Genomic DNA, 55257 nt, shown 5'->3' on the forward strand with positions numbered 1-55257 from the left:
GGTGCCGCCCTGTCGACGCCGCTGCACGTGCGCTGGCCGACCGTGGTCGCGCGCGCAGGCGATGGGCCGTCCGGTGGCGGCAGCGGCGCGGGCCCCGCGCCGGGCCGCAACGACGGCGAGCACCCGACCGACGCGCCGGGCGGCGGCGGTGGCGACGACCATCCGCACGACGATCGCGGCGGTCGCACCGGCGGAGACGGAGACGGCAACGACGGCGAAGGCGAACGCAAGCGACCCGGCAAGAAAACGCTGATCATCCTCGGCGCGGTGCTGATCGTGCTGCTCGTCGGCGGCCTCGTCTGGTGGCTCGCGACGCGCAACCAGGAAAGCACCGACGATGCGTACACCGACGGCAACGCGATCGCGGTCGCGCCGCACGTGTCCGGCTACGTGACGCGGCTGGCGGTCGACGACAACACCTTCGTGCGGCGCGGCGACGTGCTCGTCGAGATCGATCCGCGCGACTACCGCGCGCAGGTCGACGCGGCGCAGGCGCAGCTCGGCCTCGCCCAGGCCCAGCTGGATGCGGCGCGCGTGCAGCTCGACATCGCACGCGTGCAGTATCCGGCCCAGTACCGGCAAGCGCGCGCGCAGATCGAATCGGCGGAAGCCGCGTACCGGCAGGCGCTCGCCGCGCAGGCGCGGCAACGCGCGGTCGATGCGCGCGCAACCTCGCAGCAGGCGATCGATGCGGCCGACGCGCAGCGCGCGACCGCCGACGCGAACGTCGCGATGGCCCAGGCGCAGGCGCGCACCGCGAGCCTCGTGCCGCAGCAGATTCGGCAGGCCGAGACGGCCGTCGAGGAGCGCCGCCAGCAGGTGCTGCAGGCGCGCGCGCAGCTCGAGACAGCCAACCTGAACCTGTCGTACTGCGAAATGCGTGCGCCGTCCGACGGCTGGGTCACGCGGCGCAACGTGCAACTGGGCTCGTTCCTGCAACCGGGCACGTCGATCTTCTCGATCGTCACGCCGCGCGTGTGGATCACCGCGAATTTCAAGGAGTCGCAGCTCGAACGGATGCGCATCGGCGACCGCGTCGACGTGTCGGTCGACGCGTATCCCGATCTCGACCTGCACGGCCACGTCGACAGCATCCAGCTCGGCAGCGGCTCGCGCTTCTCCGCGTTCCCCACCGAGAACGCGACCGGCAACTTCGTGAAGATCGTGCAGCGCGTGCCGGTGAAGATCGTGCTCGACGGCCCGCTGCCGACCCGTCCGCCGCTCGGTCTCGGCCTGTCGGCCGTGCCGACCGTTCACCTGAAATGACCGGCCGCCGCGCCGCGGCCGGTGTCGACCGGAGCGATCCGATGCCCGATACCCGCACGTCATTCCCGTTTCGCGAGGCCCGCCGATGAACCGGCCGCCCGAGCGCAACGGCGCGTCCGGCGGCGCATGGCGACCCGCCGCGAACCCGTGGCTCATCGCGATCGTCGTCACGCTCGCCGCGTTCATGGAAGTACTCGACACCACGATCGTCAACGTCGCGCTGCCGCACATCGCCGGCACGATGTCGGCGAGCTACGACGAGGCGACCTGGACACTCACGTCGTACCTCGTCGCGAACGGCATCGTGCTGCCGATTTCGGGCTTCCTCGGGCGCCTGCTCGGCCGCAAGCGCTACTTCCTGCTGTGCATCGCCGCGTTCACCGTGTGCTCGTTCCTGTGCGGCGTCGCGACCAACCTTGGCGAACTGATCGTGTTCCGCGTGCTGCAGGGGCTGTTCGGCGGCGGGCTGCAGCCGAACCAGCAGTCGATCATCCTCGATACGTTTCCGCCGGAGCAGCGCAACCGCGCGTTCTCGATCTCGGCGATCGCGATCGTCGTCGCGCCGGTGCTCGGGCCGACGCTCGGCGGCTGGATCACCGACCATTTCTCGTGGCGCTGGGTGTTCCTGCTCAACGTGCCGATCGGCGCGCTGACCGTGCTCGCGGTGATGCAGCTCGTCGAGGATCCGCCGTGGCGGCGCGACGCCGAACGCGGAATCTCCATCGACTACATCGGCATCGGGCTGATCGCGATCGGGCTCGGCTGCCTGCAGGTGATGCTCGATCGCGGCGAGGACGAGGACTGGTTCGGTTCGAACTTCATCCGCATCTTCGCGGTGCTGTCCGCGCTCGGGCTGATCGGCGCGACGCTGTGGCTGCTGCGCACGAAGAAGCCGGTGGTCGACCTGTCGTGCCTGCGCGACCGCAATTTCGCGCTCGGCTGCGTGACGATCGCGACGTTCGCGGCCGTGCTGTACGGCAGCGCGGTGATCGTGCCGCAGCTCGCGCAGCAGCATCTCGGCTACACGGCGACGCTCGCGGGGCTGGTGCTGTCGCCCGGCGCGCTGCTGATCACGCTCGAGATTCCGCTCGTGAGCCGGCTGATGCCGCACGTGCAGACGCGCTATCTCGTCGGGTTCGGCTTCGTGCTGCTGTGCGGCGCGCTGATCTATTCGCGCACGCTGGTGCCGAACATCGATTACACGCACCTCATGATGATTCGCTGCGCGCAGTCGCTCGCGATCGGCTTCATGTTCGTGCCGATTACGACGCTCGCGTACCTGACCGTGCCGCAGCGGCTCAACGACGACGCGTCCGCGCTGTTCACGATGTTCCGCAACGTCGCGGGCTCGATCGGCATCTCGGTGTCGACCGCGCTGATCCGCGAACGCACGCAGGCGCGCATGGCGCATCTGTCCACGCACATGTCGACGCTGTCGCAGAACTTCCAGGATGCGCTGCAGGAGAACGCGCGCGCGATCGGCGGGCTGACGGGCGCGCCGCCGTCGGCCGCATTGCAGACGGCCGGCGGGCGGCTGTACGAGACCTTCATCGCGCAAGCGACGATCCTTGCGTATATCGACGTGTTCGCGATCCTCGCGGTGTTCTGCGCGTTCAGCATTCCGCTGACGTTCCTGTTCTCGCCGGCGAAGGCCGCGCGCGCCGCGGGAGGGCATTGAGATGAACGCACGTCGGGACAACCGCAATCGCCGCGTGATTCGCAGCCTCGTGCGCCGCATGGTGACGATCTTCACCGGATGCGCGGTGGTCGCAAGCTGCACCGTCGGGCCCGACTACCAGCCGCCGCACGCGGACGTGCCGGACACCTGGCATGCGATGCGGGCGGACGGACAGGCGGCGTCTCCCGCGTCGGACGCGGCCGCACGGTCGTCGCCGACGGTCGACGCCGATCCCGATCCGCGCTGGTGGCGCGCGTTCGGCGATCCGCTGCTCGACCGGCTCGTCGAGCGCGCGGCGCACGACAACCTCGACGTGCAGGCGGCCGTGCTGCGCATCGCTCAGGCACGCGCGCAGGTTCGCGCGGCCGCCGCGCAAGGTTTGCCGGACGTGCGGGCGACCGCCAGCTATCAGCGCGAACAGCTCGGCCTGAAAGGCATCGTCGAGGAACAGGGCATCGACCAGCGCGTCGATCGTCTCGGCGCGCCGGGCTCGCCGCTCGACCGGTTCGGGCCGGGCACCGGCGCGCGCGTGCAGCAGGGCGCGCGTAGCGCGATCGATGCGCTCGAGGCGCCGGTCAACCTGTGGCAGGCCGGCTTCGACGCGTCGTGGGAGCTGGACCTGTTCGGGCGCGTGCGCCGCTCGGTCGAAGCGGCCGGCGCGCAGACGAGCGCGGCGATCGCGAGCCGCGACGACGCGCTGCTGTCGCTCGAGGCGGAGGTCGCGCAGACCTATCTGCAACTGCGCGGCGCGCAAGCCCAGCGCGCGCTGGCCGACGACCTGCAACGCGCGCAGCGCGAACTGCTCGACCTGACGCGCGAGCAGGCCGCGCACGGTCTCGCGAGCGATCTCGACGTGCGCAGCGCCGACGCGCGGCTCGCACAGATCCGCGCGCAACTGCCGCAGTTCGACCAGCAGATCGTGCTGCTGCGCAACGGTCTCGCGTATCTGGTCGGCGGCGCGCCGGGCGCGCTCGACGACTGGCTCGACGCGCCGCGCGCGTTGCCGGACGTGCCGCCGACCGTGCCCGTCGGCCTGCCGTCGACGCTCGCGCGCCGGCGCCCCGACATCCGCCGCGCGGAGGCCGAGCTGCATGCGGCCACCGCCGACGTCGGCGTCGCGGTCGCGCAGTTCTATCCGGACATCTCGTTGACCGGGCAAGTCGGGTTGCGTGCGTCGCACGTGCGCGAGCTCGCGCACTGGTCGCACCTGTTCTATTCGTTCGGGCCGGCCATCTCGCTGCCGATCTTCTCCGGCGGGCAGCTCGTGTCGAACCTGAGGCTGTCGCAGGCGCGCCAGGCCGAGGCGGCGCTCGCCTACCGGCAGGCGGTGCTCGTCGCGCTGCGCGACGTCGACAATGCACTGGCCGTGTACCGCACCGACCAGGCGCGCGCGGCCGCGCTCGACGATGCGGTGAAGGCCGAACAGGGCGCGCTGGACCTCGCGCGCGATCGCTACCGGAAAGGCTTGTCGCCGTTCCTCGACGTGCTGGACGCCGAGCGGCAATGGTCGGAGGGGCGGCAGCAGGCGCAGCAGGGCGCGTTGCAGACGACGACCGATCTCGTCGCGCTGTACAAGGCGCTCGGCGGCGGATGGCAGGCGGAGCCGGGCACGCATGCGAATCCGGATGCCGGTACGGCCCGCGCGCAATAGCCGCGAACGCACGCCGGACATCGCGGGCCCCGCTCGCGCCACGCCGCTCGCCGGCCCGCACGCGGCGTCAATCCCACGCGTGCTTGCTGAACTGATAGCCCTTGGAGCGGATCGTCTTGATCCGTTTCGGTTCGGCCGCATCGTCGCGCAGCTTGCGGCGCAGCTTCGAGATGCGACCGTCGATCGACCGGTCGAGGCCGTCGAACGCGATGCCGCGCAGCAGCAGCGTCAGGTCTTCGCGGCTGACCACCTCGCCCGCGCGGCACACGAGCGCCCACAGCAGGTCGAATTCGGTCGACGTCAGGCGCGGCGTGCTGCCGTCGGGAAGATGCACGCGGCGATCGGCCCGGTCGATCGAGAATTTGCCGAACACGTATCGCTGCGGCGAATCCGGCGCGGGCTCGCCCGCCGGCACGCGCGTGCGCCGCAACTGCGCCTTGATCCGCGCGAGCAGCAGCCGCGGCTCGACCGGCTTGCGGAGAAAGTCGTCCGCGCCGAGTTCCAGGCCGAGCAATTCGTCGAACGGTTCGTCGCGGCCGGTCACCATGATCACGATGCCGTCGTACTGCATGCGCGCCTCGCGGCAGATCTCGAAGCCGTCCTTGCCCGGCAGGTTGACGTCGAGCAGCACGAGGTCGGGGCGGTTCGCGACGATCGCCGGCACTGCGCCGGCGCCGTCGAACAGCGTGTCCACCTGGTAATGATGCTGGCGCAGATAGTCGGCGATCAGCGCGGACAGCGGGACGTCGTCTTCGACGAGCAGGATTCGGATGGGCATCGCTAAACGAAGGGGGCAAAACGGGAAGGTGGCGAGCGGTCAGGCCCAGTCCGAACGCGTCGTAGCCGAAGCGACGTGGATGATACTGCGCAACATTCCGGTGGAATGTGGCGAAATCTGAATCGTTCGGTGAGCTTAGCTATGGGCCAATCGCCGCCGCCGGGCGGCAGGTACGGGAAGCGCGAGGCGGGGTCGCGGCGGGGCAGAAACGGTTCGGGGCGAGGGCCGGCGCGGCGCTCGCGACGTTGCGCGGCCGCGCATCCTTCAGACGAAAACGTTTGCGCCAGGCCGCGGTCGCGAACCGCGCTCGCACCGGTCAAACCCAGGCCAGGCAAGGTTAGTCGACATATCATTACAAAATATTACCGACATGGGCGGGTGCCGCTCCCTACAATCTGCGCAGCCGACTCGCGCGCATCGCGCACTGCGATGGCATCGTTTCCCGATCGTATCGACTGCCGGTTTCGACGACACGTCGAGCCATGTCGCTCGCGTGCGGAACCGGATGCGCGCGGGTCGGCGCGACGCCGCGCCGGCGCCTGACGGGCGGGCAAGCGGATGGTACGAACGATTGACGGGGAAATGAAATGACGCCGTTGCAAGTCGTCCAGCGTCTCGAGGCACTCACGCAGGCGATCGAAGCCGCGGTCGCGCGCGCCGACTGGAACGAAGCCGTCCGCGCGGCCGAGATGCGGTCGGCGTTCGTGCTTGCGCTTGCACCCGATCAACCGGCCGAGGTCGTGTCGGCGTTGATGCGCATGCAGGAAATCGATGTCCGGATTTCCACCATCGCGCGCGACACGCTGGAGGCGCTCATCGCGGAGGGCTGGACGGCGTTGCACGCGACCCGGTTGGCCACCCACGCGCTGAGGGTGCGGCAGCGATCGCTCGACGCCGGCGCCGCGGCCACGCGACATTGAAATTCGTTTCTGCAGGTGACGGGATGAGATTCAGAAAACGCACCAGTCACGTCGATGCGACACGGTGGTTCGCCGACGGCGACCATGAACGGGTAGAGCGCCGTGACGGGAAGTGGGCGGTCGCGACGCCGGAAGGCTGGCGGCCGGTGCAGCCGGGCGACTGGATCGTGCGCGATGAAGGCGGCAACTGCTGGCCGATGGAAGACGGCCTCTTCGTGCGTTGCTACGAACCGGCAGCCGACTGACGCGGCCGCCGGCTCGCCGCGCTTATCGGCTCTTGCGCGAAAACATCAACGAATCGGCGTCGTTGAACCGGATAGGCCGCGGCTCGCCGTAACCGGCTTTCTCCGCGACCCGGATCGATGCGACATTGGTCGGCGCGATCAGGCACACGCTGCGCTCGAACCGCTGCTGCGCGTCGAGCCATGCGAGCGCGGCCGCGAGCGCCTCGGTCGCATAGCCGCGGCCCTGCGCCCACGTCGCCAGCGCCCAGCCGGCTTCCGGCACGCCGCGGATCGGCGGTTCGATGTTCCGGTGGAAATCCGCGAAGCCGAGATCGCCGACATAGCGGCCCGACGCCTTTTCGCGAATCGCCCAGTAGCCATAGCCGAGCAGCGGCCACAGCCCGCGATACGCGAGCATGCGCATCCACGAGTCGCGCGGCGCGGACGGCTCGCCGTTGAAGATGTGCGCGACGACGCCGGGTTCCGCCCACATGGCGGCGAGTGCGTCGAAGTCGCCGAGCGGATGGCCTTCGAGCACCAGGCGCGGCGTGTCGAGAACGGGCGGGGACGAGACGGGTGGCATCGGGTGTCCGGAAAGAGGGGATAGTCGGGCGGCTAGACCGTCAGCACGTCGATGCCGCGCTGGCGCAGGTCGTCGACCACGGCTGCGTCGGCGCCCGTATCGGTGATCAGCATGTCGAGCTGCTCGACGCTCGCGATCACCGAGAGATTGCGCTTCATCAGCTTCGACGAATCGGCGACCGCGATCACCTGGCGCGAGATCTTCAGCATCTGCGCGTTCAGTTGCGCTTCGAGCAGGTGCGGCGTCATCAGGCCGATCTCGGGATCGAGGCTGTCGACGCCGAGGAACAGCCGGTCCGCGTACAGCCCCTGCAGCGCGATGACGGCCTGCGGCCCCGACAGCGAATACGAGTTCGGCCGAAGCTGCCCGCCCGGCATGATCAGGTTGATGTACGGCGCGGCCGCGAGCAGCACGGCCACGTTCAGCGCATTGGTGATCACGTTCAGCGATTGCAGCTTCATCGCGAGGATCTGCTTCGCGATTTCCTCGGTCGTGCTGCCGGAGTCGAGCAGGATCGTTTCGCCGTCGCCGATCAGCGCGGCGGCGGCGGCCGCGATCCGCACCTTCTCCGCGTGACGGAGCTTCTGCTTGACCGCGATCGGCACCTCGTCGCTTTCGCGCAGCACCAGCGCGCCGCCGTGGGTGCGCAGCACCGCGCCAGCCGCCGCGAGCGCGTTCAGGTCGCTGCGCACCGTGACGAGCGAGATGCCGAACCGCTCGGCCAGTTCCTCGACGGTGACCTTCTCCCGCTCGCGCACCAGCTCGCAGATCAGGCGGCGACGTTCTTCGACAAGCAGCGGCGCGCGATCGACGGCAGGCGACGGAGGCACTCGGTGAGCGGGCATGTCCATTTCGGCAAGACAGGGAGCCGAAATGATATCAAAACCCCTGGCCGGGCTGGAGCGCATGCAAGGCCGGCGCGTCGAGCGGCATGCCCGCCAGCCGGGCCGCGTGGACCGCCGCGCCGACGTGGGGCCCGAGCCGCGGCGCGGTGAGCACCGCATCCGGCACGCGGCGCGCGAGCGCGTCGCGCAGCGGCTCGAGCACGCGCGCGCCGGCGTTGAACACGCCGCCGGAATACGACACCGGCAGCGGTTCGCCGGGCGGCCAGCCGAGGGTGCGCGCGACGCCTGCCGCGAGTTGCGCGAGCTCGTCGGTCGCGCGGTCGATCAGCGCGTGCGCTGCGGGGTCGCCCGCGTGCGCCGCATCGATCACGAGCCGCGACAGCTGCGCGAAGCGGCTGCGCACCGCGCCCGCATTCACGGCCGCGCACAGGTCGAGATCGTGTTCCAGCGCGAAGTGCGCGCGCACGATGTCGAACAGCGGCCCGCGCGCGGCGCGGCCGTCCGCCATCCGCGAAAACGCGGCGAGCCCTTCGCGCGCGAGCCAGTAGGCCGAGCCTTCGTCGCCGAAGACCTCGCCCCAGCCGCCGCAACGTGCGGCGCGGCCTTCGCGTTGCCCGTACGCGATCGATCCGGTGCCGGCGACGATGCTGATGCCGTCGCCGCCGGCCAGCGTGCCGGCCCAGCTGCACACCATGTCGTTGCCGATCCGGTAGCGCTCGCGCGCGAACAGCGGCGCGAGCAGGCCGTCGAGCTCGGGCAGCAGGCGGCTGTCCTCGCCGTACGCGGGCAGGCCGGCGAATGCGTACGCGACGTCGTCGCGCGCGACGTTCGCCGCGGCCAGCACCGCATGCACGCCGTCGGCGAGCAGCGTGCGCAGCGCGTCCACGCCGATCTCGAGGTAGTAGCTGGTGGTCGTTTCGTGACGCGCCCGCACGCGGCCTTGACGGTCGATCACCATGAACGCGGTTTTCGTGCCGCCGCCGTCGATGCCGAGAAAGAGTGGAGTCATGTGGGCTGCCCCGCGTACGGATGAATGGTGACGCCGGCCACGACGCGGTTGACGGTGCCGGACGCGCTCGGGTTGTCGGGCGTGAGCCCGAGGCGCAGCGACGCGAGCAGCGCGAAACACTGCGCGAGCACCAGCGCGACGGGCGCGAGCGCGAGATCGGGCAGGCCGGGCGGCAGCGGCACCGTCAGGTCGTCGCCGGACGGTGACGGCGTGCTGGTGTCGCCCGCGTCGTCGCCCGCGTCGTCGGCCGGCGCGACGCCGACCGACAGTATGCCGGCCGCGCGGTTTTCGCGCCGCAGTTCGCGCAGCAGGTCGAGGTCGTAGCGGCGCGTATGCGGATCGCCGGACAGCAGCACGACGACGAGCGTGCGTTCGTCGAGGAACGTTTTCGGGCCGTGCCGGAAGCCGAGCGGCGATTCGGCCATCGCGACGATCAGCCCGTCGGTCAGTTCCAGCAGTTTCAGCGCGGCTTCGCGCGCGAGCCCGAGCAGCGTGCCGCTGCCCAGATACACGACGCGCTCGGGCAACTGCCGCACGTGCGCGGCGAGCCGCGACGCGTGGTCGCGCAGCAGCGTGCGCGCGGCGTCGGCCAGCGGCCCGACCGGCATGCCGGCCACGCCGAACGCCCAGGCCGCGCCGAGCAGCATGCCGCTGAAACTGGACGTCATCGCGAACGCCTGGTCGTGCGTGGCCTCGGGCAACAGCACGACGTGCGCGCGCGGATGCGTGCCGAGGCGGCGGTTCAGCATGCCGTCGGCCGCGCACGTGAACGCGAGGTGGCGGCAGCCGTCGACGAGGCGATCCGCCAGCTCGACGGCCGCGACGCTTTCGGGGCTGTTGCCGGAGCGCGCGAACGACACCAGCAGCGTCGGCACGCCCGGCTGCAGCGTGTCGCCGGGGTTCGCGACGATGTCGGTGGTGGCCACCGCTTCGACGCGGCCGCCGAAGCGGTGCCGCAGCGCGGGCGCGAGGCACTGGCCGATGAAGGCCGAGCTGCCCGCGCCGGTCAGGACGATGCGCAGGCGGGGATCGGCGAGCAGCGGCGCGAGAAACGCGTCGAGCGCCGCGCGCTGCGCGTCGACGACGGCATGCACGTCGGGCCAGACGTCGGGTTGCTGGGCGATTTCGCGTGCCGTGTGGGCGGCGTGGCGGCGGCTGAGGTCGGCGGGATCGAGGTCGAAAAATTCCATGAGCAGATCTGAGGAGAGTCGGTCACGCGGCACACGCGTGGAGATACGGACGGACGGCCGCGGCCGTGCCGTCTTGCAACAGGGCGCCGGCGCGCAACGCGAGCCGTCCTTCGCGGACGGCCTCGTACTGGCGCGGCAGATGCTGGCTGACGAGCGTGAGCGGCGGCGGCGACGCATCGAGGCGCGCGAGCAGGTCGGCGCACGCGCGTTGCACGACGGGATGGGCCCAGTAGTAGCGGATGCGGTCGCTCAGGCTGTACGCGAGATCGAGTTCGAGTTGCGCGCCGGCCGGGTAGTAATCGCGCCAGTGCGCCGGTTCGTTGCGCATCACGCCGAGCACGGTCGCGATGAACCCGTCGTCGCCGCCGAGCCATTCGCGCTCGATCGCGGCGAGCGACCACAGCGTCTCGCGCATCGCGAAGGTCACGCCGGGGCCGACCTTCAGGATCGCGAAGTGGTCGCGCACGAGTTGCGCGAGGTTGTCGGGCGTCTGGTAATCGGTCGAATGCGCTTCGAACACGAGCGCGGGTTCCGTTTCGATGAATGCGCTCAGTTCACGCGCGTTGCCGGCGTCGTAGTCGATCACCTTGTGATGATCGAACTCGACGCCCGGCTGCACGACCATCGCGATCACGCGCGACCACGCATCGTCGAGGCCGGCGCGCGCGAACGCGTCGCGGTGCAGCGCGAGCGTCGAGCCGGCCGCTTCGGGCGTGGTGACCGCGACCGCGTCGAGCGTCTCGTGCGCACCGCCGGGCACCGGCACCTCGGTGCCGATCACGTAGACGGGCGCGTCGCCGCGCGGCGCACCGGCCGCCCACGCGGCCTCGGCGGCGCGGCACAGGCGCACCGCCCGCGCGGCGATCTCGGCTTCGGGCAACGGCTGCGGATCGTCCGCGCACGACATCGAGCAGTCGAGATGCAGCTTGCGGAAGCCGGCCGCCACGTACTGCGCGACCATCGTCTCGGCCTTGTCCATCGCCTGCGCGGCCGGCAGCCGGCGCCATGCGTTCGGGCCGAGATGGTCGCCGCCGAGCAGGATCGCATCGGGGCTCACGCGCTCGCGCGCGGCGATGTCGAATACGTGGCGACGGAAGTCGTGCGGCGTCATGCCCGTATAGCCGCCGTCCTGGTTGACCTGGTTGCAGGTCGCCTCGATCAGCGCGGGGCGTTCGCGCGCCGCGCATTCGCGCAGCGCGGCGGCGATCGCGACCGGATGCGCGGAGCACACGGACGGGATGCCGATCGCGGGTGTGCCGGCCGGCGCGTGACGCGACGACTGCTTGTGACGGCGGACGAGATCGAGCAGCGGGTTCATGCCGATTCCCCCGCCGTGTGGGTTGCCGCGGCGCCTTCCGGCTGCAGCGCGAGCAGCAGCGCGGCCAGCAGCGCCAGCGCGATGCCCGTGAGCTTGCTGCCGGTCGGCGTCGCACCGGTGACGATCATCGAGATCACCGACGTCAGCAGCGGCGCACCCGCGTTGACGAGCGGCGACACGACGATCGCCTTGCCGAAGCGGAACGCATAGACGAGCGTCAGCGCGCCGATCGCATTCAGCACCTGGATCACGGCGGCGAGGCCCGGGCCGCCGATCCCGTAGTTGATCGTGCGGCCGAAGTCGGTCATCCACAGCGCGAACGGCACGCACAGCAGGCCCGTCAGCGCCATGTAGAAGAAGATCGATTCCGCGTCCATCGTCGCGTTCGCGATCTTGATGAAATACGCCTGCAGCCCCCATGCGACGAGCACCAGCAGCGCGAGCGCGAACCACAGCCCGAACCGCGCGGGGCCCTGGCCCGACTGGAAGTCGAACAGCGGCAGCGAGCACAGCGCGAGCACGATGCCGGCCACGCCGAGCTTGCCGGTGCGTTCGCGCAGCAGCAGGAACGACAGCGCGATCGTCAGCGCTGGCGACAGCGACACGATCGGGAACACGAGATACGGCGGCCCCGATTCGACCGCGCGGAACAGCAGCATCTGCCCGCCCGCGCCGAGCAGCCCGATCGCGAGCCCGAGCGCCAGCGAACGGCCATCGCACCGCACACGCCAGCCGGCGCGGCCGAGCGCGACCAGCGCCGGCGGAATCATCGTGAACGCCCAGACCACGTAGATCAGCGTGTCGGGGAAGCCGTGTTCGGCGGGCAAGCCGGTGAATGCGCCCCATACGCCCCAGAGCAGGGTCGTGACGAGCGCGTGAACGAGCCAGTTGTTTTGCATCGGTCGCGTCTTTCGAAGTGGGTTCTGATCCGTCGAAGGCTTTCGTTTGATGCCGTGCAAGGCGAAATCGGAGGCGTTCGGCGGGCGAGCCCGACGACGTTCCAGCAGGGATCGGCAGAAACGTCCGTCGGGAGCGGCCAATCTATGTGCTTTCGATTTCTTTCGTTATTAGTGTAAACCACAAACGAAAGAAATCGAAAGATCGACTAGATTGCCGATCTGCGCGAGACGGATGCGTTGGCGCACGGCCCTTCTTCACGAGGAATTCCGTATGAACGCTTGCTTTTCCTTTCGATTTCCACTGCCTGCCCGGCGTGCCGGCAGCGCGGCGCGCTGCGTGCCGTTGCGTCGCGAGGTGCGTCCATGACCACCCGGCGCGCGTTCGTGCAGTGGCTGGCCGCCGGCGCGGCGAGCCCGATTCTGGTCGGCGTCGGCGTGCGCGATGCCCGCGGCGGCGAGCCGTCGCGCGTCGCGCTGCGTGACGACCGGCTCGTGATCGAGTTCGATCCGGCGATGCGCAGCCGGCTGGCCGTGCGTCGCGGCGGCGGCACGCGTGCGCTGACCCGCTTCGATGCGAGCGAGACGCTCGAGCAACTGATCGGCCCGGCGCCGGCGCCGACCTCGGACGGCCCCGCGCCCGACACGCGGCCGGTGCGCACGATCGATCGCTTCGCGCTCGTCGACGCCGCGCATGCGGACGTCTCCACCGCCTTCGGCGCGGGGCGGCAACTGCGGCTGGTGGGCCGGTCGGCGCACGGCTTCGAGAAGACGGTGCGCATCACGTTGCTCGACGCGCGGCCGGGCGTCGCGCTGCTCGACACGCAGTTCCGCAACGTCGGCATGCAGCCGACCGACGTCCGCGCATGGAACGTCGCCGCGCACCGGCTGCTGCCGGCCGCGGCCGGCGCGGGCGGCTACTGGACCTATTCGGGCGCGAGCCACGCGGACCGGCGCGACTGGGTGCAGCCGGTCAAGGCCGGCTTCGATCAGCGCAATTTCATGGGCATGAACGCGTCGGACTATGGCGGCGGCACGCCGGTCGTCGACGTGTGGCGGCGCGACCAGGGCATCGCGCTCGGTCACCTCGACATCGTGCCGCGCCTCGTATCGCTGCCGGTGAAGGCGGTGCGCGACGAAGTCTCGCTCGGCCTGCGCGGCGAGCAGACGGTCACGCTCGCGCCGGGCGCGACGCTCGATACGCCGACCGCCTTCGTGATGCTGCACGACGGCGACTATTTCGTCGCGCTCGATACGTACCGGCAGATGATGGGCGCGCAGGGTTTCCATGCGCCGCGGCCGTCGGCGAGCGCGTACGAGCCGATCTGGTGCGCGTGGGGCTACGAGCGTCAGTTCAGCCTCGACTACGTGCGCGCGACGCTGCCGAAGGTGCAGGAACTCGGCTTCAAGTGGGCGGTGCTCGACGACGGCTGGCAGCGGCGCACCGGCGACTGGGTGCCCGACCGCGCGAAATTCCCGGCCGGCGACGCGGACATGAAGGCGCTCGTCGACGACATCCATGCGCGCGGCCAGAAGGCGCGGCTGTGGATCGCGCCGCTCGCGGTCGCGCCGGGCAGCGACGAACTGCACGACCACACCGACATGCTGCTGCTCGACGCGGACGGCGCACCGCAGGCGATCACCTGGTGGAACAGCTTCTATCTGTGCCCGGCCTACGAGAAGACGCAGGCGCACATCGCCGCACTGATGAAGAAGGTGATCGGCGAGTGGGGCTTCGACGGCGTGAAGATCGACGGCCAGCACCTGAACGGCGTCGCGCCGTGCTACAACCCCGCGCACCGGCATGCGCGGCCGGAGGATTCGGTCGAGCACCTCGCCGATTTCTACCGCGTGTTCCATGACGCCGCGCATGCGATCAAGCCGGATGCGGTCGTCGAAGTGTGCCCGTGCGGCACCGCGTACGCGTTCCACAACATGCGCTACATCGACCAGGCGCCGGCGTCCGATCCGCTGTCGAGCTGGCAGGTGCGCCACAAGGGCAAGACACTGAAGGCGCTGATGGGCGCATCGTCCGCGTACGCGGGCGATCACGTCGAACTGAGCGACGGCGGCCGCGATTTCGCGTCGGCGGTGGGCGTCGGCGCGGTGATCTCGACGAAGTTCACGTGGCCCGTCGATCCGAAACCGAAGGACTCGTTCCTGCTGACGCCCGAGCACGAGCAGGCATGGCGGCACTGGGTCGAGATCTACAACGCGCACCGGCTCGCCGAGGGCCGCTATCGCGGCGAGCTGTACGACATCGCGTTCGACAAGCCCGAGGCTCACGTCGTGGAAAAGGACGGCGTGCTGCATTACGCGTTCTACGCCGAGCGCTGGAGCGGCCCGGTCGCGCTGCGCGGCCTGCAGCCCGGCCGGTCATACCGGATCGTCGATTACGCGAACGGCAATCGCGAGGTCGGCCGCATCGCGCCGGGGCACGACGCGATCGCATTGCGCTTCGAGCATGCGGCGCTGCTCCGCGCCGAGCCGCTCGACGCGTGAGCGTCACCCCGCAACACCGCGTACCACCGCCCGGGCCACGTGTCGTCGCGCATCACCGGGCAACCGGCAGTTCCGCAACGCGCAGTTCCATTCGTCATTCCGATCCCTCCACTGGAGATGCTTCGATGAAAAAAATTGCACGCAACCTTTCCGGTGTCGCGGCGCTCGCGCTGTGCGCCTCGATCCTGCAGGCCTGCGGCGACGGGTCGTCCGATCCGTTGTCGGCGAAGGCCTTTGCCGCGTCGCCGCCGGCCGGGGCGGCTCCCGCGCGCGCCGCGTCGCACTGGACGCCGGCGGTGGGCGATACGTGGCAATGGCAGCTCAAGGGCAAGCTCAATACGTCGTACAACGTGGCCATCTACGACATCGACCTGTTCGATACCGACGCGGCGACGATCGCGGCGCTCAAGCAGGCCGGGCGCAAGGTCGTCTGTTATTTCTCCGCGGGCAGTTCGGAGAACTGGCGGCCCGATTTCTCGAAGTTCAAGGCGTCCGACCAGGGCAACAAGCTCGACGACTGGGAAGGCGAGCGCTGGCTCGACATCCGTTCGAGCAACGTGCGCGAGATCATGACGGCCCGCCTCGACCGCGCGGTGGCGAAGGGATGCGACGGCGTCGAGCCGGACAACGTCGACGGCTATGCGAACGACACAGGTTTTCCGTTGCAGGACACCGATCAGTACGCGTTCAACGTATTCATCGCGAACGAGGCGCACAAGCGCAATCTGGCGGTCGGGCTGAAGAACGACGTCGATCAGCTCGTGGCGCTCGAACCGTCGTTCGACTTCGCGGTGAACGAGGAATGCAACGAGCAGAAGGAGTGCGACGGCTACACGGTGTTCACGTCGAAGAACAAGCCGGTGCTGAACGCCGAGTATGCGGGCAAATACCGGACGCCGAGCGGGCAACGCACGCTGTGCAATGCGGCGCGCGCGCTCAACATGCGCACGCTCGTGCTGGCGAAAAAGCTCGACGACAGCTACCGGTTCAGCTGCGACGGCGCCTGATCGAACCGCGCCCGTCGTGACGGGCGAACCTGTGTGACCGGTGTCCGCGCGCGCACGCTCCGTGCCCGGGCGTGCGCGCCGTGCGCATCGGATGCCGCGATCCGGCGCGCGATGCATGGCCGATGCCGCATCGACGTCCGTTCAAATCGATTCGCACTACTTATTCAACCATACGATGAAAAATTGCATGCTGATTGCAGGCGCTGCCGTGACGGCCGCGCTTTCCGTCGCCGCGCGCGCGGAGGGTTCGGTCACGCTGTACGGCACGATCGATACGGGTGTCGCGTATCTGAACCACGCGGAAGGCGGGAAGTCGCGCGTATCGATGTCGTCAGGCGCGTTGTCGGCGAACGAATGGGGATTGACCGGCAGCGAGGCGCTCGGCGGCGACATGAACGCGATCTTCACGCTCGAGAACAATTTCGACGTCGGGACCGGCCAGCTCGACGGCGGCCGGCTGTTCGGCTCGAAAGCGTTCGTCGGCGTCGCGTCCGCGACGTGGGGCACGCTGACGCTCGGCCGGCAGAACGATCCGGTGACGGATCTCGTGCAGCCGATCACGGCCGACGCGTTCAGCGGGCTCTTCGCGCCGCCCGGCGACGTCGACAACTACGACAGCAGCGTGACGTTCAGCAACGCGGTCAAATGGACGAGCGCGGCGTGGCACGGCGTGACGGTTGCGGCGATGGTGTCGCCCGGCGGCGTGGCCGGCGCATCGGGGTCGGGGCTCGCGTATGCCGGCGCATTCGGCTATGCGGACGGTCCGCTGAGCGCGGCGGCCGGCTACCTGCACGTCGACAACGGCAACGCGCTCCGTTCGACGCGCGGCGCATCGTCGGCCGATTCGTTCTTCAACAGCGCGGTGAACCGCGCGTATGCGTCGGCGCGGTCGATCGAAGTCGCGCGCGCCGGGGTGCAGTATGCGATCGGCAACGTGACCGTCGGCGCGGCGTTCAGCTTCAGCGAATACCGGCCCGACGCGTCGTCGACGTTCGTGCACGCGCAGCGCTACCGGAACGGTTCGGCGTTCGCGCAATGGCAGGCGCTGCCGTCGCTGCTGACGATCGTCGGCTACAACTTCACGTGGTCGGGCGGCGATTCGTCCGCGCGCTATCACCAGGTCAATGCCGGCGTCGACTATCTGCTGAGCAAGCGCACCGATCTCTATACGACGGTCGGCTACCAGCACGCGAACGGCTTCAACGGAACCGGGCCGGCCCAGGCCGTGATCGGGTCGTACAACGTCGATGCCGGCACGAATTCGCAGTTGCTCGCGATCGTCGGCATCCGGCACCGGTTCTGAGCCCGGTTGCCGGCGCGCGTTATTTGCGGCTTTTCAGGAAGGAGCGTCCTTCGGCCGTGATCGATGCGCCGGAGCGGCCGTGCGCGGGATGGCTGACGAACCCGGCGCTGACGAGTTCCCGCGCGATCGACCAGCCGAGCGCCGGCGCGTCGCGGCCGTAGCGAACATCGGCGAGCCGTTCGAGCGCCCAGATCGCGGAGGCCGACAGGTTGGGGGTGTTGGACGTGAGATTGTCGTTCATCGCTTCCTCGGGAAATGGGGTGTCGGGGTGGACGGCGCATGGCCGCGGGATCGGCGGCGCAAGCGTCAGCTTGCTTGCAGCAACGGCAGCAGCGCCTGCAGCGCGGCCTCCTCGTCGGGGCCGGTGGCGAGCACCTGGGCCGACGTGCCGCCGTGAACCTGCAGCGACGCGATTGCGCCGCCGTCTTTTGCGTTGCTGCTGTGCCCGTTCGCGATCAGTTGGATGTCGCTGTCGAAACGGCGTGCCGCGGCGACGGTCGCGTCGCGCGCGGCGCGGCCGCGATTGCGGTTCCATGCGGGGCCGATTTGAACGTACACAACGATTGCCACGATGCTGGAAAGCCTCCGGACAGGTGGGCGGGGCGGTGCGCGACATGCACGGTTGCGCACGTGTTGCGGACATCGGGCGGCCGGTATTCACGATTTCTCCCGCAGGGTCGCGGGTGCCGGCCGGGCGGAGTGCGCGCGCCATCCGGCGCGAACATGCCGACATCCGCTGCGAAGGCGCATTCAAGTGCGCGGATTGTCGGGAAGTGCGTGATTATAATGCATCGGCCAGATCATGTGAATTGCATTATAATGCGGTGTGCGCCGATGCCGGCCCGCGGCGTTGCCGGCGGGCGTGTCGCCCGCATCCGGGCGCGCAACCTGCTCGCCCGGCATCATCGAACTCCTCCCCGAATGGAAGCCGCAATGAATGCCCCCGCCTGCCCGCAATGTGCAATGGAAAACACTTACCCGGACGGTGCGCTGACCGTCTGCGCGGACTGCGGCCACGAATGGTCGGCCGACGCCGGCGCCGAGGCCGGTGACGAACCGGCGGGCGACGTCGTCAAGGACGCGAACGGCAACGTGCTGTCGGACGGCGATTCGGTCGTGCTGATCAAGGATCTGCGTGTGAAGGGCTCGTCGATCACGCTGAAGATGGGCACCAAGGTCAAGAGCATCCGGCTCGTCGGCGGCGATCACGAAGTCGACTGCAAGACCGACATGGGCGGCTTCATGCTGAAGGCGTGCTACCTGAAGAAGGTCTGAGCACGCGGTTCAGGCGACCGTTGCCTTCGCGTTTTCATCCGCCGCGTTTTCATCCGACTACCCGCACATGGCCGAGGATCGAACTTCCTATGACGCGTTCGTCAGGTTCCTGGCGACGCCGCTGAACGACGGCCGGCCGTTCGTGCTGCGGACGCAGCATGCGGTGTCGCTGCACTTCGATCATTTCGGCACGCAGAGCTTCATGTCGCTGCGCGATCCGATGCGGCTGGAGCTGGGTTATACGCGCGTGATGATGGGTTTCCTGCTGCTGCAGCCCGAGCCTGCACACATCTGCATGCTCGGGCTCGGCGGCGGTTCGCTCGCGAAGTACTGCTACCGTCACCTGCCCGGCACGACGATCGATGCGGTCGAGATCAATCCGGACGTGATCGCGCTGCGCGACGTGTTCAGGATTCCGGCCGATGATGCGCGGTTCAGCGTGGTATGCGCGGACGGCGCGGATCATCTGGAGCGGGCGGACGTCCGGACCGACGTGATCCTGCACGATGCGTTCGTCGCCGACGGTATGCGCGGCCGCTGTGCCGGCCGCACGTTCCTCGACGCGTGCCGCGCGCGCCTGAGCGCATCCGGCGTGCTCGCGATCAACTTCATGGACGACGATCCGGCGTTGCCGCAGCACCTCGAGCAACTGCGGTCGGTATTCGGTTCGTCGTATGCGCTGCTGCCGTGCGGCGACGACAACAACTTCGTCGCATTCGCATGGAAGGACGGCAGCCGGCTGCCGTCGTTGCGTATCCTGCTGGAGCGGGCGCTCGCGTGCCCGCAGGCCGGCGAACTGAAGCTGGCTGCCACCGCGAGGCGCATGAAGCACGGCGAGGGCATTGATCCGGGGCGGCTGGTCTGGCGCGCGCAGTCGCACGAACGTTGGGAGATCGGCGCGTAACAGTAGCGGGCGGTACCGGGCCGGCGGGGCCGGTGCCGCGCGCGGCCGGTGCGGCCGCGCTTACTTCACGCGCTTGCCGATCGCGCTCCGGGTCTTGTACGTGACGCCGTGCCGGTCCAGATATTCGCGGATCAACTGCCGTACGACTTGCGACGGCGTAAGATCCTGCTCCGCGCAGAGCATCTCGAAGGCTTCCTTCTTCGCGGGATCGATCAGGACGGTCAGGCGGGCGGTTTTCGTTTCCATGACGGGGCGAGGGTGGTCGATATGTTAATCAAATTATAATCGATCCGCTTTCGGCGTTACCGCGCGCGAGCGCTGCCTGTCGCGCACGATCAGCGTTTGCTGCGCAGCAGCGCGAGCAGGTCGTCGATCACCGGCACGATGGCGAGCGTGACGAGCACCGCGGCGAGCGGCACGGTCGACACGTAGCCCACGCGCTTGAAGCCGATCGCGCCGGCCAGGCCGCCGACGAAGAACGACGAGAGCATCGTCGCGTGAATCCGCAGTTTCGAACGGTTGGCGATCACCGCGTGCGCGTCGACGTCGATGGCCGACCGGTTCCAGTAGAACAGCTTGCCGAGCTCGATGCCGAGGTCGGTCACGATGCCCGTCATGTGCGTCGTGCGGATCTCCGCGCCCGACAGTTTCGTGATCGTCGCGTTCTGCAGCCCCATGATGAAGCACAGCAGCGTCACGGTCACCGGCACGAAGAAGGTTTCCCACAGGGCCAGATGGCTGCCGAGCAGCCCGAACAGCAACAGCAGCGCGGCTTCGACCAGCAGCGGCAGCATGAACTGGCTGTGCAGCCCGCGGCGGCGCCCCCAGTTGACGAGGACCGCCGAGCACGCGGCGCCGATCAGGAACGACCCCAGCGAGCTGATGCCGGCGAGCGCGAGCCGCACGTCGCCGAGCGCCGTCTGGTCGGCGATCGCCGACACGATGCCGCTCATGTGCGACGTGTACTGCTTGACCGCGAGAAAGCCGCCGGCATTGGCCGCGCCGGCGACGAACGCGAGCGAAAACCCGAGCTGGCGGTTCGCGGTCGCGCTGCGGTGTTTTCCCGTCAGGTTTCGAAAGTACTGCGCTGGCATAAGGGTGTCGCTCGATCGTCGCGGATTCGCGGTCACAGGCCGAAACCGGTGCCGGACGCCGTGACGGGCACGCCGCTTGCACCGGATACCGGGGCTGTCGAATCATGTGATGAACATGATAATGTCATTATCATACTCTGTTGGCCGGATGGTGCTTTCAGTACAATGATGGAAGGCGCCGCCGGCTGGCTGTTTCGCCGCTGCGCGGCGCGCGCTTGCGATTCCCTTCTGCCCACCGCTTCATGACCCCGATCAAGTTCATCCTGCGCTACACGGCGATCCCGTTCACGGCCATCGTCGCCGTGGTGATCTGGACTGTCATACCATCGTCGAAAGAGATCGATGCGAGACAATATGCGGCGCTGTCGCGCGCGTACGCGAGTTTCCCGCTGCCGTTCCGGCGCGAGATCTCGGACACGATGGAGCACGGCACGATCAACGACCGGCGCTATCAGGCGCTCGTGCGCGATTCGCTGGGCAACGGCGTCGCGCTGGACTGGCCGGCGTCGGGCGTCGGCGGCGTCGCCGACGAGCGGCAAAAACTGGCCGAACTGATTCAGGCCGATTCGGATCTTCAAAGGCAACGGCAATGAAAACCCTGCTGGTTTCTGTGGCATTCGCGATGATCATCGCGAGTTTGATCTTCGCGCTGTACTTCATGAATCACGATCGCGGCAAGTCCAAGCGGATGGCGTGGTCGCTCGCCGCGCGCGTCGGGTTGTCGGTCACGCTGTTCCTGTCGCTGCTGATCGCGTACAAGCTCGGCTGGATCGAACCGACCGGGTTGCCGATCGGGCGCTGACGCGCGATTGCCGCGCGGTTCGATCCCGCGTGATCGCACCGAAGTGGACTTGACGGCGAGAACCGGTGGTCGATCAGCCCGTGACGGCGGTTGGACCGGGGCAGGCAGCCGTCATGCGAGCGCGGAGAGCGTTGGGGCGGTGACCGCGCTGCCGGGCAGCGTGGGCAGTGCGTCGAGAAGCGATGCGGTGTACGGGTGCGACGGCGCGTCGAATACCTGCGTAACCGGCCCGCTTTCGACCACGCGGCCCCGCCGCATCACGAGAATCCGGTCGGCCACGTGATGCACGACGCCCAGGTCGTGCGAGATGAACAGCATCGCGGTGCCGTGTTCGGCCTGCAGATCGGCGAGCAGGTCGAGCACCTGAGCCTGGATCGACACGTCGAGCGCGCTGACCGGTTCGTCCGCGACGAGCAGCGCCGGGTTGGACGCGAACGCGCGCGCGATCGCGACGCGCTGGCGCTGGCCGCCGGACAATTCGCGCGGGTAACGGTCGAAGCACGCCGCGCCGAGCTGCACTTCGTCGAGCAGTTGCAGCACGCGGCGGCGGCGCGCGTCGCCGTGGAGTCCGGCCACCTCGAGCCCTTCGCCGATGATCCGGCCGACCGAATAGCGCGGATCGAACGAACTGTACGGGTCCTGGGCGATCAGTTGCAGCCGCGCCCGGCGGGTGCGCCGCGCGGCTTCGGGGATGCCGTTCCATGGCCGGCCGTCGAGCGTGACGGTGCCGGCGTCGGGTTCGACGAGCCCGAGCACGATGCGCGCGACCGTCGATTTGCCGGAACCGGATTCACCGACGATGCCGAGCGTCTCGCCGCGCGCGAGGGAGAACGACACGCCGTCGACGGCGGCAGGCGCATCGCGCTCGCCGTAGCGTTTCGTCAGCGCGTCGACGGCCAGCACCGGTGCCTGCGTGTCGATGCGCTTCGGCGGCAGGGGGACGCGCTCGGCGCTCGCCAGCCGGAATCCGCGCGACGCGGCGGTGGGAATTGCCGCGAGCAACGCACGCGTGTACGGATGCGCCGGTGAGCTCAGCACGTCGCGTGCCGGCCCCTGTTCGACGACCTGTCCCGCGCGCATCACGAGCACGCGGTCGGCCAGATCGGCCACGACCGCGAGGTCGTGGCTGATCAGCAGGATCGCGTCGCCGGCGTCCCGGCGCACACGCAGCAGCGACAGGATCTGGCGTTGCACGGTCATGTCCAGCGCCGTGGTCGGCTCGTCGGCAATCAGCAGCGATGCACCGCCCGCGATCGCGGTGCCGATCAGCACGCGCTGCCGCAAGCCGCCCGACAACTGATGCGGATACTGCGGCAGCCGCCGCTCGGGATCATCGATGCCGACCGCGCGCAGCAGGTCGGCGCTGCGCGCGGCGACATCGTGCCGGCGCGTATCGTGCAACGCCTCCGCGACGAGGTCGCGCACGCGCCACAGCGGGTCGAGCGACACCAGCGCGTCCTGCAGCACGTAGCCGATCCGGCGGCCGCGTATCGTGCGCCAGTCGCGCTCGCGATGGCCGCGCGCGTCGGTGCCGGCGATCTCGAATCGGGCCGCGTCGATCACGGCGCGCGGGCCGTTCAGCCCGACCAGACTGCGCGCGGTGACCGACTTGCCGGAGCCCGACTCGCCGACGAGCGCGACGCATTCGCCGGCATGCACGGCCAGGTCGAGCGGGCCGACGACGGGCTGGGTGCCTCGCGGGCCGCGAAACCCGATCGTCAGACGCTCGATGCGAACCAGCGGCACGGCGGCGTCGGTCGTTGCGCTCGCAACGGTATCGCGCGTGCTCATGCTGTCTCCCGGTGCTCGAAGCGCGCCTGCCAGTAGCCGCCGAGCGCATTCACGGCGATCACGGCCGCGGTGATCGCGAGGCCGGGCCACACCGCGATCCACCACGCGTTGTACAGATAGTTGCGGCCCTCGGCGAGCATCAATCCCCATTCCGCCGCGGGCGGCTGCGGCCCCATTCCGAGAAAGCTCAACCCCGACGTGCCGATGATCGCGGTGCCCAGCCCGATCGTCGCGAGGACCGGCACCTGCGCGATCGCATGCGGCAACACGTGCCGCCACACCAGTACCGCCGGCGCGAGGCCGAGGGTGCGCGCGTGCTCGACATAGCCGGACGCCGCGACGACGAAGGTTTGCGCCCGCACCACGCGTGCGAAGCGCGGTACCGACGCGACGCCGAGCGCGAACACGAGGTTGACCGCGCCGGGGCCGGTGAACGAGATCAGCATCAGCGCGAGCAGCAGGTCGGGAAACGCGGACACGACGTCGAGCACGCGCGTGATCAGCTCATCGAGCCAGCCGCGCGCGAGGCCGGCGCACAGCCCGAGCGCGGTGCCGAACAGCGTCGCGACGCCGATCGCGGCCGCGCTGATCGACAGCGAGTAGCGGGCGCCATGCACGACCCGCGAGAAGATGTCGCGGCCGAGCTGGTCGGTGCCGAGCCAGTGCTCGGCGCTGCTGCCGAGCTGCGCGGACAGCGGATCGGCCGACAGCGGGTCGTGGTGCGCGAGCCAGCCCGGTGCGACCACGGCGATCGCGTTCAGCAGCAGATACACGGCGGCGAGCGCGAGGCCCGGATGGCGGCGCAGCCAGCCGGCGGCGGCGAATGTGGCGGGCGTGCGCAACGTGAAGTCGATGGGCGTGGACATCGAAGTCTCCGGTTCAGCGCGCTGCGCGGCGGTCGCGCAGGCGGGGATCGATCAGCAGGTACAGCAGGTCGACGGCCGTGCTGAGCGTGACGTAGATGGCCGCCGACAGGATCGCGATCGCGAGGATCACCGGCATGTCCTTCGACAGCACCGCGTCGACCGTCACCTTGCCGAGGCCCGGCCGGCCGAACACCTGTTCGGTGATCACCGCGCCGCTAAGCAAGCCGCCGACGAGCCAGCCGGCGAGCGTGACGGCCGGCAGCGCCGCATGGCGCAGCGCATGGCGCACCCGCAGCGCGAGCCCGCCGATGCCCCACGAACGCACCGTCAGCGCGTACGGCTCGTCGAGCGCGCGCTCGATGCCTTGCCGCAGCACGCGGCCGATCACCGCGCCCTGCGCGAGCCCGAGCGACAGCGCGGGCAGCACGAGCGACGCGAAGCCGCGATCGCCGGCCACCGGGAACAACTTCAGCGTGAAGCTGAACACGAACAGCAGCATGATGCCGAGCCAGAACGACGGCGTCGACGCGAGCAGCAGTTCGACACCCGATGCGGCGCGGCCGGCCCAGCGTCGGCCGGCGGTCAGTACCGCGAGGCCGACCGCGAATACGATCGTCACCACCAGCGCCGCGCCCGTCAGTTTCAGCGTCGGCCATAGCTGGCCGAGCACGAGCGGCGCGACGTCGGTGTTGAGGATGTACGAGCGGCCGAACTCGCCGTGCAGCACGCGCCACAGGTAATGCAGGTATTGCAGCGCGAGCGGCTCGTCGAGCCCCCATTCCTGGCGGATCGCGGCCTCGATCTCCGGCGTACTCAACTGCTCGCCGATCAGGATGCCGACGATATCGCCCGGCGCGAGATGCACGGCGGCGAACGACAGCGTCACCGCGGCCCACAGCACGAGCGCGCCGGTGGCGAGCCGCGTCGCGACCGGCGAACGCAGCCAGCGGCGCCACGCAGCCGGCGGCGCAGCGGCAGGCCGCGCGTCCGGGACGGCGACGAAAGCGGACGACGGACGGTTCATGGTCGATTCTCCTGTCGGGGCGGCGCGATGGGCGAGGCGAAGCAGGCCGGCACGCGTCGGCTTACTTCTTCACCCACACGTCGTACGGGTTCTCGGGCATCTGCGCGAACGAGCGGAAGCGCAAGCCCTGGACCGCCTTCGCGGCGGCGATCTGGTCTTCCGGCTCGTACAGCGGCAGCGCGTACGCCTGTTCGTTGATCGCGAAGCGCTGCAACTCGCCGTACAGCCTCTTGCGCTCGGCGACGTTCTGCGTGCGCGCAGCCGCCTGCAGCCAGCGCGTCAGCTCGGGCGCCGCCGCACGGCTGTAGTTCAGCGCGCCGCCGCGATCGACGGGCAGGTAGTGGCCTTCGATGTCGATGCCGTCCGGCGGCGTGTTCGAGTTCGCGATCGAACCGAACTTGCCGCTCTTGCGCGCCTCGACGTACGTGCCGTCGTCGACGTACTGAATCTTCAGGTCCACGCCCAGTCGTTGCCGCGCTTGTGCCTGCAGCGCCTGCAGCAGCACGTCGCGCTGGTCGCGCACGGTCGCCTGCGCCTGGACGACCGCGATCGTCAGCCGTTCGCCGTGCTTCGTGCGATAGCCGCCGCTGTCGCGCGCGCTCCAGCCGGCTTCATCCAGCAACTGGTTCGCGAGCTTCGGGTTGTTGCCGTAGGTCTTTTCGATCGACGCGTCGTAGAACGGATCGATCGGCGACGTGATGCCCCAGGCGCGCGTGCGCTCGCCGCGGTAGATCGACTGCACGATGCCGGTCGTGTCGAGCCCTTCGAGCAGCGCGCGGCGCACCTTCACGTCCTGCGTCGCGCCGTAGCCGACGTTCAGGAACAGCGAGTACGGCGTGCCGGTATTGAGCGCGCGGCGGTAGGTGAAATCGGCGTTCTTGCGGATCAGCGCGGCGTCGTTGCCGGACACGCCCTCGATCACGTCGACCTGGCCGGACAGCAGCGCGCCGGTGCGGACCGACGATTCGGGCAGGAACCGGTAGACGACCCGGTCGAGATACGCGGGGCCCTGGTGGCCCGCGGTCGGCGGCGCCCAGCGATAGTCAGGATTCTTCGCGAACTCGATTTCCTGGCCCTTCACGTAGCGGCGCAGGATGAACGGGCCGGTGCCGGCGATGTCGGGGCCGCCGGATTTCAGGCCGGGCCGGTCGAACGCGTTCGGCGACAGCAGCGGCAGCCGGCCCGCGAACGTCAGGAACGGCGCATACGGCGCGTCGAGCGTGATGACGACGGTGTGCTCGTCCGGCGTCTTGACGTCGGCGACGTGCGAGATCAGCCGCGCAAGCTGGCTGCCGGCCGCATACGACAGTTCGCGCGCGTTCAGGAAATTGCGGGCGACGGCCTTCGCGTCGAACGGCGCGCCGTCGGTGAACTTCACGCCGTCGCGCAGCGTGAACGTGTAGGTCTTGCCGTCGGCGGAGACCTTGTAGCCGGTCGCGAGCCACGGCACGTAGCTGCCGTCGGGCTTCTGCGCGAGCAGGCTTTCATACGCGTTGCGCAGCAGCAGCTCGACCTTGTCCTGGCCGTTCAGTTGCGGGTTCAGCGTGCGGGGCTCGGTTTCGACGCCCCAGGTCAGCGTGCCGCCCGCGACGGGCGCGCCCTGGGCGAACGCCGCATGCGGCAGCGCGAGCGCGAGCAGCAGCGCAGCCGATACGGTGCGGCGCGACGCGCGCGGCGCGGAATCCGGAAATGCGAATGTCATGCGAGAAAGCCTTTTACGAGGTGGATAGCGGTGGATGCGGTTCGCGTCGTTTATGTGGGCCGGCGCGGCACGTCATGTCATGCGTTCGCGTGGATGCGCTCGCGGTCCGGGGCGGTATCGTCCGCTGTCGGGGCCGGGTAGAGATCCGGGATCAGGATTTTTCTCAGCCAGACGAGCGGCGTGCCGAGCGCATTCGTCGAGTGGTCGAACGGCTGATAGCCGCTACGCTCGTAATACGACGGCAGCCATGGATGGTTGGTCGCGGTCGCGAGATACGTCGCCGGCGCCTTCACCTGCGACGCCAGGAACTGCGTCTCGACGTGCGCGATCAGCGCGTGTCCGAATCCCTGTCGTTTGAACGCGGGCGCGACCGCGAACCAGTGCAGGAACGGATAGGGCGTGCGATGGCGTTCGCCGGATACCCACGGAAACCGCACGGTCAACGTGGCCGCGAGGGCGGTACGGCCGTCGGGTGTCGCGTGTTCGAGCACGAACGTCGTTTCGCGCGCGATGGTCTGCGCGACGCGTTCGATCGGCGAGCGCGTGATCGTGAAGTGCACGCCCTGCGCCGCGAGCGGCGCGTAGGCGTTCTGCAGCAGCGCATAGACGGCCGGCACGTCGTCCGCGCCGGCGATGCGGATCGTATCAGTCATGGCGCGGTGCCTTCGAAGTGCGGTTGATGCGTGGTCGTGCGCGCGTTCCACCCGTCGCGCGCCGCCGCGGCGTCGTGATCGTCGGCGGGCGCGCCGGCCAGCAACCGCAGCGACGCAATCCGCGGTGCGGCATCGGCGAGTGGCGTGTCGACGACGAATTCGGCAATCCCGTGACGACGATGCAACGCGTCGAACTCGCGCAGCACGTCGTCGCGCGTGCCGTGCACGATGCGCGTTTCGCGCGGGTCGATCCGGTGCGGGCCGCCGCCGGCCTGACGGATGTACGCATGCGCCTGTTCGACGCTGCCGACGTTGACGGCCGGCGTGTCGCCCACCTGCACGCGAAAGCCCTGATGGCCGCTCGCGAGCCGCGCGGCCGCGTCGCGGGTGCCGGCGACGATCGCGGAGACGGCCAGCAGCGGCGTGCGGCCGCCCGACGCTTCCCGATAGGTATCGAACGTTCGCGCCAGATCCGTTGCCGATGCGTTCAGGTGCGACGCGTAGACGAACGCCCAGCCGAGCCGTGCGGCGAGCGTCGCGCTTTCCGCGCTCGCGCCGAGCAGGAACGGTTGCGCGGGCGTTGGCGGTCGCGGCGTCGCATGCAGCGTGGCCGCATCCTCGCCGGTCGCATCGGTTGTCGCATCGTCACCGTGGAGATGGCGATTCAGCGCGTGGGCCAGATCGGCGAAGGGCGCGCGTCGCGCCGGATCGTAGCCGTCCTGCAGCGCGCGCGTCGACAGCGGCAGGCCGCCCGGCGCCTTGCCGATGCCGAGATCGACGCGGCCGGGCGCGAGCGACGCGAGCAGGTTGAAGTTTTCCGCGATCTTGTACGGACTGTAGTGCTGCAGCATCACGCCGCCCGATCCGACCCGAATGCGCCGCGTCTGCGCGAGCACGTGCGCGATCAGGATTTCCGGCGACGGGCACGCGAGCGCGGCCGTGTTGTGATGCTCGGCGAGCCAGTAGCGGTGATAGCCGGCCGCATCGGCGAAGCGCGCGAGCGAGACGCTGCGCGCCAGCGCGTCGGCGGCGGTTTCTCCGGGCGCGACGGGGCTCTTGTCGAGCACGCTCAAGCGGAACGGCAACGCGGACAAAGCGGACGAATCGGTGTGGGAGCGGATGGCGTCGAACGTCATGATGAAGCGATCGGCGCGGGTCGAAACGGCCGGATCAGCGGGTTTGGCATGCCGAATTATTTTGCGTCGTCGTTCGCACGGTCAAACAATCAAGAAGAATATCGAAAGCCGAAAATATTCGTTCCGGCCGACCGGGGGGCTTGCGTTATGGTCGTTGGCTGCGCGCCTCGCGGCGCGTGCGTGGAGCCTGCCCGACGATCTCCGGCGCGAGTACGCTCGCCGTCGCGATGGCCGCAGGCATGCCCCGATTCTCCGACCAAACGGAATCACGAGGAATCCGAATGAATGAGCAACGCGAACGACGTACAGCCTTCACGACGACCGGAGCCGCGTCATGAGCGGCGCACGCAGACGGCTCAAGACGCTCGTCGGCGCGGCGAGCGTGCTGTACGCGCCCGGCGATGCGGATGTCGCCCAGGGCGTGCGGCGCGCGGCGTCGCTCGCGCGCAAGGCGGAAGCCGAGAAGATCACCGGCCTCTTTACCGCCGATCTGCTGCAGGCCGATGCGGCCGGCCTCGCCGGGACCACCGGCAGCCAGGAGCCGATCGTCGCGCTGGCGGCGCTGAGTCAGGCGACCTCGGCCATCGGGCTCGTCGCGACCGTGTCGACGACGTATCACCATCCGTACAACCTCGCGCGGCTGATCGGCACGCTCGATCACGTGAGCGGCGGCCGCGCCGCGTGGAACGCGGTCACGTCGTCGGTCGGCGAGGAGAATTTCGGCGATGCCGCGCTGCCCGACCCGGAGCAGCGTTATGCGCGCGCGGCCGAGTTCATCGAGGTCGTCAACGCGCTGTTCGATGCGAACCATCCGCGTGCGACGCGTCGCGGGCCGGGTGGCGGCATCTCCGTCGATCCGCTCAAGCTCGGCGCGATCGACTATCGCGGCGCGCATTTCCAGGTACAGGGGCCGTTGAACGTACCGCCTTCGGCGCAACGGCGGCCTGTGCTGTTTCAGGCGGGGCAGTCGGCAGGCGGCGTGGCGCTCGGCGCGCGGTATGCGGAAGTCGTCTACACGTCGCAGCCGACGCTCGACGATGCGCGCGCGTTCGTCGCCGAGCTGCACCGGCAGGCGGCTGCATTCGGCCGCGGCGACCGGCCGCCGCTCGTGATGAACTCGTTTCATTCGGTGATCGGCGAATCCGATGCCGACGTCGCGCGGCGCTTGCGCGACAAGCATGAGCGCATCGACTACGAACAGGGCAGGCTGAAGCTTGCCGACATGCTCGGCGGCGGTGTCGACCTGCGCGGCCTGCCGCTCGACCAGCCGTTGCCGGCATCGCTGCTGCCGGCGATCGACAGCGTGCACCGCCGGCGCGGGCGCGTGGCGATCTTCGTCGGCTATGCGCGCCAGCGGCTGACGCTGCGCGAGCTGATCGTGCGTGCGCAGGAGACCGGGCACTGGTTCGTCGCGGGTACGCCGGAGCAGCTCGCCGATGCGATCGAAACGCGCTATCGCGCGGGGCTCGTTGACGTGCTGTCGCTGCACGGGCTCGGCCAGCCGGATCAGGAGGACCTGCTGCTCAACGGCTTGCTGCCCGAATTGCGGCGGCGCGACCTGCTCGATACCGACTATGTAGGCGGCGATTTCCGCGCGAACCTGGAACTGCCGGCGTTGCGGCGCGAGGCCGTGGCAGCGTGAACGGATGACCCGCGCACCGGGCGAGGACGTTGGCCGGTGCGCGGCCCGGCGCATATCGCGCGATCAGATATCCATCGAAAAAATAACCATTTGGTACACGCTTCGGCGCGCATTACAGTCTCGCCTCCTGCCGGCCGCCACGCCGGTCGTTCCGACGTTATTTCAGAAATGCGCCACATGAATCGTTTGATGCGTTCCAGGGTCCGCCGTGCCGCGGCCGCGCTGTTCGTGCTCGGCCTCGCGCCGGTTTCCCATGCGGCCCAGCCGACGTTGCGCGTCGGCATCGACGCCGAATCGTACCCGCCGTTCTTTTCGAAAGATGCCGGCGGCAAGTGGAAGGGCTGGGAAATCGACGTGCTCGATGCCGCGTGCGGCAAGCTGAACGTGCGGTGCGAGCTCACCGACATCGCGTGGGACGGCCTGATTCCTGCGTTGCAGAACCGCAAGATCGACGTGATCTGGTCGTCGATGACGATCACCGGCGAGCGGCAGAAAGCCATCGATTTCAGCCGTGCGTATTACGAATCGCCGACGGTGTTCGTCGGCGCGAAAAGCGACCGGCGCCGCGTCGACTGCGCGGTGCCCGCGACCTTCAAGGGCAGCGTGATCGGCGTCGAGGCCGGCACCAACTTCTCCGCGTTCCTCGATGCCCGCTTCAAGCAGGACGCGCAAGTCAAGGCGTTCGACAAGTTCGACAATGCGCTCGCGGATCTGGTGTCCGGCCGCGTCGACTACGTGCAGGAAGGCAAGGGGCTGTTCACGGCGTTCCTCGCGTCGCGCGACGGCAAGGACTTCGAGATCAAGGCCACGTGCGCGGACAATCCGGTGCTGGGCCTCGGCATCGGCGCGGGCGTGCGCCATGGCGATGCGCTGCGCGGCAAGCTGTCGACCGCGATCGCGCAATTGCAGCAGGACGGCACGTGGGATGCGATCACCGCCCGCTATCCGAACCTGAAGGGCACGATCGAGAAGGGGCGTTGAGCGCATGGCCGCGGACGATTCGCTGCTCGCGTTGCTCGCCTTCGGCGACGGCGGTTATGGCCGCGTGTTCGCGGGCGCGTTCGCGCTGACGTTCGGCGTCGCGGCCGCGTCGTTCTGCACCGGCGTGCTGCTCGGCATCGCCGGCGCGCTCGGCAAGCTGTCGCGATACGCGGCGCTCGTGTGGCTGGCGCGGCTCTACACGATGCTCGTGCGCGCGCTGCCGGAGTTGTTGTGCCTGCTGCTCGCGTTCTACGCGGTCGCACCGGCCATCGAGAACGCGTTGCGCGGCAGCCGCATCGTAGCCGGCGACTTCGCGTTCGACCCGTTCGTCGTCGCCGCGCTGTCGCTCGGTTTCATCCAGGGTGCGTATCTCACCGACATCTTGCGCGCGGCGCTCGTCAACGTGCCGGTCGGGCAGATCGAAGCCGCGCACGCGTACGGGATGACGCCCTGGCAGACGTTCACGCGTATCCGGCTCCCGGCCGCGGCGCGGCTCGCGCTGCCGGGCGTCGGCAACGTGTGGCTGAACGCGACCAAGGACGCGTCGTTCATCAGCGTACTCGGATCGTTCACGGATCTGCTGAAGGCGAGCCAGCTCGCGGCCGGTGCGACGCGGCACTACGTCTTCTTCTATCTGGTCACGGCCGCGCTGTTCCTGCTGCTGAGCATCACGTCGACGGGCATTTTCGCGGCGCTCGAGCGGCATGCGAACCGCGGCACGACGCGCGCGACGACATGATCTTCTCGCTGCCTTTCCTGCTCGACACGGTGATGCCGAAGCTGCTCGCCGCGGTGCCGACCACGCTCGCGCTGACGCTCGTATCGGGTGCGGCCAGCGTGCTGCTGGGCGTGCCGCTCGCGCTCGCCGCCGGTGCGCGCCATGCGCCGCTGCGCTGGTCCGCGCGCGGCTGGCTCATGCTGATCCGCGGCACGCCGCTCCTCGTTCAGCTCTATCTGCTGTACTACGGATTCGGGCAGATCGTCCCGCGCGAATGGATGCGCGACAGCTGGGCGTCGCCGCTGCTACGCGACGCGTTCTGGTACGCGATCGTCGCGCTGAGCGTGAACGAGAGCGCGTACGTGGCGACAATCCTGCGCGGCGCGATCGCCGGCGTGCCAGCCGGTGAGATCGAGGCCGGCCACGCATACGGGATGACGCGCATGCAGGTGCTGCGCCGCATCGTCGGCCCGCGTGCGTGGCGGCTTGCGCTGCCCGCGCTCACCGGCGAGGCGATCCTGCTGCTGAAATCGACCGTCCTCGCGTCGACCGTGACCGTGTTCGACGTGATGGGCACGGCCAATACGCTGCGCTTCGAGACGTTGCGCGTGTACGAGCCGCTGGCCGGTGCGGCGATCGTCTATGTCGTGCTGGTCGCGCTGCTGACCATTCCCGCCGCCCGCGTCGAGCAGCGCATCAATCGCTACCTGACGCGCCAGCCCGACGAACGCGTGCCCGCACGGCGCAGCCGCGCGTCGTCGGGCGCGTGGGCGGCCCCCAACTGATTCCTGCCTTGGTACCGATTTCGACGATGTCCGATCCTCGCCCCTTGCTGTTTTCCCTGTATGAACAAGCCAGCGTCGGCTGCGGCGGCGCGCCGAGCCTGTGGACCCATCCGGCCGACGAACGGCTGCGCGCGAATACGCTCGCGTTCTGGTCGAATCTCGCTCGCACGGCCGAGCAGGCCGATCTCGACATGCTGTTCTTCGCGGACGTGCTCGGCCTGTACGACGTCTATGGCGGGTCGGCCGACGCGGCGGTGCAGTGGGCGGTCGAGGCACCCGCGAACGATCCGATGATGCTGATTCCGGCGCTCGTCGCGCAGACCGAACGGCTCGCGTTCGGCGTGACGGCGAGCACGACCTACGAGCATCCGTTCGCGCTCGCGCGTCGCTTCAGCACGCTCGATCATCTGAGCAACGGCCGGATCGGCTGGAACATCGTGACGTCCTACCTGACGAGCGCGGCGCGCAACTTCGGGCTCGACCGGATGATCGGCCACGACGCACGCTACGCGCGCGCGGAGGAGTTCCTCGACGTCGTGTACAAGCTGTGGGAAGGGAGCTGGGCGGACGACGCGGTCGTCGCCGACAAGCACGCGCCGCGCTATGCGCGTGGCGAGCGCGTGCGGCCGATCGCGCACGAAGGCACGCACTACCGCGTGCAGGGGCCGCACGTCTGCGCGCCGTCGCCGCAGCGCTCGCCCGTGCTGATCCAGGCCGGCTGGTCGGGGCGCGGGCGCGCGTTCGCGGCGAAGCACGCGGAGGTGGTGTTCGTCGCGAAATCGGATCCGCACGAGATTCGCGCGGGCCTCGACGAGATTCGGCGGCTCGCGGCCGAACGCGGCCGCGCGGCGGACGACGTGAAGTCGCTGACGGTGCTGCGGATCGTCACGGCGCGCTCGTCGAGCGATGCGAAGGAGAAGTATCACGCGCTGCAGCAGCACTATCACCAGCACGCGCAACTCGTCAGCTATGCGGGCGACACCGGCATCGACATCGACCGCTATGCGGACGACGAACCGCTGACGACGCAGACGGAAGGCCTGACGTCCTACGTGGTGCGGCCGGACGGCAGCGGCAAGCCGCTCACCGCGGGCGACGTGCGGCGCAAGTTCGCGAGCGTCACGCGCGGCACCGACCTGATCCTCGTCGGCGCGCCGGACGAAGTCGCGGACCAGCTCGCCGAGCATGCGCGGCAGTCGACGACGAGCGGCTACATGATCAACCCGCTGATCAGCCCGGGCACGCTCGACGATTTCGCCGAACTGATCGTGCCTGAGCTGAAGAAGCGCGGCCTGTACCGGACGACGCCGGCGAGCGGCACCTTCCGTTCACGGCTGGGCGGCCGCGACCGCCTGCCGGACACGGCCTATGGCGCGTCGTTCCGGTTTCCCGTGCCGGAAGCGGGCTGACCAGCCGACCAATGCCGAACGACTTTCATCGGAGGGGCGTGACATGAGCGATGACGTACTGTTCCTGCCGCAACTGCATCGTGCCGACCGGGATCTCTCGGCATGAATCGCGCGACGAACGAAACCATGGAGGCGACGCGGCGCGAAGCTCGACCCCGTCGATCGGCATCGCCGCCCGTCCTGAGCGCCACGGGCATCGCGAAACGCTTCGACGCGACCGTCGCGCTGGCGGCGCTCGACCTGTCGATCGGCGCCGGCGAAGTCGTCGCGCTGATGGGCGCGAACGGCGCGGGCAAGTCGACTTTCGTCAAGATCCTGAGCGGTGCGCTGCAAGCGGACGACGGCACGCTGACGCTGCGCGGCGAACCGTATCGGCCGGCGTCGCCGCACATGGCCAAGCGGCTCGGCGTCGCGACCGTGCACCAGTCGGTGGTCGACGCCGTCGTGCCGACGCTGTCGATCGCCGACAACCTGCTGCTGGACCGGCTGTGTGACCCGGCGTCGCCGTGGCGCGCGCCGCCGGCCGCGCGGCGTGCCGCGGCGCGTTCGCTTGCCGAGCGGGTCGGGCTCGACGTCGATCTGGCGGCGCCGCTCGCATCGCTGTCGCTGGCCGACCAGCAGCGCGTGACCTTGGCGCGTGCGCTGGCCGGGCAGCCGTCGTTGCCGATTCTCGACGAGCCGACCGCCAGCCTGTCGGCGACGGAGGCCGAGCGGCTGTTCGAGCTGGTGGATGCGTTGCGCCGCGATGGCGTCGCCATCCTGCTGGTGTCGCATCGGCTCGGCGATCTGCGTCGCATCGCCGATCGCGCGGCGATCGTCCGCGACGGCCGGATCGTCGCGGATCTGGCCGCGCCGATCGATTTCGACGCCGCGGTGGAAACGATGATCGGCCGGCCGTTGCCGCGTACGCGTGCACCGGCGCCGGCACTCGCGCCGGCGCGTGCCGGCGCGTGCCGGGCTGGCCGGCTCGGGATCGAGCTCAGGCTCCGGCTCGGGATTCAGCGTGCGGCAGATCCGGCTGACACCGACCAGCACGCCGTTCGACCTCGAGGTCCGGCGCGGCGAGATCGTCGCGATCGCGGGCCCGGTCGGCGGCGGCAAGTCGCGTTTCGCGCGGACGATTTTCGGCGCGGTGCGGGCGGCGGCCGGCGAGATGACGCTGGACGGCCGGCCGTGGCGGCCACGCTCGCCGGCGGACGCGATTCGCGCCGGCGTCTTCCTGGCCGGAGAGGATCGCTGGCGCACGTCGTTGTTTCCCGACAGCGTGCCGTTTGCCTCGATCGCGGGCACGATCGGCTTTCCGTTCCTGTCGCGCTGGTTCGCGGGCGGCGCGGTGCGCCGAGCCCGCGAACGCACGGCCGCCGCGGCCGCGATCGCGCGGTTCGGCATTCTCTGCGAGGGGCCGGACGATCGCGTCGCGCACCTGTCCGGCGGCAACCAGCAGAAGGTCGTGCTCGCGCGCTGGCACGCCGAGCTCGCGCGGCTGTTGCTGCTCGACGAACCGTTCCAGGGCATCGATGCGGGCGCGCGCGCCGATATCGTCGATACGCTGCGGCGTCATGCGCATGAACGTGCGACGCTCGTGTTCGTCAGCGATCTCGAGGAAGCGGCCGAGATCGCCGATCGGATCGTGCGGTTCGATCGCGCGACGCTCGATGGCCTGTCTCCGACTTCTTCCATCGTGGGTGCCCGCTCATGAAACCCGTGACTTCTTCCGCTGTGCGTCAGGCCGCCCCCGTCGAACGATCGTCGAGCACGGGGCCGGCGCGCATCCGCGATGCGCTCGAACGGACGGGCATCCTGCTCGTGCTGGCCGTCCTCGTGGTGGTGTTCGCGCTCAGGGAGCCTGCGTTCCTGAACCTCGACAATTTGTTCAGCATCCTGCAGGCCGTGTCGATCGTCGCGTTGCTCGGCGTCGGGGTGACGGTCACGCTCGCGGCCGGCGGTTTCGACCTGTCGGTCGGCAGCGTGGCCGCGACCGCGCAGATGGCCGCGAGCTACGTGCTGGTCGTCTGGCACGGCAGCGCGTGGGCGGCCGTGATCGCGTGCGTCGTGCTCGGCGTGGCCGCCGGGTTGTTCAACGGCTTGCTGATCACGCGGCTGCGCGTGCCCGACCAGCTCGCGACGCTCGGCACGCTGTTCCTGCTGGCCGGCCTGCAGTTGATCCCGACCGGCGGCCGTTCGCTCGCGACCGGCTCCGTGCTGCCCGACGGCACGGATGCGACGGGCGTGTTCCCCGACGCGTTTCTCGTGCTCGGCCGGCTGCGCGTATTCGACGTCGTACCGTTGCCGGTGCTGGTGCTCGCGGCCGTGACGGTGCTGGCCTGCATCACCATGGAAGCGACGCGCTGGGGCCGCGTGATCTATGCGATCGGCGGCAACGAAACGGCCGCGCGGCTGGCCGGTGCACCGGCCGCGCGCTACCGTGTCGCCGCGTATGTCCTGTCGGGTGCGATCGCGTCGCTGGGCGGCGTGCTGATCGCCGCGCGCGTGGGCCGCGGCGACGTCAGCGCGGGACACTCGCTGCTGCTCGACGCGGTGGCCGCCGCACTGATCGGTTACGCGGTGTGGGGCGCGAAGCGGCCCAACGTGTTCGGCACGGTCGTCGGCGCGGTGTTCGTCGGAGTGCTGCTCAACGGACTCACGATGCTGAACGCGCCCTACTATATGCAGGATTTCATCAAGGGCGTGCTGCTCGTGCTGGCCTTGGCGTTTACGTTCGGCATCGGTCGCCGGGCGGATGTCCGGGCGTGACGGGTGAGGTCGCCAAGCGTCGGCTCGGGAATGGACGGGTTCGAAGCACGCCCGGGCTGAACCATTTGTTATCCAAAGTAATATCGATTGCCGAATCGGTCGGTTTGAGTTCGCGTGCCGTGCTGATAGATTGAGCCGATATCGTCCTGTACGGAGACAGACACGCCATGCGCTCGTTGCTTCGCCGAAAGTCGCGCTTCGAACCGAAACTCGGTGCACTCGTATTGGGCGCCGCACTCGCGCTCGGTGTGCCCACCGCGCACGCCGGCCCGCTCAAGGGCGCGCCCGCGCCGTTCGACAAGGGCGGCGTGAAGATCGCGCTCGTCAACTACCTGTCGACCGGCGATTTTTTCCAGGCCTACGAAGCCGGCGCGCAGAAGCAGGCGCGCGCGCTCGGCGTCGATCTGCGCATCTACGAAGGCCGGCAGGACGCGGCCGAGCAGCGCGAGCAGATCCAGCAGGCGATCAGCATCGGCGTGTCCGCGATCATCGTCAATCACGGCTTGCCGGAATCGCTGAAGGACGTCGTTCAGCGTGCGCTGGACAAGGGGATCAAGGTCGTCGCGTTCGACGTCGATCTCGCCAATCCGAAGGTGCCGCAGATCGAGCAGAACGATCGCGACCTCGCGAACCTGCTGCTCGATCAGGCCGTGAAGGACAACGGCGACGCGTTCTCCGCCGGGTACGTGTACGTGGCAGGATTCGCGCCGCTCGACCGCCGCGATGCCGCGTGGCGCGATTTCAAGCGCGCGCATCCGAAGGTGCAGGAAAAGGCGCGCTGGGGCACCGTCGACAACCCGATCGCGCAATCGGTCGCGAACCAGGCGGCGGCCGTGTATCGCGCGAATCCGGACATTCGCGTGGTGTTCGCGCCGTACGATGAATTCGCGCGCGGCGCGAAGCTCGCCGCCGACGAGGCCCGGCTGTCGTCGAAAATCCGCATCTACAGCGCGGACGTGTCGACGGCCGACATCGAGGCGATTCGCGCACCGAACAGCGCGTGGGTCGCGACGGCCGCGACCAATCCGGCGGTCGTCGGCGCGGTGTCGGTGCGGGCCGCGGCGCTGCTGGTCGCCGGGCAAAACCCGGGCGCGCGCATCGCGGTCAAGCCGACGCTGATCACGCGCGACGATCTCGTGAAGAACGACATTCATACCGTGGCCGAACTCGGCGCGAAGTTTCCGGCGTTCCGCGCGAGCGACGCGGCAACCGCCCCCTGGATTCCGGCGATCGACTGATCGCCCCGGCACGCAGCGAACCGATCGGTCGCGTGCGTGCCGCTTACCCGTGACTTGACCATGACGACCCTGAACGACTATCTCGCCCACAAGCGCGATGCGTGGCACGCGAAGCAGCAGGCTGCCCGCAACGATCCCGATTTCAAGGCGACGCCACTGAAGGCGACCGTGCGCGCGCTCGGCCGCAGCGGTGTGCGCGAGATCCGGATCCGCGACTTCCAGGTGATCAGCGACAGCCCGCCCGATTTCGCGGGCTACAACCTCGGACCCGCGTCGCCGGAGCTGCAGCTCGGCGTGCTCGGCAGTTGCCTCACGCACATCACGTTGATCCAGGCCGCGGAGCGGGGCCTGAAGATCGATGCGATCGAAGTCGAAGTCACCGGCGACCAGCATCCGCTCGCGCAGCAGCCGGGGTTCGAGCATGTTCCGGTATTCCCGCACAACATCCGCTATACGCTCGACATCGTGTCGCCGGAGCCGCCGGAGACCATCCGCGCGTTGCATCAGGCAGTCGAAGCGGTGTGCCCGATCTTCAACCTGCTGAGGCTGCCGCAGCACATCGACGGGGAATTGCGGCATACCGGCGGCAGCGCACCGGCGCAGTGATACGCGGCCGAGTTTTGAAAAGAAATCGATGCATTGTGATAAGAATACTTATCCCGACGGTCGCGATACGAACGCATGGCGTTGACGGAGTCGCGCCATCACGAGCCCGACGAAGGCAGTCACGACGCTAGTTGCCCGATTCCTTCGTCACGTCATGACGATAGGCGCGCGGCGAGCAGCCCACGATCCGCTTGAACGCATGGCCGAACGCGCTATCCGAGTCGTAGCCGAGCCGTTGCGCGATCGTCGAGATCGACGCGTTCGAGCGGCGCAGTTCGCGCATCGCCAGCTGGATCCGCCAGCGCAGCACGTATTCGAGCGGCCCGAACCCGAGCCGCCGCTTGAAATGCAGCGCGAACGTCGACCGCGATACGTGGCAGCAGGCCGCCAGCGCGTCGACGGTCCAGCGCCGCTCGGGCGCCGCGTGAATCGCGGCCAGCGCCGCGCGGACCCGCGCATCCGCGAGCCCGGCCAGCCACCCGACATCGCCGTTCGCGCCGGTGTCCACGTAGCGCCGCAGGATCTGCACCAGCATCATGTGTCCGAGATGCCGGATCATCAGCGACCCGCCCGGCGACGACGCGCCGAATTCCCGTGCGAGTTGCTGCAGCGACCAGCGCAGCACCGCCGCCGATTCGGAATCCCCGCTCACGATCACCACGGGCGGCAGGCTGCCGAGCAGCAGCGGCATGCGTTCCTCGTACGCGAAGCGGCCGCCGATCAGAAAGCAGTCGGCCGGCTCGCCATAGTGCGCGATACCGCGTTCGACATGCCGGTACACGTCGGCGGCCGGCACCGGCGCGACCGACGGATCGCTCGCCAGCGAAAATGCCCGCGGCGCGGCGAGCAGGAAGCAGTCTCCCGTACGCAGCCGAACAGGTGGCCCCGCACCGTCGACGGTCAGCCAGCAACTGCCTTCGACCACCGCGTTGAACTTGATTCCGTCGGGCGGGGGCAGGTCGACCGCCCACGGGCCGCCGGCCCGCAGGCCGGTGAAAAACGAGTCGCGCGTTTCCAGCAGCGACAGCACTTCCGATAGCGGGTCCACGCGCAATTCCCGGACGATCTCGACGAAAAGCCGGATTCTATTGCATTCACGGTCCGGATGCGCGGCCGGAGAATGGGTTCGTGCAGTGACGCGGCCGATGGGCGGCCTCGAGCTTCGCACCCCGTTCCTGGAGCCTTCGATGACGAGCAGGCAGCATCCCCTTCATTCCGGATTCGACGCCGCCTCGACGGCGAGCGACGTCCTGGCCGGCCTCGACCTGCACGGCAAGACCGCCATCGTCACGGGCGGCCATTCGGGTCTCGGCCTCGAAACCACGCGGGCGCTGGCGCAGGCCGGTGCGCACGTCGTCGTCGGCGCACGGAGCGTCGCGGCCGCGCGCGAGGCGACGCGCGACATCGACGGCGTGGAAATCGCGACGCTCGATCTCGCGGACGCCGCGAGCGTGGCCGCATTCGCCGCGCGGTTCGTCGACGCGCGGCGCGACGTGCACATCGTCATCAACAGCGCGGGCATCATGGCGTGCCCGGAGACTCGCTTGGGCGACGGAAGGGAAGCGCAGCTGGCCGTCAATCACCTCGGTCACTACGCGCTCGTCAACCGGCTGTGGCCGGCGATCGCGCACGGCGACGGCGCGCGCGTGGTCGCGGTGTCGTCGCTCGGGCACCGGCTGTCGCCGATCCGCTGGGACGATATCGATTTCGCGCGCGGGTACGACAAATGGCTGGCGTACGGGCAGTCGAAAACGGCCAACGCGTTGTTCGCGGTGCAGCTCGACGTGCTCGGCGCGCCGTTCGGTGTCCGCGCGTATTCGCTGCATCCCGGCAAGATCGCGACGCCGCTGCAGCGTCATCTGACGCGCGAGGAAATGATGGCGCAGGGCTGGATCGACGAGCACGGCGTGCCGATCGATCCGACTTTCAAGACGCCCGCGCAGGGCGCGGCAACCCAGGTATGGGCGGCGACGTCGCCGCGCCTGGTCGATCTCGGCGGTGTCTATTGCGAGGATTGCGACGTCGCGACGGTGACGCGCGGCAACGAGGAATCGGGCGTGAGGCCGCATGCGATCGATCCGGAGGACGCGGCGCGGCTGTGGGCGTGGTCCGCGGCGGCGACGGGCGTCGATGCCTTTGCGGGGCGGGGCTGACGCCCAGGTATTCGCCGGGCCGGGCGGCGCGCGGGTATCGGCGGCGGTACGACACCCGCGCGCGGCAACCTATCCGCGCGCCTGCCGCAGCGCGCGCCCCATCGCCGCGATCGGCATCGCGGCGATCGAATTCAGCAACCGCATTTCCCCGGCGTCCGGATGCGCGATGTTTCGCACTTCATCGAGCGTCTCTCCGACGTGACGATCGAGCGGCTCGAGAAAGCGCTGCAGTTCGCTGGTGGCCGCTTTCTCCCTGAGCCCTAGCGCATGACCGAATGCGACCAGCGCATTCGTGTCGATATCGGCGAACCGCGTCGCATTCCCGAGCGGCATCGTCAGCTCGCAGTGCGGCCAATGATCGCCGCGGTGGTCGGGCCGGTGCGTCGGCGTGTGATACACGACCGTGCTGACGATGTCGTAGAACGGTGCGAGCCGGTAGCCGCGCGCGTCGACGAAGAACGACAGATTCTTCAGGTGCGCGTCGGCATTGCCGACCACCACGTTGAACACGGTCCAGCGGAACACCGACAGACGCGTGAGCGCGCGCGTGCTGGTGCGGTCGATCGCGCGGGCCAGCTCCTGCGCATTCGCTCGCTGGTACTTGAAACCGCGGTCGTAGTTGAGCAACTGCATCGCGTCGATCGTATGCACGCGTGCGGCCCGTTCGGACGCGACGTCGCGGTCGAACCGGTCGATCACGTAGCAGGCGGACGGCGCGCGCAGGAAATGCACGTCGGGCACGTCGAGCCCCATCTTCTTCGCGAGCCGCATGCAGAAGAACTCGTTGATCGCCGAATGCGGATAGCGGGCCGCGCGCATGTCGGGTTTGAGCAGGTGCATCGACGGTTCGCTGCCGACCGGCTCGAACAGCGCGTAGTCGGGCGCGTCGCCGCGCAGCACCAGTAGCAGTTTCTGCTGCGCGCCGGCCGCCGACATGCGCTTGGGCGCGGTGGCTGTCAGCGCGCGCTCGGGCATCGCCTGGATCCGGTGCTCGAGCTCGTCGAGCGGCAGCGGTTGCAGGTCGCCGGGCGTTTCCTGCTCGCCGTCGGTCAGCAGCGTCAGCGCGCCGGCCGATTCGCGGCCGAAGTACGCGAGCAGGCCCCACGCGTCGGCCGCATCGACCTTCGCCTCGCGCGCGAGCGACGTGCGCATGCCTTCCTCGGGCAGCAGATTGTCGAAGAACCACTGGACCGGGCGATCGGTGGACGTGTCGGTGAACACGTCTGCGCGGAGCGGGAACGCCGGCGACAGCGGATACGCGGTGGGTGACGCAAGCCATTGCGGGTCGTACGCAAACGACCAGATCCCCTTGTCGTCGGCCAGCGTGCCCATGCGCACGCCGTTAGCGGACGCGATCAGCGTTCTAGCCGCCATGGCTGCTCCTGCGGCGTTGGGTGGCCTTCAGCGCGGTCGCTTCGGAAATCTCGATCGCCGACTCGGCGTACAGCCGCACGCCGAGCTCACTCAGCAGCAGCATGACCTTGCCGATTTGTGCGGTCGGCTTGCCGGCTTCCACCTGGCTGATGAATTTCGGCGACAGCCCGGTCGCGTTCGCGAGTTCGTCCCGGGTGAACCCCTGCTGGATTCGCGCCGCGCGAATGAAATGGGCGAGCGCGCCGATCGTGTCGACGGATTGGGACTCCGACATGACATTCTCCGTGCTTCGTATCTGAACGGGAACAGTATTGCATAACTCGCCGGCTTGGACCGTGATTCGTATTCGTACGGGAACGAATGGATTGTTCCGATAAGCGGCGGCGTGATTTCGTTCCCGATTGGGAGCGGACGGTGAGAAAAGGAGGGTGGAGGCGAGATTCGTATCTGACCGGATACGGAGAAAGACGGCGTCGGCGCCTGCGTGCGCGCGTCCGACGGGCACGCCGGACAGGGCGCCGATGGATGCCCGCAGCGGCAATCCGTCCGCCGCCGTTCCGCGCCTCGAGCAGCGGCAGGCGAACCCGCGCACAGCTCCGGCACCTTCGCCGCTGACGCACAGTGTGCGCAGAACGCTCCTTTCTACAATCCCATCCGATTTGCTACACCCGCCGCCTACCCGGAAAGCAGGCCCGAGCCTTGCGACCGGCAAGCGTCGTCGGCGGCGTTCGCGCCCCGACACATGACGATTTGCACGGGAGGCGCGCATGGAACCGATGCCGGTCGCACTGCAGTGGCACGACGTTCTCGTCAGGATCGGGCTGGCGCTCGTCGCGGGTGGCCTGATCGGCTTCGATCGCAGCGAATCCGGCAAGACGGCCGGACTGCGCACGACGATCCTCGTCTGTCTCGCCGCGTGCCTGTCGATGCTGCAGGTCAATGCGCTGCTGCTGCAGGCGGGCAAGCCGGAGGGCGCGTTCTCGGTGCTCGACCTGATGCGGCTGCCGCTCGGCATCCTGACCGGGATGGGCTTCATCGGCGGCGGCGCGATCCTTCATCGCGACGGCCTGGTGTCCGGCGTCACCACGGCCGCGACGCTGTGGTTCGTGACGGTCATCGGGCTGTGCATCGGCGGCGGCCAGTTGTCGCTCGGCGCGCTCGGGCTGGTGCTCGCGCTGCTGGTCGTCTGGCCGCTGCGGTTCGTCGAGCGGCGCTTGCGGGGCGTCCGGACCGCGCTGGTGACGGTCGAATATCCGCTCGGCTCGGCTGCACGCGAACAACTGGCCACGAAGCTGCGCGATACGGGTTTCACGTGCCGGACGAAAAGCTTCTGCGAAACGACCGCGCGCGCGGTGCGCCAGGAAGAACTGTTCGTGCAGTGGCGCGAAGCGGCCGGCGCCGACGTGATGCTGAAGCAACTGATGCGGATCGTCGAGTCGGCTGGCCTGACGTCGGTGCGCTGCTCGACGGAGAACTGACGCGCGCGGCGGCCGGAACGCGCGATGCTGCGTTCCGCAGGCCGCCGTGGGCGGCTTATCAAGGAGCGAAACATGACATGTGTATCGGAAGTGATGACGCGCGACGCCGCGACCATCGGCCCGACGCAGAGCCTGCGCGATGCGGCCAAGCTGATGAGCGACCTGAACGTCGGCGCGCTGCCCGTGTGCGACGGCACGCGGCTGATCGGCATGCTGACGGACCGCGACATCGTCGTGCGCGCGGTGTCGATGGGCGTGCCGCCGAACGAATCGATCGAGGGCGTCGTCAGCGGGCCCGCGAACTGGTGCTACGAGGACGACGACATCTCGGCGGTGCAAAAGAAGATGGAAGACGCGCAGATTCGTCGCGTGCCGGTGGTCGACCGGCAGAGGCGGCTGGTCGGCATCGTCGCGCTGGGTGATCTGGCGACGGCCGCCGACGGCGCGATGTCGTCGACGCTCGGCGCGGTATCGGCGCCGTCGCGCCCGGATCGGTGATCGCCATGGCAGACACGGAGAACGACATGGACGAAGACAGGGAAACGCAGATTCGCGAGCGGGCGTACCAGCTGTGGCAGGCGGACGGCGCGCCCGACGGCAGGGCCGACGAATACTGGCAGGGGGCCGAGCAGCAACTCGATGCCGAGGGCAGTAGCGCGGACGGGCAGCCGGCGGATTTGCCGGCCGATCAGTCCGCGAAGCGTCGTATTCCGGGCGAGCCGCTGCAGGACGTCGATGCGGTGCCAACCGGCGAGGTCGCGCACGAAAAGCGGCGTACGCAGTGAAGCGCGGGTAAGGGCGAGCGGAAAGGAGGACGAAGATGACGGCGCATGCAGGCGAAAAGGCGGAAAAGACCGGTGACTTTCGATGCGAGAAATGCCATCGCTCGACGCACGTGCAGGCGGGGCACCCGATTCCGAAGTGCCCGCATTGCGGCAACGGTACGTACGGCGAGCGTACGCGTGAACCGGGCACCAAGCATTAGCGGCACGCGACTGGCGTACCCAGGCAGGCGCGCACGGGTTACTTGATGCTGGGTGCGCCGTCTGGAGACAGTTACCGGCTGATTCCCTCTGCCGGGAATGAGCCGGGCTCCGGCGGATTGGTCGTCGAGAAGATGTAACGGGCGAATCGCCATGCGCCGTCCTTCGAACGATGGAAGAGGAAGATTTCCTGGTTACCCTCGGCACTTTGCTTGTCAGTGGCCAGCACAGTTTGCGTGCCGCTGGAATGGGTTCTGGCAAACGCCCAGTCGCTCGAAAGCCGCTTGATTTCGTCGATCCTGAACGTGACGTTCAGCTTGATCGACCTGAAGATGGCGTCATAGGCGTTCCGGACGTTGTCCTGGCCGATCGCCGCCGGAAAGCTCTGCGGCATGAAGATCGCATCGTCGGCATACAGCTTCATCACCTCGTCGGTATTCGACGTATTCAGCGCCTTCTCGTATCGATTGAGCTGACTGGTAATCGCTTCGGTTGTCGCGCGATTGCTTCCGGGTTGCGCCGCCGATGCGGCGACCGGCACGAGGGCAAGCGCCAGGACCGCGGAAACGACCGATGTGTTCAGTTTCTTGTACATGGAACCTCTGGATGGAATGATGCGTAGCGAGGCCAGACGGCGACGGATTGCAAGATGCGATCGCCCCGTCCAGCCCATCACACGCGTACGACAAGTTTCCCGAGCGCGCGATTGCTTTCGATCAGCTCGTGGGCCTTCCGGACCTCGTCGAACGCGAAGGTTCGTTCGAGCGACGAAGGCAGGCGCTTGCCAGCGATGTCGTCCGCAATCATCCGCAGCGGCGCGTTGTCGAGCGGCAGCGCCGGCGTGCCGAACAGCTGGCTCGGGAAAAAACTCAACCGCACCGCGGGCGGCAGGTCCGCCATCAGGTTGAACTGCTCGAGCACGGGCGACCCACCGAGCAGCCCGATGACCGTGACGGCGCCGAACGGGTGTAGCGTCTTCGCAGTGTCGCGCAGAGTCGATGCTCCGACGATTTCGAGCGCCGCGTCGATACCCTCGGGGTAAAGGCGCTGCACATCGTCGGCAATCGTGCCGGAATCGACGACGACCTTGTCAGCGCCAGCCCGGACCAGACGCTCTTCATTCTTCGCCGAGCGCGTCGTCGCCACCACGTGAAGACCGGCCGCCTTCGCATAAGTCACGGCGGCGAGGCCGACGGTCGACGTCGCGCCGCGTACCAGCAGCGTCTGGCCCGCCTCGATGCCGAGGCTGCGGTGCAGCGCGCCCCAGATCGTCAGGTAGGCCTGCGGCAGCGCTGCGAGCTCTTCCCACGACAACGTGGTGCCGTCCAGATCGATCACGTTGTTACGCAACACGGTCACTTCTTCGGCATAGCTGCCATGCCGCGTGAACTGCAAGCCGCCCATTGCAGTTGCCACGCGCTGACCGACCCGGAACGTGCCGGACGCGTCTTCGACGATCTCACCGACTGCCTCGATGCCCGGCACCCGCGGCCCGTCGATCGGGCCCATCTTGCCGGCGCGCAGGTACGTTTCGGCGCGGTTGAGACCAAACGCGCATACACGGATGCGGACTTCGTCTGCAGTCGGCGCGATCGACGGAATGTCGCGAATTTGCAGCACGTCGGGGCCGCCGGCCCGTTCAATTACGTAAGCTTTCATGATGTCTTCTCGGTTCAGGATGGCGTAGCGGGCCAGTCGACGCGTGGGGAAACGGCGCCGACCGGCGTCATTGCTAAGCGAACGTCAGCACGTCGGACGTGGACTTGCGGGGCTTCTGCGGCCAGTTGCCGGGGGCTGCGTAGCCCACGGTCACGAGCATCACCGGCACGTCGGTCGATTTCAGGCCGAACGCGGCGGCAACAGCCGCCGGATCGAAACCGATCATCGGCCCCGATGCGAGCCCGCGATCCTCCGCGGCGATCATCAGCGTCATCGCGGCAAGCGATGCCGAGCGCACAGCCTCGTCGCGCTGGAACGCGGGGTTGTCGCCATACATGCTGTTGGCGGCGCCGACCCAGCCCTCGTAGATGCCCTGATCGAGAATGCCGCGTTCGACGGACGGCTTCAGCGCGGCGGGCAGCGTGAGCTGGGGCTCGAGCGTGCCGCACACGATGAAGGTCACTGCCGCATCGACTACCTTCTGCTGGCCGTAAGCGAGCGGCAGCAGCTTTGCCTTGCCAGCTGCACTGCGTACGGCGACAAACTTCCAGTTCTGGAGGTTGAAAGCGGACGGCGCAGTCGTTGCGAGTTGGATCAGTTCGTCGATCTGCTGGTCGGTCAACGAGCGGGCGGAGTCGTACTTGTTGGTGGAAATCCTTGATTTCAAAAGCGTTTCAATGTCGGGCATCGCGATCTCCTTTGATCGGGTGAGGGGAACACGGGCCTACTATGCGGGTTCAGCTGTCTGTTCGGAACCACCAAAACCGATACACTTCCTGTCAAATTTGAGAGGATGATATGGACCTGAATGCCGTCGAGATGTTTGTGACCGTGGTGCAAGCCGGCAGCCTGTCCGCCGCCGCGTCACGCACCGGCGTGCCGTTGCCGACCTTGAGCCGCCGGATGCGGGAGCTCGAGAAGCAGCTGAATGTCCAGTTGCTCGAACGGTCGGTCCGCGGCACCAAATTGACGGATGCCGGTGTCAGGCTCTATGAACACGCAAGCCGAGGCATCGAAGCGCTGGCGGAAGCGAAGGAGGCGGTGATCAGGGCGCAGCATCAGCTCAAGGGCTTCCTGCGCATCTCGTTGCCGCCGACGTTCGATATCTGGTGGGATTTGCTGGCAGCGTTCCAGATGCGCTTTCCGGGCATCAGGCTGTTCGTCTACACGACGGAGCGGCGCGTCGACCTGATCGTCGACGGCATCGACGTGGCATTACGGGTCGGTACGATCGAGCACGAGTCGATGGTGGCGCGGAAAATCCTGCGCTACCGGCATCGGCTGGTTGCCAGTCCCGCTCTGATCGAGCAGTACGGTAACCCGTCAACGCCGGAGGACCTGCATGTGCTCCCATGCGCGACGTGGGGCCTGGCAGCTTACATGCAGCCGGTCTGGCACCTGGGTGACACGCCATTCCATCCGCGTCCGCTGTTCTCCACGAACGATTACGCACACCTTCGCCGCCGTGCGGTCGCCGGACACGTCGCGACCGAGTTGCCGCCGTTTCTCGTCGATGAGGATCTTCGTGCGCAGCGGCTCGTCGCGTTGCTCGACGCGTATCCGTTACCGGAGCAGGAGCTCAATCTGCTATATCCGTCTCACCGGCATCCTTCATCGGTCGTGCGAGCCTACCTCGAATTTTGTCAGGAATACTGGAAGGATCCCGTACGCGCCGATTTGTACCGCTAGCCGGGGATCGTTGCCGTTGCTGCGCCGGATGACGCGTCGCTTGTAATTTCTTCAGCGGATTGATTCGCAGCCGGCGCGATGGGGCCGCCCGATGACGGCATGCCGCTTGCTGGAAGCGCTGCAGGTCGCCGCACCGCCCGCTGCGGCGCGGCGCAACGCAATCCGCATCCGGACAGGGAGAAATTCATGACGCAGGACATTCAACGGCGGAACACCGCGTCGCCCGACGCGGCGCGTGAGGCGGCCGACGTGCCGCAGCGGCGCAACCCGACCCCCGGCGGCGGCGAATCGACCGCGCGCCCCGGCCACGCGCCGGGCGGCGGCGAACTCGACACGATTCCGGACGATCAGGCACGCAAGGTCGTGCCGGACGACCCGCGCCAGACCGAGGTGCGCGATCCGGCCGGCCAGCCGTGGCCGGACGAGCACGACGCGCCGGACGATTCTGGAAATCGGCCGCGGCCGCTGTAGCGCGCGCGTCGGCCGAATGGTCGCGTCCGGTTCCACACCGCCAACCACGCACCGGAGTCCATCATGTCATCAGATGAAGTTTCCGAATCCCGTCGCAAATGGGTGCAGGGCACGACGGCCGGACTGGTCGCCAGCGTCGCCCTGCCGACGATCGCGCAGACGGGCGGCCCGGCCGACGCCGGCGACCCTGCGCCGCGCGATCCGCGCACGCTTTATCCGCATGCGCCGTTTCCGCAGCAGCACCAGCCGTGGCCGGGCCTCGCGGGCCGGATGACGCCGCGCCCCGATCACGGCGAGCACAGCTATCGCGGCAGCGGCCGGCTCGACGGCCGCAAGGCGCTGATCACCGGTGGCGACTCGGGCATCGGCCGCGCGGTCGCGATCGCCTGTGCACGGGAAGGCGCGGACGTCGCGATCGTCTATCTGCCCGACGAGGAGCCCGACGCGCGCGAAGTCGTGGATCTGATCCGCAGCGCGGGGCGCAAGGCCGTGCCGCTGCCGGTCGACATCCGCAGCGAAGGCGCGTGCAACGGGCTCGTCGAGCGGGCGGTCGCCGCGCTCGGCGGGCTCGACATCCTCGTGAACAACGCGGCCCGCCAGCAGAGCCACGAATCGATCCTCGACATCAGCACCGAGCAGTTCGACTGGACGCTGCGCACCAATCTTTATGCGATGTTCTGGATCACGCGGGCCGCCATTCCGCACATGCCGGCCGGTTCGGCGATCGTCAACACGACGTCGGTCAATGCGTACGATCCGTCCGCGAACCTGCTGGACTACGCGTTGACGAAAGCGGCGATCGCGAATTTCACGAAGGGGCTCGCGAAGCAGATGATCGAGCGCGGCATCCGCGTCAACGGCGTTGCGCCGGGGCCATTCTGGACGCCGCTGCAGGTCAGCGGCGGACAGACGACGCACAACGTCGAGAAATTCGGCGAGCAGGTACCGATGGGGCGGCCGGGACAACCGGCCGAGATCGCATCGATCTATGTCGAACTGCTTTCGTCGCGCGCGAGCTACGTGACCGGGCAGATCTATGGTGCGTCGGGCGGTGCAGGGCAGCCATAGTCGGCTCGCCGTGCGTGGGCCGACGCGGCTGAACGCGATCGGAACCTTTGTTCATCGGGCCGCCTGGACGATTCCGCCCCGATCGGCGCCGTATGCGCGAGCAGCGATCTTTATCACCGCAGCAGATAAACGTATCCGAATCGCTTCGTTGACGCACGCCGGCACGCACTCGTAGATTCGCGTTTTGACCGAATCAGGGGCCGTGCCGTGACGACTACCGCCATCCGCGACGCCGCAACGCTTTCCGCCGGGCATCCCGCCTTGCGGCCGGACGGCGCGGCGCAGCATTTCGACATCGTGCCGTTCGACGCGCCGCTCGGCGCCGAGGTGATCGGCCTCGACCTGTCGCAACCGCTCGATGCCGACGATTTCGCGCGCATCCATCGTGCGCATCTCGATCACCACGTGCTGGTGTTTCGCGACCAGCGCATCACGCCGGACGAGCACATCGCATTCAGCCGCCGCTTCGGCCCGCTGCAGATTCACGTGCTGCACCAGTTCGCGCTGGCCGGTCACCCGGAAGTGCTGATCGTGTCGAACATCGTCGAGAACGGCAAACCGGTCGGGCTCGGCGATGCCGGCCATTTCTGGCACTCCGACCTGTCGTACAAGGAAAAACCGAGCCTCGGCTCGCTGTTGCACGCGCAGGAGCTGCCGGCCGAAGGCGGCGACACGTTGTTCGCGAACATGCATCTCGCGTGGGACACGCTGCCGGCCCACCTGCGCCGCGCGGTCGAAGGGCGGCGCGCCGAGCATACGTATCTCGCGCGCTATGCGGAACTGCAGGCGCGCAGCCCGTGGCGGCCCAACCTGTCGCCCGAGCAGATCGCGCAGGTCGCCGCGGTCGTGCATCCGGTCGTGCGCACGCATCCGGAAACCGGCCGCAAGGCGCTGTTCGTCAGCGAGCATTTCACGACGCGCATCGTCGGGCTGCCGGAAGACGAAAGCCGCGCGCTGCTCGACGAACTGTTCGCGCACAGCGTGCGCGCCGAGCACCTGTATCGGCACGCATGGCGCGACCACGATCTGGTGTTCTGGGACAACCGTTCGCTGATGCATCTCGCCGCCGGCACGCCCGACCACCTGCGCCGCAAGCTGTACCGCACGACGATCGAAGGCGACGCGCCTTTCTGAACCGCACGCCCCCGTCATTCATTTCCGCCCCTTCCTGACCGGAGTTCCGATGTCGTTCTCGTTCTTGCCGGCGCGTCGCGCGCTGGCGGCCACGCTCACCGCCGCGCTCGCCTTCGCGGGCGCGGTCATCCCGCAAGCCGCGCACGCGGAGGGCCGCATCCGCATCGCCGAGCAGTTCGGCGTCGTCTACCTGATGCTGAACGTCGCGCGCGACCAGCAACTGATCGAGAAGGAAGGGCGCAAGGCCGGCCTCGACATCAAGGTCGACTGGGTGCGGCTGTCGGGCGGCGCGGCCGTGAACGACGCGCTGCTGTCCGGCGCGGTCGACGTCGCGGGCGCGGGCGTCGGACCGCTGTTGACCGTGTGGGACCGCACGCGCGGCCGGCAGAACGTGAAGGGCGTCGTGTCGCTCGGCAATTTTCCGTACTACCTCGTCAGCAGCAACCCGAACGTGAAGACGATCGCCGACCTGAGCGCGAAGGACCGCATCGCGGTGCCGGCGGTCGGCGTGTCGGTGCAGTCGCGCGTGCTGCAGTACGCCGCGGCGAAGCAGTGGGGCGACAAGCAGTTCGACAAGCTCGACGCGTTCACGCAGGCGATTCCGCACCCCGATGCGACGGCCGCGATTCTCGCGAACAGCAACGTGATCACCGGCCACTTCGGCAATCCGCCGTTCCAGGAGCAGGAACTTGCCGGCAACCCGAACGCGCACATCGTGCTGAATTCGTATGACGTGCTCGGCGGCCCGAGCTCCGCGACGGTGCTGTACGCGACCGAGAAATTCCGCGACGACAACCCGAAGACCTACCGCGCGTTCGTCGCCGCGCTGGCCGACGCCGCACGGCAGATCGCGGCCGACCCGGAGCGCGCGGCCGATACCTATATTCGCGTGAACGGGTCGAAGATCGATCGCGCGCTGCTGCTGAAGATCCTGCGCAATCCGCAGGTGCAGTTCAAGACCGCGCCGCAGAACACGCTGCCGCTCGCGCAGTTCATGCATCGCACCGGTGCGATCCGCAACGAACCGAAGTCGTGGCGCGACTACTTCTTCGACGATCCCGCGACGGCCGGCGGTAGTTGAGCGGCGTCGACGCTGCGACGCCGCGATCGACGCTTATGCGGCGGCGCGGTTTCGATATGCGCAATCGATGGTTGGTCCGCACGACGCCTGGCCGTATGTTGATGCTTTTCCCGCAAGAGATTCGATCGTGAACGCCACTTCTCCCCGAACCTGGTTTCCGCCGTATACGGCACGCAGCGGCGCGTCGCCGGCCGCGTCCGCCGCATCCGATGCAGGTGCCGCCGGGCGGCCGGCGGTGCATGCCGCGCAGGCCGGCGCGCACAGCGAACGCCTGCTCGCCATCGACGAGGTCAGCCTCGAATACCGCAGCGGCGCGCGGATCGTGCGCGCGACGCATCAGGTGAGCTTCGACGTGTACGGCAGCGACCGCTTCGTGCTGCTCGGCCCGTCGGGGTGCGGGAAGTCGACGTTGCTGAAGGCGATCGCCGGCTTCATCGAGCCCGTCTCGGGTTCGATCGCGCTCGACGGCCGGCCCGTGCGCGGGCCGGGGCCCGACCGCGTCGTCGTGTTCCAGGAGTTCGACCAGTTGCCGCCGTGGAAGACGGTCGTCGAGAACGTCGCGTTTCCGTTGCGCGCCGCCGCGAAGCTGTCGCGCGCCGAAGCCCGCGAGCGCGCGCTGCACTATCTCGACAAGGTCGGCCTGAGCGCGTTTGCCGATGCCTATCCGCATACGCTGTCGGGCGGCATGAAGCAGCGCGTCGCGATTGCACGGGCACTGGCGATGCAGCCGCGCGTGCTGCTGATGGACGAGCCGTTCGCCGCGCTCGACGCGCTCACGCGCCGCAAGATGCAGGAGGAACTGCTGCGGCTGTGGGACGAATTCCGCTTCACGCTGCTGTTCGTCACGCACTCGATCGAGGAGGCGCTCGTGGTCGGCAACCGGATTCTGCTGCTGTCGCCGCATCCGGGCCGCGTGCGGGCGGAACTCAACAGTCACGAGCATTCGCTCGACAACGTCGACACCGGCGACTTCCGCGACCACGTCGCGCGGATCCACCGCCTGCTGTTCGACACCGATGCACCGCACGTACCGACGACGGAGGACGCCGCATCATGAGTACGATCGATCCGGTCGTGCCGCCGCTGCCGCCCGTGCGCGCCGAATACACGCGTCCGCTCGACCCGCTGCCCGACGCCGAACGCGCGGCGCCGGCGCCGCTGTCGCGCCGCATCGCCGGTGCCACGTGGTTTCGCCGCGGCGTCATCGCGCTCGTGCTGATCGCCGTGTGGGAGATCGTCGCGCGCATCGTCGCGAACGATCTGCTCGTCCCGACCTTCGGCGCGACGCTGGCCGCGTTCGTGCAGGGCATCGAGTCGGGTGAACTGCTGGTCAAGACCGGCATCTCGATGTCGGTGCTGCTGCGCGGCTATGCGCTGGGCGTGCTGCTGGCGTTCGCGCTGACGTCGCTGGCGGTATCCACGCGCATCGGCCGCGATCTGCTGACGATGCTCACGTCGATGTTCAATCCGTTGCCGTCGATCGCGTTGCTGCCGATCGCGCTGCTGTGGTTCGGGCTCGGCACCGGCAGCCTGCTGTTCGTGCTCGTGCATGCGGTGCTGTGGCCGCTCGCGCTCAGCATCTATACCGGTTTCGTCGGCGTGCCCGCCACGCTGAAAATGGCCGGGCGCAACTATGGGCTCACGGGCCTGCGCCAGATCGCGCTGATCCTCGTGCCGGCCGCGCTGCCGTCGATCCTGTCGGGCCTGCGCGTCGGCTGGGCCTTCGCGTGGCGCACGCTGATCGCGGCCGAGCTCGTGTTCGGCGCGAGCGCGGGGCAGGGCGGCCTCGGCTGGTACATCTTCCAGAACCGCAACGAGCTGTACACGGACCGCGTGTTCGCGGGCCTCGCGGCCGTCATCGTGATCGGGCTGCTGGTCGAGAACCTCGTGTTCGATACGCTCGAACGCGCGACCGTGCGGCGCTGGGGGATTCAGCACTGACGCGCCCGTCCGCGATCAATCCCGGCGCGGGCATAACGTAAGCTGAAATCGGCTTTTCACGCGCGCCGGGTGCGTCCCTATACTCAGCGGACGGCGTGTAATGTACGCCCCGTCGCGCGCTGCCGCGGCATTCCCCGATCTGCCCGAACAAGGACCTGCCGAATGACTGCCCGTGATGCCGTCGATCCGCGCGACGCATTGCGCGACGCGCTTGCCGCGCTGCCCGATCTCGCGACTGCGATCGGGCGGGATGCCGCCCAGCGCGAGGCGCGTCGCGAACTGCCGTTCGACGGCTTCGCGCTCTTCCGGCGCTCGGCGCTGGGTGCGCTGCGGATTCCGGTCGCGCGCGGCGGCCTGGGCGGCACGCTGGTCGACCTGTTCGATGCGATCGCGACGCTGGCGGCCGCCGATTCGAATCTCGCGCATGCGCTGCGCATCCACTACGACCAGACCGAGACGCTGCGGCTGTCGCCGCGTACGGCGTTCAACGACGTGCAGCTCGAGCGTGTGCTGGCCGGCGCGATCTTCGGCGGCGCGTCGACCGAACGCGGCACGTCGCGCCCGGGCGAGAACACGACCGTGCTGCGCCGCGACGGCGATCACCATCGCGTGACGGGTCGCAAATACTATTCGACGGGCACCGCGTTTGCCGATTTCGCGCGCATCAACGTAGAGAACGAGCAGGGCGACGCGCTCGCCGTGATCGTTCCGGTGGCGCGCGACGGCCTGCAGGTGCTCGACGACTGGGACGGCATGGGCCAGCGCATGACCGCGAGCGGCAGCCTGGTGCTGAACGACGTGCAGGTGTTCGCGGACGAAGTCGCCCCACGCGACGGGTCGACGCTCGTCGGCCGGCATTGCGGCGCGCTGCGGCAGTTGCATCTGGTCGCGACCGGCGCGGGCATCGTGCGCAACGTGGTGGCCGATGCACGCCGCTACGTGCTCGCGCATGGTCGTCCCGCGCTGCACAGCCCGGCGGCGACCGCGCGCGACGATCACTTCATCCAGCAGATCGTCGGCGAGCTGTCCGCGCACAGCCATGCGATCGACGCGCTCGTGCGAGAAAACGCGCGTGCGCTCGACCGCTCCGCCGATGCGATCGAGGCGGGCGCCGCCGATGCGGATACGCTCGTGCTCGACAGCGCCCTCGCGACCGCACGCACGCAACTGATCGTCAGCAAGCTCGCGCTGCATGCGGCCGAGCGGCTGTTCGAAGTGGGCGGCGCGTCGGCAACGGCGCGCGAGCACAACTTCGATCGCCACTGGCGCAACCTGCGCACGATCTTCAGCCACAACCCGTTGCTGCACAAGGCGCGCGTGGTAGGCGATTACGTGTTGAACGGCGTGACGACGCACCTGACCGAAGGGCGCGTGTTCTGACGACGGCCGCGGGCGGTTGCTGCTACGCCGTCGCGCCGCGTTGCAGCGCCGACTTCAACGCCGCAAGCCGGCTTCGCGCAGCAGCGGCAGCACGCGCTCGCCGAAGAAGTCGAGATCGGGCTTGAAGTCGTAGAAACTCAACTGGATGCCGTCGATGCCCGCGCGGTGCAGCCGCACGATGGTGTCGGCGACTTCCTCAGGCGAGCCGGTGATCGAGATGTTGCCGCCGATCGCGCGCGCGGCGGCCTGCGCACGCTGCTCGAACCCGCCGCGCCACGCGTGCGCGTCGCTGTCGA

57 protein-coding genes and 1 pseudogene (1 of these 58 only partly in view) are annotated in these 55257 nt (G+C 68.7%); 34 read left to right on the top strand and 24 right to left on the bottom strand.

Annotated features, from left to right (window positions below):
- The first annotated feature begins 42 nt into the window (after positions 1 to 42).
- From MMB92_RS26545 to MMB92_RS26555, 3 genes are all read left to right on the top strand, one after another.
- Positions 43 to 1266, top strand: a complete 1224-nt coding sequence (locus MMB92_RS26545) for an HlyD family secretion protein (protein WP_346828916.1) — start codon at positions 43 to 45, stop codon at positions 1264 to 1266.
- A gap of 85 nt (positions 1267 to 1351) precedes the next feature.
- Positions 1352 to 2944, top strand: a complete 1593-nt coding sequence (locus MMB92_RS26550; protein ID WP_060214357.1) for a DHA2 family efflux MFS transporter permease subunit — start codon at positions 1352 to 1354, stop codon at positions 2942 to 2944.
- Between the two features lie 58 nt (positions 2945 to 3002).
- Positions 3003 to 4595: an efflux transporter outer membrane subunit gene (locus MMB92_RS26555; RefSeq protein ID WP_060214505.1), complete on the top strand. Its 1593-nt coding sequence runs from the start codon at positions 3003 to 3005 to the stop codon at positions 4593 to 4595.
- A 67-nt stretch (positions 4596 to 4662) separates the two neighbouring features.
- Here the strand turns inward: MMB92_RS26555 and MMB92_RS26560 are convergent, their stop codons facing one another.
- Complete coding sequence (locus MMB92_RS26560; protein WP_059722941.1) at positions 4663 to 5373, bottom strand: response regulator; 711 nt, start codon at positions 5371 to 5373, stop codon at positions 4663 to 4665.
- A gap of 587 nt (positions 5374 to 5960) precedes the next feature.
- Here MMB92_RS26560 and MMB92_RS26565 point away from each other — a divergent pair.
- A complete protein-coding gene (locus MMB92_RS26565; RefSeq protein WP_006498255.1) occupies positions 5961 to 6293 on the top strand; it encodes a hypothetical protein in 333 nt (110 codons plus the stop codon).
- 23 nt (positions 6294 to 6316) lie between these two features.
- On the top strand, positions 6317 to 6538 hold the full coding sequence (locus tag MMB92_RS26570; protein WP_006490674.1) for a hypothetical protein: 222 nt from the start codon (positions 6317 to 6319) through the stop codon (positions 6536 to 6538).
- A gap of 22 nt (positions 6539 to 6560) precedes the next feature.
- Here MMB92_RS26570 and MMB92_RS26575 read toward each other — a convergent pair whose 3' ends face one another.
- From MMB92_RS26575 to MMB92_RS26600, 6 genes are read right to left on the bottom strand one after another with little or no spacing between them, the layout of a single operon-like run.
- Positions 6561 to 7100, bottom strand: a complete 540-nt coding sequence (locus MMB92_RS26575; protein ID WP_006490675.1) for a GNAT family N-acetyltransferase — start codon at positions 7098 to 7100, stop codon at positions 6561 to 6563.
- 32 nt (positions 7101 to 7132) lie between these two features.
- Complete coding sequence (locus MMB92_RS26580) at positions 7133 to 7945, bottom strand: DeoR/GlpR family DNA-binding transcription regulator (RefSeq protein ID WP_233633862.1); 813 nt, start codon at positions 7943 to 7945, stop codon at positions 7133 to 7135.
- A 34-nt stretch (positions 7946 to 7979) separates the two neighbouring features.
- The gene (locus MMB92_RS26585; protein ID WP_034203589.1) at positions 7980 to 8954 is read right to left on the bottom strand and encodes a BadF/BadG/BcrA/BcrD ATPase family protein; all 975 of its coding nucleotides are present in this window, start codon (positions 8952 to 8954) and stop codon (positions 7980 to 7982) included.
- Entirely contained in the window at positions 8951 to 10144 is a 1194-nt protein-coding gene (locus MMB92_RS26590) for an SIS domain-containing protein (protein WP_062911625.1), read from the bottom strand. Before MMB92_RS26590 ends, MMB92_RS26585 begins: the two co-directional genes overlap by 4 nt.
- Before the next feature lie 22 nt (positions 10145 to 10166).
- The gene (locus MMB92_RS26595; protein ID WP_200062984.1) at positions 10167 to 11462 is read right to left on the bottom strand and encodes a D-tagatose-bisphosphate aldolase, class II, non-catalytic subunit; all 1296 of its coding nucleotides are present in this window, start codon (positions 11460 to 11462) and stop codon (positions 10167 to 10169) included.
- Positions 11459 to 12361, bottom strand: a complete 903-nt coding sequence (locus MMB92_RS26600; RefSeq protein WP_006498251.1) for a DMT family transporter — start codon at positions 12359 to 12361, stop codon at positions 11459 to 11461. Before MMB92_RS26600 ends, MMB92_RS26595 begins: the two co-directional genes overlap by 4 nt.
- A 363-nt stretch (positions 12362 to 12724) precedes the next feature.
- On the opposite strand from MMB92_RS26600, the gene MMB92_RS26605 reads away from it, so the two are divergent.
- From MMB92_RS26605 to MMB92_RS26615, 3 genes are all read left to right on the top strand, one after another.
- Complete coding sequence (locus MMB92_RS26605; protein ID WP_212242220.1) at positions 12725 to 14860, top strand: glycoside hydrolase family 36 protein; 2136 nt, start codon at positions 12725 to 12727, stop codon at positions 14858 to 14860.
- Between the two features lie 125 nt (positions 14861 to 14985).
- Positions 14986 to 15867 (top strand): endo alpha-1,4 polygalactosaminidase, encoded by an 882-nt coding sequence (locus MMB92_RS26610; protein WP_058903643.1) that lies wholly within the window; start codon positions 14986 to 14988, stop codon positions 15865 to 15867.
- Between the two features lie 175 nt (positions 15868 to 16042).
- The gene (locus MMB92_RS26615) at positions 16043 to 17170 is read left to right on the top strand and encodes a porin (RefSeq protein WP_058903956.1); all 1128 of its coding nucleotides are present in this window, start codon (positions 16043 to 16045) and stop codon (positions 17168 to 17170) included.
- Between the two features lie 19 nt (positions 17171 to 17189).
- On the opposite strand, the gene MMB92_RS26620 is transcribed toward MMB92_RS26615, so the two are convergent.
- Positions 17190 to 17411 carry a hypothetical protein gene (locus MMB92_RS26620; RefSeq protein ID WP_006489160.1) on the bottom strand — a complete coding sequence of 74 codons (222 nt, stop codon included), beginning with the start codon at positions 17409 to 17411 and terminating at the stop codon, positions 17190 to 17192.
- A gap of 65 nt (positions 17412 to 17476) precedes the next feature.
- Positions 17477 to 17740, bottom strand: a complete 264-nt coding sequence (locus tag MMB92_RS26625) for an HPr family phosphocarrier protein (protein ID WP_227739741.1) — start codon at positions 17738 to 17740, stop codon at positions 17477 to 17479.
- 363 nt (positions 17741 to 18103) lie between these two features.
- Here MMB92_RS26625 and MMB92_RS26630 point away from each other — a divergent pair, with 363 nt between their 5' ends.
- Both MMB92_RS26630 and MMB92_RS26635 read left to right on the top strand, forming a co-directional pair.
- Positions 18104 to 18445 carry a zinc ribbon domain-containing protein YjdM gene (locus MMB92_RS26630; RefSeq protein WP_006489167.1) on the top strand — a complete coding sequence of 114 codons (342 nt, stop codon included), beginning with the start codon at positions 18104 to 18106 and terminating at the stop codon, positions 18443 to 18445.
- Positions 18446 to 18512: 67 nt separating this feature from the next.
- Positions 18513 to 19349, top strand: coding sequence for a hypothetical protein (locus MMB92_RS26635; protein WP_058903642.1), 837 nt, complete (start codon positions 18513 to 18515; stop codon positions 19347 to 19349).
- A 60-nt stretch (positions 19350 to 19409) separates the two neighbouring features.
- On the opposite strand, the gene MMB92_RS26640 is transcribed toward MMB92_RS26635, so the two are convergent.
- Together MMB92_RS26640 and MMB92_RS26645 are read right to left on the bottom strand one after the other, a co-directional pair.
- Positions 19410 to 19595, bottom strand: coding sequence for a ribbon-helix-helix protein, CopG family (locus MMB92_RS26640; protein WP_006489181.1), 186 nt, complete (start codon positions 19593 to 19595; stop codon positions 19410 to 19412).
- Between the two features lie 89 nt (positions 19596 to 19684).
- Positions 19685 to 20443: a YoaK family protein gene (locus MMB92_RS26645; RefSeq protein ID WP_006489179.1), complete on the bottom strand. Its 759-nt coding sequence runs from the start codon at positions 20441 to 20443 to the stop codon at positions 19685 to 19687.
- A 242-nt stretch (positions 20444 to 20685) separates the two neighbouring features.
- On the opposite strand from MMB92_RS26645, the gene MMB92_RS26650 reads away from it, so the two are divergent.
- Both MMB92_RS26650 and MMB92_RS26655 read left to right on the top strand, forming a co-directional pair.
- Positions 20686 to 21036 (top strand): hypothetical protein, encoded by a 351-nt coding sequence (locus MMB92_RS26650; protein WP_006489163.1) that lies wholly within the window; start codon positions 20686 to 20688, stop codon positions 21034 to 21036.
- Positions 21033 to 21245: a twin transmembrane helix small protein gene (locus tag MMB92_RS26655; RefSeq protein WP_006489184.1), complete on the top strand. Its 213-nt coding sequence runs from the start codon at positions 21033 to 21035 to the stop codon at positions 21243 to 21245. Before MMB92_RS26650 ends, MMB92_RS26655 begins: the two co-directional genes overlap by 4 nt.
- 111 nt (positions 21246 to 21356) lie before the next feature.
- On the opposite strand, the gene MMB92_RS26660 is transcribed toward MMB92_RS26655, so the two are convergent.
- From MMB92_RS26660 to MMB92_RS26685, 6 genes are all read right to left on the bottom strand, one after another.
- Complete coding sequence (locus MMB92_RS26660) at positions 21357 to 23036, bottom strand: ABC transporter ATP-binding protein (RefSeq protein ID WP_277563040.1); 1680 nt, start codon at positions 23034 to 23036, stop codon at positions 21357 to 21359.
- A complete protein-coding gene (locus MMB92_RS26665) occupies positions 23033 to 23902 on the bottom strand; it encodes an ABC transporter permease (protein ID WP_200062976.1) in 870 nt (289 codons plus the stop codon). Before MMB92_RS26665 ends, MMB92_RS26660 begins: the two co-directional genes overlap by 4 nt.
- Positions 23903 to 23915: 13 nt before the next feature.
- The gene (locus MMB92_RS26670) at positions 23916 to 24926 is read right to left on the bottom strand and encodes an ABC transporter permease (RefSeq protein WP_006489154.1); all 1011 of its coding nucleotides are present in this window, start codon (positions 24924 to 24926) and stop codon (positions 23916 to 23918) included.
- Between the two features lie 61 nt (positions 24927 to 24987).
- Entirely contained in the window at positions 24988 to 26628 is a 1641-nt protein-coding gene (locus MMB92_RS26675) for an ABC transporter substrate-binding protein (protein WP_200062974.1), read from the bottom strand.
- Between the two features lie 77 nt (positions 26629 to 26705).
- Positions 26706 to 27281, bottom strand: a complete 576-nt coding sequence (locus tag MMB92_RS26680; protein WP_112751540.1) for a GNAT family N-acetyltransferase — start codon at positions 27279 to 27281, stop codon at positions 26706 to 26708.
- A complete protein-coding gene (locus tag MMB92_RS26685; RefSeq protein WP_063899355.1) occupies positions 27278 to 28417 on the bottom strand; it encodes an MsnO8 family LLM class oxidoreductase in 1140 nt (379 codons plus the stop codon). The genes MMB92_RS26680 and MMB92_RS26685 overlap by 4 nt, the downstream gene beginning before the upstream one ends.
- Positions 28418 to 28751: 334 nt before the next feature.
- On the opposite strand from MMB92_RS26685, the gene MMB92_RS26690 reads away from it, so the two are divergent.
- The 9 genes and pseudogenes from MMB92_RS26690 to MMB92_RS26735 all read left to right on the top strand — a co-directional run bounded on the left by MMB92_RS26690 (position 28752) and on the right by MMB92_RS26735 (position 38550).
- A complete protein-coding gene (locus tag MMB92_RS26690; RefSeq protein ID WP_080324501.1) occupies positions 28752 to 30059 on the top strand; it encodes an NtaA/DmoA family FMN-dependent monooxygenase in 1308 nt (435 codons plus the stop codon).
- Positions 30060 to 30236: 177 nt separating this feature from the next.
- The gene (locus MMB92_RS26695; RefSeq protein ID WP_006498236.1) at positions 30237 to 31040 is read left to right on the top strand and encodes a transporter substrate-binding domain-containing protein; all 804 of its coding nucleotides are present in this window, start codon (positions 30237 to 30239) and stop codon (positions 31038 to 31040) included.
- A 4-nt stretch (positions 31041 to 31044) separates the two neighbouring features.
- On the top strand, positions 31045 to 31779 hold the full coding sequence (locus MMB92_RS26700; protein ID WP_006498235.1) for an ABC transporter permease subunit: 735 nt from the start codon (positions 31045 to 31047) through the stop codon (positions 31777 to 31779).
- On the top strand, positions 31776 to 32543 hold the full coding sequence (locus tag MMB92_RS26705) for an ABC transporter permease subunit (protein WP_006489186.1): 768 nt from the start codon (positions 31776 to 31778) through the stop codon (positions 32541 to 32543). The genes MMB92_RS26700 and MMB92_RS26705 overlap by 4 nt, the downstream gene beginning before the upstream one ends.
- A 26-nt stretch (positions 32544 to 32569) precedes the next feature.
- Positions 32570 to 33952: an NtaA/DmoA family FMN-dependent monooxygenase gene (locus MMB92_RS26710; RefSeq protein ID WP_077057015.1), complete on the top strand. Its 1383-nt coding sequence runs from the start codon at positions 32570 to 32572 to the stop codon at positions 33950 to 33952.
- Between the two features lie 102 nt (positions 33953 to 34054).
- Positions 34055 to 35651 (top strand): annotated as a pseudogene (locus tag MMB92_RS35310) (sugar ABC transporter ATP-binding protein).
- A complete protein-coding gene (locus tag MMB92_RS26725; RefSeq protein WP_200062970.1) occupies positions 35648 to 36706 on the top strand; it encodes an ABC transporter permease in 1059 nt (352 codons plus the stop codon). The pseudogene MMB92_RS35310 and the gene MMB92_RS26725 overlap by 4 nt, the downstream one beginning before the upstream one ends.
- A 167-nt stretch (positions 36707 to 36873) precedes the next feature.
- Positions 36874 to 37944 carry a substrate-binding domain-containing protein gene (locus MMB92_RS26730; RefSeq protein WP_059722968.1) on the top strand — a complete coding sequence of 357 codons (1071 nt, stop codon included), beginning with the start codon at positions 36874 to 36876 and terminating at the stop codon, positions 37942 to 37944.
- Between the two features lie 60 nt (positions 37945 to 38004).
- Complete coding sequence (locus MMB92_RS26735) at positions 38005 to 38550, top strand: OsmC family protein (protein WP_006498228.1); 546 nt, start codon at positions 38005 to 38007, stop codon at positions 38548 to 38550.
- A gap of 127 nt (positions 38551 to 38677) precedes the next feature.
- Here MMB92_RS26735 and MMB92_RS26740 read toward each other — a convergent pair whose 3' ends face one another.
- Positions 38678 to 39598, bottom strand: coding sequence for an AraC family transcriptional regulator (locus MMB92_RS26740; RefSeq protein WP_006489183.1), 921 nt, complete (start codon positions 39596 to 39598; stop codon positions 38678 to 38680).
- A gap of 139 nt (positions 39599 to 39737) precedes the next feature.
- Between MMB92_RS26740 and MMB92_RS26745 the strand changes: the two genes are divergently transcribed.
- A complete protein-coding gene (locus MMB92_RS26745; protein ID WP_200062969.1) occupies positions 39738 to 40703 on the top strand; it encodes an SDR family NAD(P)-dependent oxidoreductase in 966 nt (321 codons plus the stop codon).
- 69 nt (positions 40704 to 40772) lie between these two features.
- Here MMB92_RS26745 and MMB92_RS26750 read toward each other — a convergent pair whose 3' ends face one another.
- A complete protein-coding gene (locus MMB92_RS26750; protein ID WP_062911628.1) occupies positions 40773 to 42077 on the bottom strand; it encodes a HipA domain-containing protein in 1305 nt (434 codons plus the stop codon).
- On the bottom strand, positions 42067 to 42351 hold the full coding sequence (locus MMB92_RS26755) for a helix-turn-helix transcriptional regulator (protein WP_058903630.1): 285 nt from the start codon (positions 42349 to 42351) through the stop codon (positions 42067 to 42069). The genes MMB92_RS26750 and MMB92_RS26755 overlap by 11 nt, the downstream gene beginning before the upstream one ends.
- 493 nt (positions 42352 to 42844) lie before the next feature.
- Here MMB92_RS26755 and MMB92_RS26760 point away from each other — a divergent pair, with 493 nt between their 5' ends.
- The 4 genes from MMB92_RS26760 (at position 42845) to MMB92_RS26775 (ending at position 44540) form a co-directional block, all read left to right on the top strand.
- A complete protein-coding gene (locus tag MMB92_RS26760) occupies positions 42845 to 43555 on the top strand; it encodes an MgtC/SapB family protein (RefSeq protein WP_059722975.1) in 711 nt (236 codons plus the stop codon).
- Between the two features lie 72 nt (positions 43556 to 43627).
- Positions 43628 to 44053 (top strand): CBS domain-containing protein, encoded by a 426-nt coding sequence (locus MMB92_RS26765; protein ID WP_200062967.1) that lies wholly within the window; start codon positions 43628 to 43630, stop codon positions 44051 to 44053.
- 26 nt (positions 44054 to 44079) lie between these two features.
- Positions 44080 to 44340: a DUF2934 domain-containing protein gene (locus tag MMB92_RS26770; protein ID WP_200062966.1), complete on the top strand. Its 261-nt coding sequence runs from the start codon at positions 44080 to 44082 to the stop codon at positions 44338 to 44340.
- A gap of 35 nt (positions 44341 to 44375) precedes the next feature.
- Complete coding sequence (locus MMB92_RS26775) at positions 44376 to 44540, top strand: hypothetical protein (RefSeq protein WP_006498221.1); 165 nt, start codon at positions 44376 to 44378, stop codon at positions 44538 to 44540.
- Positions 44541 to 44611: 71 nt separating this feature from the next.
- On the opposite strand, the gene MMB92_RS26780 is transcribed toward MMB92_RS26775, so the two are convergent.
- The 3 genes from MMB92_RS26780 to MMB92_RS26790 all read right to left on the bottom strand — a co-directional run bounded on the left by MMB92_RS26780 (position 44612) and on the right by MMB92_RS26790 (position 46885).
- Entirely contained in the window at positions 44612 to 45133 is a 522-nt protein-coding gene (locus tag MMB92_RS26780) for an SgcJ/EcaC family oxidoreductase (protein WP_084752598.1), read from the bottom strand.
- 77 nt (positions 45134 to 45210) lie between these two features.
- Entirely contained in the window at positions 45211 to 46197 is a 987-nt protein-coding gene (locus tag MMB92_RS26785; RefSeq protein ID WP_277563042.1) for a zinc-binding alcohol dehydrogenase family protein, read from the bottom strand.
- A 73-nt stretch (positions 46198 to 46270) separates the two neighbouring features.
- On the bottom strand, positions 46271 to 46885 hold the full coding sequence (locus MMB92_RS26790) for a nitroreductase family protein (protein WP_006498218.1): 615 nt from the start codon (positions 46883 to 46885) through the stop codon (positions 46271 to 46273).
- 110 nt (positions 46886 to 46995) lie between these two features.
- On the opposite strand from MMB92_RS26790, the gene MMB92_RS26795 reads away from it, so the two are divergent.
- The 8 genes from MMB92_RS26795 to MMB92_RS26830 all read left to right on the top strand — a co-directional run bounded on the left by MMB92_RS26795 (position 46996) and on the right by MMB92_RS26830 (position 54961).
- A complete protein-coding gene (locus tag MMB92_RS26795; protein WP_200062959.1) occupies positions 46996 to 47886 on the top strand; it encodes a LysR family transcriptional regulator in 891 nt (296 codons plus the stop codon).
- Positions 47887 to 48072: 186 nt separating this feature from the next.
- Positions 48073 to 48357: a hypothetical protein gene (locus MMB92_RS26800; RefSeq protein ID WP_200062957.1), complete on the top strand. Its 285-nt coding sequence runs from the start codon at positions 48073 to 48075 to the stop codon at positions 48355 to 48357.
- A gap of 63 nt (positions 48358 to 48420) precedes the next feature.
- Positions 48421 to 49425, top strand: coding sequence for an SDR family oxidoreductase (locus tag MMB92_RS26805; RefSeq protein WP_077057010.1), 1005 nt, complete (start codon positions 48421 to 48423; stop codon positions 49423 to 49425).
- A gap of 207 nt (positions 49426 to 49632) precedes the next feature.
- The gene (locus MMB92_RS26810) at positions 49633 to 50559 is read left to right on the top strand and encodes a TauD/TfdA family dioxygenase (RefSeq protein ID WP_080331469.1); all 927 of its coding nucleotides are present in this window, start codon (positions 49633 to 49635) and stop codon (positions 50557 to 50559) included.
- Between the two features lie 49 nt (positions 50560 to 50608).
- On the top strand, positions 50609 to 51640 hold the full coding sequence (locus MMB92_RS26815; protein WP_077057008.1) for an ABC transporter substrate-binding protein: 1032 nt from the start codon (positions 50609 to 50611) through the stop codon (positions 51638 to 51640).
- 67 nt (positions 51641 to 51707) lie between these two features.
- Complete coding sequence (locus MMB92_RS26820; RefSeq protein ID WP_034204022.1) at positions 51708 to 52697, top strand: ABC transporter ATP-binding protein; 990 nt, start codon at positions 51708 to 51710, stop codon at positions 52695 to 52697.
- Complete coding sequence (locus MMB92_RS26825) at positions 52694 to 53581, top strand: ABC transporter permease (protein WP_077057007.1); 888 nt, start codon at positions 52694 to 52696, stop codon at positions 53579 to 53581. The genes MMB92_RS26820 and MMB92_RS26825 overlap by 4 nt, the downstream gene beginning before the upstream one ends.
- 162 nt (positions 53582 to 53743) lie before the next feature.
- Positions 53744 to 54961 carry an acyl-CoA dehydrogenase family protein gene (locus MMB92_RS26830; protein ID WP_205672791.1) on the top strand — a complete coding sequence of 406 codons (1218 nt, stop codon included), beginning with the start codon at positions 53744 to 53746 and terminating at the stop codon, positions 54959 to 54961.
- A 54-nt stretch (positions 54962 to 55015) separates the two neighbouring features.
- Here the strand turns inward: MMB92_RS26830 and MMB92_RS26835 are convergent, their stop codons facing one another.
- Positions 55016 to 55257, bottom strand: the 3' end of a protein-coding gene (locus tag MMB92_RS26835; RefSeq protein WP_048987293.1) for an LLM class flavin-dependent oxidoreductase. 946 nt of this gene lie beyond the right edge of the window; only the last 242 of its 1188 coding nucleotides appear in the window; its start codon lies beyond the right edge, outside the window — the gene reads right to left on this strand; it ends in the stop codon at positions 55016 to 55018.

It is taken from the genome of Burkholderia sp. IO2 (assembly GCF_029522185.1).
Classification (GTDB): domain Bacteria; phylum Pseudomonadota; class Gammaproteobacteria; order Burkholderiales; family Burkholderiaceae; genus Burkholderia; species Burkholderia cenocepacia.

Coding starts and splice junctions, on each gene's coding strand:
- MMB92_RS26640 (WP_006489181.1), bottom strand. CDS start 19,595: ATGGAAACGAAAACCGCCCGCCTGACCGTCCTGATCGATCCCGCGAAG.
- MMB92_RS26815 (WP_077057008.1), top strand. CDS start 50,609: ATGTCGTTCTCGTTCTTGCCGGCGCGTCGCGCGCTGGCGGCCACGCTC.
- MMB92_RS26610 (WP_058903643.1), top strand. CDS start 14,986: ATGAAAAAAATTGCACGCAACCTTTCCGGTGTCGCGGCGCTCGCGCTG.
- MMB92_RS26775 (WP_006498221.1), top strand. CDS start 44,376: ATGACGGCGCATGCAGGCGAAAAGGCGGAAAAGACCGGTGACTTTCGA.
- MMB92_RS26750 (WP_062911628.1), bottom strand. CDS start 42,077: ATGGCGGCTAGAACGCTGATCGCGTCCGCTAACGGCGTGCGCATGGGC.
- MMB92_RS26770 (WP_200062966.1), top strand. CDS start 44,080: ATGGACGAAGACAGGGAAACGCAGATTCGCGAGCGGGCGTACCAGCTG.
- MMB92_RS26820 (WP_034204022.1), top strand. CDS start 51,708: ATGGTTGGTCCGCACGACGCCTGGCCGTATGTTGATGCTTTTCCCGCA.
- MMB92_RS26635 (WP_058903642.1), top strand. CDS start 18,513: ATGGCCGAGGATCGAACTTCCTATGACGCGTTCGTCAGGTTCCTGGCG.
- MMB92_RS26765 (WP_200062967.1), top strand. CDS start 43,628: ATGACATGTGTATCGGAAGTGATGACGCGCGACGCCGCGACCATCGGC.
- MMB92_RS26825 (WP_077057007.1), top strand. CDS start 52,694: ATGAGTACGATCGATCCGGTCGTGCCGCCGCTGCCGCCCGTGCGCGCC.
- MMB92_RS26800 (WP_200062957.1), top strand. CDS start 48,073: ATGACGCAGGACATTCAACGGCGGAACACCGCGTCGCCCGACGCGGCG.
- MMB92_RS26550 (WP_060214357.1), top strand. CDS start 1,352: ATGAACCGGCCGCCCGAGCGCAACGGCGCGTCCGGCGGCGCATGGCGA.
- MMB92_RS26735 (WP_006498228.1), top strand. CDS start 38,005: ATGACGACCCTGAACGACTATCTCGCCCACAAGCGCGATGCGTGGCAC.
- MMB92_RS26620 (WP_006489160.1), bottom strand. CDS start 17,411: ATGAACGACAATCTCACGTCCAACACCCCCAACCTGTCGGCCTCCGCG.
- MMB92_RS26745 (WP_200062969.1), top strand. CDS start 39,738: ATGACGAGCAGGCAGCATCCCCTTCATTCCGGATTCGACGCCGCCTCG.
- MMB92_RS26600 (WP_006498251.1), bottom strand. CDS start 12,361: ATGCAAAACAACTGGCTCGTTCACGCGCTCGTCACGACCCTGCTCTGG.
- MMB92_RS26695 (WP_006498236.1), top strand. CDS start 30,237: ATGAATCGTTTGATGCGTTCCAGGGTCCGCCGTGCCGCGGCCGCGCTG.
- MMB92_RS26685 (WP_063899355.1), bottom strand. CDS start 28,417: ATGACGTTCGACGCCATCCGCTCCCACACCGATTCGTCCGCTTTGTCC.
- MMB92_RS26605 (WP_212242220.1), top strand. CDS start 12,725: ATGACCACCCGGCGCGCGTTCGTGCAGTGGCTGGCCGCCGGCGCGGCG.
- MMB92_RS26755 (WP_058903630.1), bottom strand. CDS start 42,351: ATGTCGGAGTCCCAATCCGTCGACACGATCGGCGCGCTCGCCCATTTC.
- MMB92_RS26670 (WP_006489154.1), bottom strand. CDS start 24,926: ATGAACCGTCCGTCGTCCGCTTTCGTCGCCGTCCCGGACGCGCGGCCT.
- MMB92_RS26830 (WP_205672791.1), top strand. CDS start 53,744: ATGACTGCCCGTGATGCCGTCGATCCGCGCGACGCATTGCGCGACGCG.
- MMB92_RS26615 (WP_058903956.1), top strand. CDS start 16,043: ATGAAAAATTGCATGCTGATTGCAGGCGCTGCCGTGACGGCCGCGCTT.
- MMB92_RS26780 (WP_084752598.1), bottom strand. CDS start 45,133: ATGTACAAGAAACTGAACACATCGGTCGTTTCCGCGGTCCTGGCGCTT.
- MMB92_RS26725 (WP_200062970.1), top strand. CDS start 35,648: ATGAAACCCGTGACTTCTTCCGCTGTGCGTCAGGCCGCCCCCGTCGAA.
- MMB92_RS26650 (WP_006489163.1), top strand. CDS start 20,686: ATGACCCCGATCAAGTTCATCCTGCGCTACACGGCGATCCCGTTCACG.
- MMB92_RS26575 (WP_006490675.1), bottom strand. CDS start 7,100: ATGCCACCCGTCTCGTCCCCGCCCGTTCTCGACACGCCGCGCCTGGTG.
- MMB92_RS26660 (WP_277563040.1), bottom strand. CDS start 23,036: ATGAGCACGCGCGATACCGTTGCGAGCGCAACGACCGACGCCGCCGTG.
- MMB92_RS26580 (WP_233633862.1), bottom strand. CDS start 7,945: ATGCCCGCTCACCGAGTGCCTCCGTCGCCTGCCGTCGATCGCGCGCCG.
- MMB92_RS26710 (WP_077057015.1), top strand. CDS start 32,570: ATGTCCGATCCTCGCCCCTTGCTGTTTTCCCTGTATGAACAAGCCAGC.
- MMB92_RS26570 (WP_006490674.1), top strand. CDS start 6,317: ATGAGATTCAGAAAACGCACCAGTCACGTCGATGCGACACGGTGGTTC.
- MMB92_RS26760 (WP_059722975.1), top strand. CDS start 42,845: ATGGAACCGATGCCGGTCGCACTGCAGTGGCACGACGTTCTCGTCAGG.
- MMB92_RS26705 (WP_006489186.1), top strand. CDS start 31,776: ATGATCTTCTCGCTGCCTTTCCTGCTCGACACGGTGATGCCGAAGCTG.
- MMB92_RS26585 (WP_034203589.1), bottom strand. CDS start 8,954: ATGACTCCACTCTTTCTCGGCATCGACGGCGGCGGCACGAAAACCGCG.
- MMB92_RS26680 (WP_112751540.1), bottom strand. CDS start 27,281: ATGACTGATACGATCCGCATCGCCGGCGCGGACGACGTGCCGGCCGTC.
- MMB92_RS26785 (WP_277563042.1), bottom strand. CDS start 46,197: ATGAAAGCTTACGTAATTGAACGGGCCGGCGGCCCCGACGTGCTGCAA.
- MMB92_RS26730 (WP_059722968.1), top strand. CDS start 36,874: ATGCGCTCGTTGCTTCGCCGAAAGTCGCGCTTCGAACCGAAACTCGGT.
- MMB92_RS26690 (WP_080324501.1), top strand. CDS start 28,752: ATGAGCGGCGCACGCAGACGGCTCAAGACGCTCGTCGGCGCGGCGAGC.
- MMB92_RS26560 (WP_059722941.1), bottom strand. CDS start 5,373: ATGCCCATCCGAATCCTGCTCGTCGAAGACGACGTCCCGCTGTCCGCG.
- MMB92_RS26630 (WP_006489167.1), top strand. CDS start 18,104: ATGAATGCCCCCGCCTGCCCGCAATGTGCAATGGAAAACACTTACCCG.
- MMB92_RS26790 (WP_006498218.1), bottom strand. CDS start 46,885: ATGCCCGACATTGAAACGCTTTTGAAATCAAGGATTTCCACCAACAAG.
- MMB92_RS26795 (WP_200062959.1), top strand. CDS start 46,996: ATGGACCTGAATGCCGTCGAGATGTTTGTGACCGTGGTGCAAGCCGGC.
- MMB92_RS26675 (WP_200062974.1), bottom strand. CDS start 26,628: ATGACATTCGCATTTCCGGATTCCGCGCCGCGCGCGTCGCGCCGCACC.
- MMB92_RS26665 (WP_200062976.1), bottom strand. CDS start 23,902: ATGTCCACGCCCATCGACTTCACGTTGCGCACGCCCGCCACATTCGCC.
- MMB92_RS26655 (WP_006489184.1), top strand. CDS start 21,033: ATGAAAACCCTGCTGGTTTCTGTGGCATTCGCGATGATCATCGCGAGT.
- MMB92_RS26555 (WP_060214505.1), top strand. CDS start 3,003: ATGGTGACGATCTTCACCGGATGCGCGGTGGTCGCAAGCTGCACCGTC.
- MMB92_RS26805 (WP_077057010.1), top strand. CDS start 48,421: ATGTCATCAGATGAAGTTTCCGAATCCCGTCGCAAATGGGTGCAGGGC.
- MMB92_RS26700 (WP_006498235.1), top strand. CDS start 31,045: ATGGCCGCGGACGATTCGCTGCTCGCGTTGCTCGCCTTCGGCGACGGC.
- MMB92_RS26590 (WP_062911625.1), bottom strand. CDS start 10,144: ATGGAATTTTTCGACCTCGATCCCGCCGACCTCAGCCGCCGCCACGCC.
- MMB92_RS26645 (WP_006489179.1), bottom strand. CDS start 20,443: ATGCCAGCGCAGTACTTTCGAAACCTGACGGGAAAACACCGCAGCGCG.
- MMB92_RS26565 (WP_006498255.1), top strand. CDS start 5,961: ATGACGCCGTTGCAAGTCGTCCAGCGTCTCGAGGCACTCACGCAGGCG.
- MMB92_RS26595 (WP_200062984.1), bottom strand. CDS start 11,462: ATGAACCCGCTGCTCGATCTCGTCCGCCGTCACAAGCAGTCGTCGCGT.